43 protein-coding genes and 1 pseudogene (1 of these 44 running past the window's edge) are annotated in these 42,712 nt (G+C 64.5%); 20 read left to right on the top strand and 24 right to left on the bottom strand.

Annotated features, from left to right (window positions below):
- Together ABID58_RS22840 and ABID58_RS22845 are read left to right on the top strand one after the other, a co-directional pair.
- Positions 1-3, top strand: partial view of a DUF6894 family protein gene (locus tag ABID58_RS22840; protein ID WP_187435083.1) — the 3' portion only. 231 nt of this gene lie to the left of the window's left edge; only the last 3 of its 234 coding nucleotides appear in the window; its start codon lies off the left edge, out of view; the stop codon is at positions 1-3.
- A gap of 9 nt (positions 4-12) precedes the next feature.
- Positions 13-189, top strand: coding sequence for a hypothetical protein (locus tag ABID58_RS22845; protein ID WP_187435082.1), 177 nt, complete (start codon positions 13-15; stop codon positions 187-189).
- 21 nt (positions 190-210) lie between these two features.
- Here ABID58_RS22845 and ABID58_RS22850 read toward each other — a convergent pair whose 3' ends face one another.
- Positions 211-378 (bottom strand): hypothetical protein, encoded by a 168-nt coding sequence (locus ABID58_RS22850; protein WP_354034798.1) that lies wholly within the window; start codon positions 376-378, stop codon positions 211-213.
- A 191-nt stretch (positions 379-569) separates the two neighbouring features.
- Here ABID58_RS22850 and ABID58_RS22855 point away from each other — a divergent pair, with 191 nt between their 5' ends.
- Positions 570-2,159: a gamma-glutamyltransferase family protein gene (locus ABID58_RS22855; RefSeq protein WP_354034800.1), complete on the top strand. Its 1,590-nt coding sequence runs from the start codon at positions 570-572 to the stop codon at positions 2,157-2,159.
- On the opposite strand, the gene ABID58_RS22860 is transcribed toward ABID58_RS22855, so the two are convergent.
- The 4 genes from ABID58_RS22860 to ABID58_RS22875 are packed head-to-tail and all read right to left on the bottom strand — an operon-like array spanning position 2,156 to position 5,620.
- Positions 2,156-3,442: an NAD(P)/FAD-dependent oxidoreductase gene (locus ABID58_RS22860; protein ID WP_354034802.1), complete on the bottom strand. Its 1,287-nt coding sequence runs from the start codon at positions 3,440-3,442 to the stop codon at positions 2,156-2,158. The two genes, ABID58_RS22855 and ABID58_RS22860, sit on opposite strands and share 4 nt — an antisense overlap.
- 12 nt (positions 3,443-3,454) lie before the next feature.
- Positions 3,455-4,186: an amino acid ABC transporter ATP-binding protein gene (locus ABID58_RS22865; RefSeq protein ID WP_354034804.1), complete on the bottom strand. Its 732-nt coding sequence runs from the start codon at positions 4,184-4,186 to the stop codon at positions 3,455-3,457.
- A complete protein-coding gene (locus tag ABID58_RS22870; RefSeq protein WP_354034806.1) occupies positions 4,183-4,836 on the bottom strand; it encodes an amino acid ABC transporter permease in 654 nt (217 codons plus the stop codon). Before ABID58_RS22870 ends, ABID58_RS22865 begins: the two co-directional genes overlap by 4 nt.
- Positions 4,837-4,861: 25 nt before the next feature.
- Positions 4,862-5,620, bottom strand: coding sequence for an ABC transporter substrate-binding protein (locus ABID58_RS22875; RefSeq protein WP_354034808.1), 759 nt, complete (start codon positions 5,618-5,620; stop codon positions 4,862-4,864).
- 180 nt (positions 5,621-5,800) lie between these two features.
- Between ABID58_RS22875 and ABID58_RS22880 the strand changes: the two genes are divergently transcribed.
- Positions 5,801-6,439 (top strand): helix-turn-helix domain-containing protein, encoded by a 639-nt coding sequence (locus ABID58_RS22880; protein ID WP_354034810.1) that lies wholly within the window; start codon positions 5,801-5,803, stop codon positions 6,437-6,439.
- Positions 6,440-6,597: 158 nt separating this feature from the next.
- Here the strand turns inward: ABID58_RS22880 and ABID58_RS22885 are convergent, their stop codons facing one another.
- A complete protein-coding gene (locus ABID58_RS22885) occupies positions 6,598-7,863 on the bottom strand; it encodes a D-amino acid dehydrogenase (protein ID WP_354034811.1) in 1,266 nt (421 codons plus the stop codon).
- A gap of 71 nt (positions 7,864-7,934) precedes the next feature.
- Positions 7,935-9,263: an omega-aminotransferase AptA gene (aptA, locus tag ABID58_RS22890; RefSeq protein ID WP_148753306.1), complete on the bottom strand. Its 1,329-nt coding sequence runs from the start codon at positions 9,261-9,263 to the stop codon at positions 7,935-7,937.
- 148 nt (positions 9,264-9,411) lie between these two features.
- Between aptA and ABID58_RS22895 the strand changes: the two genes are divergently transcribed.
- Positions 9,412-9,960: a cupin domain-containing protein gene (locus ABID58_RS22895; protein ID WP_354034812.1), complete on the top strand. Its 549-nt coding sequence runs from the start codon at positions 9,412-9,414 to the stop codon at positions 9,958-9,960.
- 27 nt (positions 9,961-9,987) lie between these two features.
- Here ABID58_RS22895 and ABID58_RS22900 read toward each other — a convergent pair whose 3' ends face one another.
- Genes ABID58_RS22900 through ABID58_RS22910 form a run of 3 tightly spaced genes read right to left on the bottom strand, consistent with a single transcriptional unit; the run spans position 9,988 to position 13,785 of the window.
- A complete protein-coding gene (locus ABID58_RS22900; RefSeq protein ID WP_354034815.1) occupies positions 9,988-12,243 on the bottom strand; it encodes a xanthine dehydrogenase family protein molybdopterin-binding subunit in 2,256 nt (751 codons plus the stop codon).
- The gene (locus ABID58_RS22905) at positions 12,236-13,291 is read right to left on the bottom strand and encodes an FAD binding domain-containing protein (protein WP_354034817.1); all 1,056 of its coding nucleotides are present in this window, start codon (positions 13,289-13,291) and stop codon (positions 12,236-12,238) included. Before ABID58_RS22905 ends, ABID58_RS22900 begins: the two co-directional genes overlap by 8 nt.
- Positions 13,288-13,785, bottom strand: a complete 498-nt coding sequence (locus ABID58_RS22910) for a (2Fe-2S)-binding protein (protein ID WP_354034819.1) — start codon at positions 13,783-13,785, stop codon at positions 13,288-13,290. Before ABID58_RS22910 ends, ABID58_RS22905 begins: the two co-directional genes overlap by 4 nt.
- Positions 13,786-14,028: 243 nt before the next feature.
- On the opposite strand from ABID58_RS22910, the gene ABID58_RS22915 reads away from it, so the two are divergent.
- A complete protein-coding gene (locus ABID58_RS22915; RefSeq protein WP_354034861.1) occupies positions 14,029-14,667 on the top strand; it encodes a TetR/AcrR family transcriptional regulator in 639 nt (212 codons plus the stop codon).
- Between the two features lie 65 nt (positions 14,668-14,732).
- The gene (locus tag ABID58_RS22920) at positions 14,733-15,140 is read left to right on the top strand and encodes a DUF4864 domain-containing protein (protein ID WP_148753300.1); all 408 of its coding nucleotides are present in this window, start codon (positions 14,733-14,735) and stop codon (positions 15,138-15,140) included.
- On the opposite strand, the gene ABID58_RS22925 is transcribed toward ABID58_RS22920, so the two are convergent.
- Positions 15,137-16,402, bottom strand: coding sequence for an MFS transporter (locus ABID58_RS22925; protein WP_354034821.1), 1,266 nt, complete (start codon positions 16,400-16,402; stop codon positions 15,137-15,139). The two genes, ABID58_RS22920 and ABID58_RS22925, sit on opposite strands and share 4 nt — an antisense overlap.
- Before the next feature lie 148 nt (positions 16,403-16,550).
- On the opposite strand from ABID58_RS22925, the gene ABID58_RS22930 reads away from it, so the two are divergent.
- From ABID58_RS22930 to ABID58_RS22970, 9 genes are all read left to right on the top strand, one after another.
- The gene (locus ABID58_RS22930) at positions 16,551-16,997 is read left to right on the top strand and encodes a hypothetical protein (RefSeq protein ID WP_502916421.1); all 447 of its coding nucleotides are present in this window, start codon (positions 16,551-16,553) and stop codon (positions 16,995-16,997) included.
- 78 nt (positions 16,998-17,075) lie between these two features.
- Positions 17,076-17,360, top strand: a complete 285-nt coding sequence (locus tag ABID58_RS22935) for a hypothetical protein (protein WP_148753296.1) — start codon at positions 17,076-17,078, stop codon at positions 17,358-17,360.
- A gap of 9 nt (positions 17,361-17,369) precedes the next feature.
- On the top strand, positions 17,370-18,794 hold the full coding sequence (locus ABID58_RS22940; RefSeq protein ID WP_354034825.1) for a TolC family protein: 1,425 nt from the start codon (positions 17,370-17,372) through the stop codon (positions 18,792-18,794).
- A 13-nt stretch (positions 18,795-18,807) separates the two neighbouring features.
- On the top strand, positions 18,808-20,139 hold the full coding sequence (locus ABID58_RS22945) for a copper oxidase (RefSeq protein ID WP_148753294.1): 1,332 nt from the start codon (positions 18,808-18,810) through the stop codon (positions 20,137-20,139).
- A 32-nt stretch (positions 20,140-20,171) separates the two neighbouring features.
- Entirely contained in the window at positions 20,172-20,624 is a 453-nt protein-coding gene (locus ABID58_RS22950) for a cupredoxin domain-containing protein (protein WP_354034827.1), read from the top strand.
- A 17-nt stretch (positions 20,625-20,641) separates the two neighbouring features.
- Positions 20,642-20,941, top strand: coding sequence for a copper-binding protein (locus tag ABID58_RS22955; RefSeq protein WP_354034829.1), 300 nt, complete (start codon positions 20,642-20,644; stop codon positions 20,939-20,941).
- Between the two features lie 289 nt (positions 20,942-21,230).
- A complete protein-coding gene (gene flhA, locus ABID58_RS22960) occupies positions 21,231-23,372 on the top strand; it encodes a flagellar biosynthesis protein FlhA (protein ID WP_354034831.1) in 2,142 nt (713 codons plus the stop codon).
- A gap of 294 nt (positions 23,373-23,666) precedes the next feature.
- Complete coding sequence (locus ABID58_RS22965) at positions 23,667-23,867, top strand: hypothetical protein (RefSeq protein ID WP_148753290.1); 201 nt, start codon at positions 23,667-23,669, stop codon at positions 23,865-23,867.
- Between the two features lie 1,178 nt (positions 23,868-25,045).
- Entirely contained in the window at positions 25,046-25,840 is a 795-nt protein-coding gene (locus tag ABID58_RS22970; protein WP_354034833.1) for a class I SAM-dependent methyltransferase, read from the top strand.
- A gap of 84 nt (positions 25,841-25,924) precedes the next feature.
- On the opposite strand, the gene ABID58_RS22975 is transcribed toward ABID58_RS22970, so the two are convergent.
- The 7 genes from ABID58_RS22975 to fliI form a co-directional block, all read right to left on the bottom strand.
- Positions 25,925-26,620: a hypothetical protein gene (locus tag ABID58_RS22975; protein WP_354034834.1), complete on the bottom strand. Its 696-nt coding sequence runs from the start codon at positions 26,618-26,620 to the stop codon at positions 25,925-25,927.
- 162 nt (positions 26,621-26,782) lie between these two features.
- The gene (locus ABID58_RS22980; protein ID WP_354034836.1) at positions 26,783-28,009 is read right to left on the bottom strand and encodes an NAD(P)/FAD-dependent oxidoreductase; all 1,227 of its coding nucleotides are present in this window, start codon (positions 28,007-28,009) and stop codon (positions 26,783-26,785) included.
- Positions 28,010-28,126: 117 nt separating this feature from the next.
- Positions 28,127-29,086, bottom strand: coding sequence for a helix-turn-helix transcriptional regulator (locus tag ABID58_RS22985; protein ID WP_354034838.1), 960 nt, complete (start codon positions 29,084-29,086; stop codon positions 28,127-28,129).
- A gap of 169 nt (positions 29,087-29,255) precedes the next feature.
- Positions 29,256-30,323 carry an anti-sigma factor gene (locus ABID58_RS22990; protein WP_354034840.1) on the bottom strand — a complete coding sequence of 356 codons (1,068 nt, stop codon included), beginning with the start codon at positions 30,321-30,323 and terminating at the stop codon, positions 29,256-29,258.
- 74 nt (positions 30,324-30,397) lie between these two features.
- The gene (locus tag ABID58_RS22995) at positions 30,398-30,943 is read right to left on the bottom strand and encodes a sigma-70 family RNA polymerase sigma factor (protein WP_148753284.1); all 546 of its coding nucleotides are present in this window, start codon (positions 30,941-30,943) and stop codon (positions 30,398-30,400) included.
- Positions 30,944-31,128: 185 nt separating this feature from the next.
- Entirely contained in the window at positions 31,129-31,548 is a 420-nt protein-coding gene (gene fliJ / locus ABID58_RS23000; RefSeq protein WP_027532755.1) for a flagellar export protein FliJ, read from the bottom strand.
- A 120-nt stretch (positions 31,549-31,668) separates the two neighbouring features.
- On the bottom strand, positions 31,669-32,994 hold the full coding sequence (fliI, locus tag ABID58_RS23005) for a flagellar protein export ATPase FliI (protein WP_354034842.1): 1,326 nt from the start codon (positions 32,992-32,994) through the stop codon (positions 31,669-31,671).
- Between the two features lie 443 nt (positions 32,995-33,437).
- Between fliI and ctrA the strand changes: the two genes are divergently transcribed.
- Positions 33,438-34,139, top strand: a complete 702-nt coding sequence (ctrA, locus tag ABID58_RS23010) for a response regulator transcription factor CtrA (protein WP_007600544.1) — start codon at positions 33,438-33,440, stop codon at positions 34,137-34,139.
- Positions 34,140-34,226: 87 nt separating this feature from the next.
- Here ctrA and ABID58_RS23015 read toward each other — a convergent pair whose 3' ends face one another.
- On the bottom strand, positions 34,227-35,810 hold the full coding sequence (locus ABID58_RS23015; RefSeq protein WP_354034844.1) for a hypothetical protein: 1,584 nt from the start codon (positions 35,808-35,810) through the stop codon (positions 34,227-34,229).
- 74 nt (positions 35,811-35,884) lie between these two features.
- Positions 35,885-37,702: a CHAT domain-containing tetratricopeptide repeat protein gene (locus ABID58_RS23020; RefSeq protein ID WP_354034846.1), complete on the bottom strand. Its 1,818-nt coding sequence runs from the start codon at positions 37,700-37,702 to the stop codon at positions 35,885-35,887.
- Positions 37,703-37,975: 273 nt separating this feature from the next.
- On the opposite strand from ABID58_RS23020, the gene ABID58_RS23025 reads away from it, so the two are divergent.
- From ABID58_RS23025 to ABID58_RS23035, 3 genes are read left to right on the top strand one after another with little or no spacing between them, the layout of a single operon-like run.
- On the top strand, positions 37,976-38,380 hold the full coding sequence (locus tag ABID58_RS23025; protein WP_128968112.1) for a DUF350 domain-containing protein: 405 nt from the start codon (positions 37,976-37,978) through the stop codon (positions 38,378-38,380).
- A 1-nt stretch (position 38,381) separates the two neighbouring features.
- Positions 38,382-38,822 (top strand): hypothetical protein, encoded by a 441-nt coding sequence (locus ABID58_RS23030; RefSeq protein WP_354034847.1) that lies wholly within the window; start codon positions 38,382-38,384, stop codon positions 38,820-38,822.
- Positions 38,823-38,825: 3 nt separating this feature from the next.
- A complete protein-coding gene (locus ABID58_RS23035; protein WP_354034848.1) occupies positions 38,826-39,986 on the top strand; it encodes a glutathionylspermidine synthase family protein in 1,161 nt (386 codons plus the stop codon).
- Position 39,987: 1 nt separating this feature from the next.
- Here the strand turns inward: ABID58_RS23035 and ABID58_RS23040 are convergent, their stop codons facing one another.
- From ABID58_RS23040 to ABID58_RS23055, 4 genes and pseudogenes are all read right to left on the bottom strand, one after another.
- Positions 39,988-40,860 (bottom strand): CheR family methyltransferase, encoded by an 873-nt coding sequence (locus ABID58_RS23040; protein ID WP_354034850.1) that lies wholly within the window; start codon positions 40,858-40,860, stop codon positions 39,988-39,990.
- Complete coding sequence (locus tag ABID58_RS23045) at positions 40,857-42,053, bottom strand: protein-glutamate methylesterase/protein-glutamine glutaminase (protein ID WP_354034852.1); 1,197 nt, start codon at positions 42,051-42,053, stop codon at positions 40,857-40,859. Before ABID58_RS23045 ends, ABID58_RS23040 begins: the two co-directional genes overlap by 4 nt.
- Before the next feature lie 70 nt (positions 42,054-42,123).
- A complete protein-coding gene (locus ABID58_RS23050; protein ID WP_007600538.1) occupies positions 42,124-42,489 on the bottom strand; it encodes a response regulator in 366 nt (121 codons plus the stop codon).
- 73 nt (positions 42,490-42,562) lie between these two features.
- Positions 42,563-42,712, bottom strand: a pseudogene (locus ABID58_RS23055) (chemotaxis protein CheW); the annotation flags it as partial.

The following is a 42,712-nucleotide window of genomic DNA, read 5'->3' on the forward strand; positions in this document are numbered from 1 at the left end:
TGAGGTGATGCCATGCTGCTCGCGTCATTGACTCTGCTCCGCCAGCCCCTCACCTTCGTCGCCACCAAATGGCAGAAGCTGGTGCGGATCGCAGGCAACCCCTACCGCCCCGAGCTCTACTACATGCGCGGCCCTGGCCCAAAATGGCACGCCAAATATCAGGCCAGCCGGCTGAACCGCGAGCTCTGAGCGCAGCCCGCTCCTTCTCGCCTACTTCCCCGTAAACTTCCCCTTGCGCTTCTCGACGAAGGCCTTGCGGCCTTCGATAGCGTCGGCGCTTGTGCCGATGATGGCCTGAAGTTCGATCTCGCGGCGGAACTGCGCCTCGTAGCTGGTGTGCTCGCTCTCCTCGACCAGTGCGCGCGTCGCGACCGGCAAGCGCGCCGAGCAGGACCGGCGTCATTGCGTTCAGGCTCTCCGGCTCGTCGAGCGTCAATATCCCGACGGCGCCAACCCGCGCCTGTTTCACACCTGCCATGTCGTTCCTCCCAGTGGATGTTCTCGTTGAAGGCGATGTGCCATTGTCAGCGTGCGCGAAGCAACGATAACCGAAGACACAAAACGACATCATGCCTCATCAGTTCAGCCTCAACCAAACCGTCCGCAAACCCGCCGTCACCTCCAAGGGCGGCATTGTCGCCTCGCAATCGCGGCGGGCGGCCGAGGTGGGAGCGCAGGTGCTGGCAGCGGGCGGCGACTGCGTCGACGCGATCGTGGCGACCACCTTTGCGCTGAATGTTCTAGAGCCCTGGAACAGCGGCATCGGCGGCGGGGGCGCGATGGTGCTCTACCGCGCCAAGGAAAATCGCTACGAGGTGATCGACTATGGCATGTGCGCACCGCAAAGCCTCCGTGCGGCCGATTATCCCATCACCGGAGAACGCGCCGCTTCCGACCTGTTTCCGTGGCCGCGGGTGAAGGACGACCGCAACGTTCACGGCCCCGGCGCGATCGCCGTGCCAGGTGTCGTCGCCGGCATGGAGGAGGCGCACCGTCGACACGCCCGGATGACGTGGAAAGACCTGGTCGCTCCGGCTGCGGCGCTCGCCGGCGAGGGCCTGCTGGCCGACTGGTGGACCGCGCTGACGATCGCGGGCTCGGCGGCAGATCTTCGGCGCTATCCCGCGAGCGCGGCAATGTTTTTGCAGGACGGCCTGCCCCCGAGCCCGCCCTGGAGCATCGAGGCTGAGATCCGGCTACCGCAGGACAATTTGAAGGCGACGCTGTTGCACCTCGCCGAAGCCGGACCGCGCGACTTCTATCAGGGCGATCTCGCCAAGAGCATCGCGTCCGACATCAGGGCCGATGGCGGCTCGCTGTCGGTCGAGGATCTCGCCGCGTTCCGCGCACATCTGCGCGAGCCGCTAGCGATCCCCTATCGCGGCGGCAAGGTGCTTGCGACGCCCGAACTCACCGCCGGGCCAACCATGGCGCATGCGCTGCGCCTGCTGCAGCAAGGTCTGAAGCCGGCCGGCACGCCGGATGCGGCCGCCTATGTCGAATATGCGCTCGCCTTGCAGGCAGCCTATCGCGAGCGGCTCAAGGACATGGGCGATGCCGACGGCAAGCGCGCGCTCGGCGCCGAATATCTGGCGCCGGCCTGCACCACGCATTTCTCCGTGGTCGACCGAGACGGCAACATTGCCGCGGTGACGCAGACGCTGCTCTCGTCCTTTGGCTCGAAATATGTGACGCCGCACACCGGCATTGCCATGAACAACGGCATCATGTGGTTCGATCCGACGCCTGCTACCACCAACTCGCTCGCCCCCGGCAAGCGCTGCCTCACCAACTACACCCCTGTTATCGCCGAGACCAGGGACGGCAAGCGCCTCGCGGTCGGTGCCTCCGGCGGCCGCCGCATCCTGCCGTCGGTGATGCAGCTCGTGTCCTTTGCGATGGATTTCGACATGGACCTCGATGCAGCCATCCATCAGCCCCGCATCGATTGCAGCGAAGGCGCGATCGTGCTCGGCGACACGCGGCTGCCGGCGGATGCACGCAAGGCGCTTGCCGCACGCTTCGACTACAAGGAAACCCCGGTGCAGACCCTGCCGATGAAGTTCGCCTGCCCGAGCGTGGTGATGCGCGACGGCGACATCAATTCCGGCGCGGTCGAGATCTTCCAGCCCTGGGCCGACGCGATAGCGGAAAGCTAGATCCCCAGCCGGTCTCGGACACGGCCAGCAATCACCGCAGTGGTCACGCCGACCGGCCAGAACGCGTGCATTGGGATCGGCTTGATCCCGGTGACGGGCATGTCGATCCCGGCTTTGGCGCCTCCGATCAACCGGCGCGCGAGCTGCGCACCCATCGCGGTCGAGAGCGCGACGCCGCGACCGTTGCAGCCGAGCGAGATCAGGATGTGCTCCGCCGGCTCATGCAGATGCGGATAATGATCCTTGGTGATCGCGAGCCGGCTGTTCCAGCCGTGGGTCCAGGCCACGCCCTTGAGCTGTGGCCAGAGCCGCTCGGCGTAGCGGACGAGATAGGCGACGTCGTTCGGCGAATTGATCCAGCGCATCGGTCCGCGGCCGCCCATCAAGAGGCGGTTCTGCTGATCGATGCGGTAATACACCGTGATGTGGCCGCTCTCGTAGAGGACGGGACGCGTCGGCATGATCGAGCGCGCGACGTCGTCCGAAAGGGGCGCGGTGGCTGCGATCGAAGAGAATACCGGCACGATGGTGCGGCGGAGTGCGGGCCAGAGATCGTCAGTGAAACCGTTTGTGGCGAGCAATATCTTATCAGCATGCACGACCGCGCGCGGCGTCTCGATCCGCCAGCGGCTGCCGTCGCGCCGGAGTGATAGCGCCGGCGTCTCGCCATAAACCTTCGCGCCGGCGGAGATCGCGGCGCGCGCGAGGCCTCGGGCGTAGCTGAGCGGATGCAGGTCGCCGCCGCGCGCATCAAGCATGGCGCCGATGTAGCGATCCGTGCCGGTCATCTCGCGCAGCTGCTCGCGGTTCAGATACGACACCGGCATGCCGCGGCGGATGCATTGCTGTGCGGTCTTTTCGATCGCGGCGGCGCTGGCCTCATTATAGGCCGCGCGCAGCGTGCCGTTCTGCCGCGCCTCGCACGGGATCTGGTAGCGGCGGATCAAATCATGCGTGAAATTGGTCGTGCCGTAGGAGAACTCGATCATGCGGCGGCCGCGCTCCGCGCCGAAATCCGCCTCGATCTGATCGGGATCGTGCTTCAGGCCCGGATTGGTGTGGCCGCCATTGTTGCCCGACGCGCCCCAGCCCGGCTCCTGCGCCTCCAGCACCAGCGCCTCGACGCCCTGCTCCGCCAGATGCAGCGCCGTGGACAGCCCCGTATAGCCACCGCCGACGATCGCGACGGAGACGGTCTTGTCCGCATCGAGCGGCGGCGTGGCCACCGGCGCGACAGCGGTGTCCGCATAGAGCGAGGGCGGCAGAGGCAGGCGCGTAGTCATGGCGAAATCCGGTCAGAGCGGATGCAGGACGCGGCGCAAAAAGTCCTGCGTGCGCGAATGCTGGGGTTGGTTCAGCAGTGTTTTGGCCGGCCCCTGCTCGACGATGACGCCGCCATCGATGAACAGCACGCGATCGGCAACGTCGCGGGCAAAGCCCATCTCGTGGGTAACGACGACCATGGTCATGCCGTCGTCGGCGAGCTTGCGCATCACACCGAGGACGTCGCCGACGAGCTCCGGATCGAGCGCCGAGGTCGGCTCGTCGAACAGGATCGCCTTCGGCTGCATCGCCAGGGCCCGCGCAATCGCGACGCGCTGCTGCTGGCCGCCGGAAAGCTGCGGCGGATGCGCGTCGGCTTTCTCGGCCAGGCCCACTTGCGCAAGCAGTGCGCGGCCGCGCTCGAGCACCTGGACACGCGGCTCCCTCTTCACGAAGAGTGGCCCCTCGACAACGTTTTCGAGCACCGTCCGATGCGGGAACAGGTTGAAGCGCTGGAACACCATCGAGACCTGGGTGCGGACTTTCACAATCGACCGCGCATCGCGGTCGACCTTCAGGCCCTCGATGTTGATCTCACCACGATCGTAGCTTTCAAGTCCGTTGATACAGCGCAAAATGGTGGACTTGCCCGAACCTGAGGGACCGATGATGCAGACCACCTCGCCCTTCTCAACGTTCGCGGTGATGCCCTTGAGCACCTCGTTCTGGCCAAAGCTCTTGTGGACGTCGGTGAGCTCGATCATTTCTTGCCCGCCCGCTTCTCGAAGTGGCGAACCAGCAGGATCAGCGGAATGCTCATGGTGAGGTACATCAGCGCCACCATCGTGAACACGTTGGTGTTCTTGAAGGTTGATGACGCAATCAGCTTGCCCTGAAGCGCGAGCTCGGCGACCGTGATGGTCGACGCCTGCGAGGAATCCTTCAGCATCATGATCATGACGTTGCCGTAAGGTGGCAGCACGATGCGCACTGCCTGCGGCAGCACCACGCGGCGCATGGTGAGCCACCAGCCCATGCCGATCGACTGCGCCGCTTCGATCTGGCCCTTGTCGATCGCCTCGATGCCGGCGCGGAAGTTTTCGGCCTGATAGGCCGAATAGGCGATGCCGAGCCCAAGGATTGCGGCCTGCAGCGCCGACAGCGTGACGCCGAGATCGGGCATCACGAAGTAGAGGTAGAACAGCAGCACGATGATCGGAATGCCGCGGATCACGTTGATCAGGCTGGCGCTGAGCATCGACAGCGCCTTGATGCCGGAAACCCGCATCATCGCCCAGATCAGGCCGAGCACCGTCGAGAGCAGCAGCGAGCCGATGGTGACGATGATCGTCAGCGCGACGCCGCTCATCAGGATCGGGAAGAACTCGACGGCGTCGTGCCAGAAGCCTCTCATCGGGCAACCTTCGATGGACCTTTCATCAGCCCTGTGCCTTCAGGCCCCATTTACCGAGAATCTTGTCGATGGTGCCGTTGGCCTTGAGCTTCGCCAGCGACGCGTTGATCTTGCCGAGCAGCGCGCTCTCGCCCTTGCGCACGCCGATGCCGACCGAGCCGACGGTAACGGGCTTGTAGCCGTCGACGAGACGCACCTCGGGGAAGCCGCCCTGCTTCAAATTATAGGCCAGAATCGGATAATCGGCGTAGCCGGCCTTGAGGCGCCCGGTGTTCACGTCGCGCAGGATGTCGGGGATGGTGTCGTAGGCCTTGACGTCGGCGAACAGGCCGGACTTCTTCAGCGCGTCGACGAAGGCGGTGCCGACCTGGGCGCCGACCGTCTCGCCCTTCAGATCGTCCTGTGTGGCATAGGCCTTGGTGTCGGCCTTCGGCACCACCAGGCCTTCGCCGTAGGTGTAGATCGGGTCGGAGAAGTCGACGACCTCCTTGCGCGGCGCGGTGATGAACATCGCAGCCGCGATGATGTCGATCTTGCTCGAGGTCAGCGACGGGATCAGCGCCGAGAACTGCATCGGCTCGATCTGCACGCTGAGGCCGGCATCCTTGCCGATCTCGATGATGAGATCGACCATGATGCCCTGGATGGTGTTGGTCTTGGTGTCGAGGAAGGTGAAGGGAATGCCCGTCGGCGTCGAGCCGACCTTCAGCACCTGCTGCGCCGAAGCCGGCGCTATGGCCGCAAGTGCGAGCGCCGCGACCGCGGCCAGACCAAAACGCTTCATCGCATCCCCCTTTGGGCCCGGCCGATGCGGCGCTCGCAAATGTCGTCATCGCAGACATTGCGGGCCGAGCCGTTTCGGCCTATTTTCACCAATATGAAAATTGGGCCACACTTTCGCCCGCGATGCAAGCAGTTTTCATGCACATGAAGGAAGCGGTTTGACGTGAGCGGTGGCAAAAGAATGCGCAAACCGGCCGCCGCAAAGCCGGTGAAGAAGGCCAAGGCTATCGCGAAGCCCGCGGAGCCTGCCATGGACGTCGCTGTCGGTCGCCGCATCCGCGATCTCAGGCGCATCAGGCAATTCTCGCTCGAAACGATCGCCGCGCGCACGGAGCTGTCGATCGGGTTCCTCAGCCAGATCGAGCGCGGCCTGTCGTCGCCGTCGCTGCGCGTGCTGGCCACGCTCGCCGACGTGCTCGGCGTTGGCATCGCCGCGCTGTTCGGCGCAAGCCCGAGCGCCGACGGCACATCCGATCAGGTGGTGACGCGCGGATCGCAGCGGCCCGAACTCAAACTCTGGCGCACCGGCGTCTCAAAACAATTGCTGAGCCCTGCGAGTGCCGACAACAAGCTGAACCTGTTCCTGGTGCATCTCGAGCCCGGCGGCTCTACCGGCGACGAGCTCTACACCCATGACGGCGAAGAGGCCGGCCTGGTGCTCGAAGGCGAGATGATGCTGACGGTGGACAGCGAGACGTGGTCGCTGAAGACAGGCGACAGCTTTCGGTTCGCGAGCCGAAGGCCGCACCGGTTTTCCAATCCGGCGCAGGATGCGAAGGCCGTGGTGCTGTGGGTGAATTGCGTGACGGGGGCAGGGTAGCTCCGTGCTCACTACCACCGCGCACGGAGAAGATAAGAAGAACCGCAGCGTCTCCACATCGTCATTGCGAGCGAAGCGAAGCAATCCAGAGTCTTTCCGCGGAGGCAGTCTGGATTGCTTCGTCGCAAGGGCTCCTCGCAATGACGAGGGATAGAGTCTTAGCCAAATCGGTGCTGATACCGGTCCACCGTCAGCGCACTCACATCCACCTCCGGCTTCTTGCCCGACAACATGTCCGCGAGCACGCGCCCGGAGCCGCAGGACATGGTCCAGCCGAGCGTGCCGTGGCCGGTGTTGAGATGGAGATTGCTGTAACGCGTCGGGCCGATCACGGGTGGGCCATCCGGCGTCATCGGACGCAGGCCGCTCCAGAACGTCGCCTTGGAGAGATCGCCGCCGCGCGGGAACAGATCGGTCAGGGAGTGATTGAGCGTGGCGCGCCGCGCATCATAGAGCTTGGTCGAGAAGCCGGAGATCTCGGCGGTGCCGCCGACGCGGATGCGATTGCCGAGGCGCGTGATCGCGACCTTGTAGCTCTCGTCCATCACGGTCGATTCCGGCGCGCCGGAGGCGTCCTTGATCGGCACCGTGATCGAATAGCCCTTCACCGGATAGACCGGCAGCGAAATGCCGAGCGGCGCAACGAGCCGCGACGACCAGCTTCCGAGCGCAAGGACGTAAGCGTCGGCCTGCAGCATCCCGGCGCTGGTCGCGACACCGCTGAGGCGCGTGCCATCGGTGACGATCCGATCAATGCCGGTATTGAACATGAATCGCACGCCGAGCGCTTCGGCATGCTTGGCCAGCGCCTGCGTGAACATGTGGCAGTCGCCGGTCTCGTCCTGCGGCAGACGAAGCCCGCCGGCGAACTTCTCCTTGACGCCGGCAAGCGCCGGCTCGACCGCGATGCAGCCCTCGCGGCTCAGCACTTCGTAAGGCACGCCATATTGCTTGAGCACGGCGATGTCTTCGCCGGTGCCGTCGAGCTGCGCCTGGTAGCGGAACAGCTGCAGCGTGCCCCGCGTGCGCTCGTCATATTGAATGCCGATGTCGCGGCGCAGATCGCGCAGGCAGTCGCGGCTGTATTCCGCGATCGGGATCATCCGGCTCTTGTTGACCGCATAGCGCGCGCTGGTGCAGTTGCGCAGCATCTTGAGCAGCCAGACCCACATCACTGGGTCGAGCTTCGGCCGGACCACCAGCGGGCCGTGCTTCATCAGAAGCCATTTGACCGCCTTCACCGGCACGCCGGGGCCGGCCCACGGCGAGGAATAGCCGGGCGACACTTCGCCGGCATTGGCAAAAGAGGTCTCCAGCGCCGGTTCGGGCTGACGGTCGACGACCGTCACCTCGTGACCGGCACGCGCGAGGTAGTAGGCAGAGGTGACACCGATGACACCGCTGCCGAGGATCAGAACTTTCACGCTTCGTCAAACTCCCGCGGCATCACGTTCGCCGCTGCAAGAAGAAACTCCGTGAACCGCGGGAGCAATTATCAGGCCACCCGCTTGATGGCATCGCCCAGGATCGACACGATGTCGTCGATATGGCTCTTCTCGACAATGAGCGGCGGCGACAGCGCGAAAGAGTCGCCGCTCATGCGGAAGTAGAGCCCGCGATTGAAGCAGTCGACCATGACGTCATAGCCGCGCGCACCGACCGTTCCGTCACGCGACGACAGCTCGACCGCGCCCATCAGGCCGCAATTGCGGATGTCGACGACATTCGGCAGGCCTTTGAGCGAGTGCAGCGCATCGCGCCAATATTCGGCGATCGACGCACCACGCGTGAGCAGGCCCTCGTCCTTGTAGATGTCGAGCGTGGCGATACCCGCGGCACAGGCGGTCGGATGCGCGGAATAAGTGTAGCCGTGGAACAGCTCCATCTGGTTCTCCGGACCGACCATCATGCCATCGTGAATCTTGCGGCTGGCGAACACCGCGCCGCAGGGAATGGTGCCGTTGGTGATGCCCTTGGCCGTCGTCATCATATCAGGCGTGACGCCGAAGAAGTCGGCGGCGAACGGCGTGCCGAGGCGGCCGAAGCCGGTGATGACTTCGTCGAAGATCAGGAGGATGCCGTGCTTGTCGCAGATCGCGCGCAGGCGCTGCAGATAGCCCTTCGGCGGCGGCAGCACCGCGGTCGATCCCGGCACCGGCTCGACGATGACGGCAGCGATGGTCTCGGCACCATGCAAGGCCACCAGACGCTCGAGATCATCAGCAAGCTCCGCGCCGTGCTCCGGCTGGTCCTTGGCGAAGGCGTTACGGCCGAGATCGTGGGTGTGGCGGATGTGATCGACGCCAGGCAGCAGCGTGGCGAAGGCGCGGCGGTTGGCGACCATGCCGCCCACCGACGTGCCGCCGAAGCCGACGCCGTGATAACCGCGCTCGCGGCCGATCAGGCGGGTGCGGCTCGACTGGCCGTTGGCGCGATGATAGGCGAGCGCGATCTTCAGCGCGGTGTCGACCGATTCAGAGCCGGAGTTGGTGAAGAAGATGCGATCGAGGCCCTTGGGCGCGATCTCGGCGAGGCGCTCGGCGAAGTCGAACGCCAGCGGATGGCCCATCTGGAATGACGGCGCGAAGTCCAGCGTCATCAGCTGCCGCTCGACTGCGGCGGCGATCTGCTTGCGGCCGTGGCCGGCGTTGACGCACCAGAGGCCGGCGGAGCCGTCGATCACCTTGCGGCCGTCGACGGTGGTGTAATGCATGCCCTCGGCCGAGGAGAACAGGCGCGGCGCCTTCTTGAACTGACGGTTGGCCGTGAACGGCATCCAGAACGAGTCGGTCTTGATAGTGTTCGGAATCTGATGAAGGGTCACGGGCCACGCTCCTTTGCTGACGGCACAGCAGAGGCACGGCTTCCAAAGCGCAACAAGTCCTTTTCTGACGGCCTGCAAACCATTGATTTAACTGGGGCTGCCGGTCCATATTTGCGCGATCCGCAACACCTGCAACAGGGATTTGGGCATGAGCGTCGACATCGGTGGACGGCTGCGATTCATCCGGGCGCGCCACAAGCTGTCGCAGCGGGAGCTCGCCAAGCGCGCCGGCGTCACCAATTCGACGATCTCGCTGATCGAATCCAACCAGATGAACCCGTCGGTCGGCGCGCTCAAGCGCATCCTCGACGGCATCCCGATGGGGCTCGCCGAGTTCTTCGCGCTGGAGCCGGAGAGTCGTCGCAAGATCTTCTACCGCTCGGAAGAGCTGACCGAGGTCGGTAAGAAGCCGATCTCGTATCGGCAAGTCGGCGACAATCTGTTCGGCCGCAGCCTGCAGATCTTGAAGGAGCGCTACGAGCCCGGCAGCGATACCGGGCGCGTGCATCTTATTCATGACGGTGAGGAAGGCGGTATCGTGATTTCAGGAAAGCTCGAAGTCACCGTCGAGGACGAGCGCCGCATTCTCAATCCGGGCGATGCCTATTATTTCGAGAGCCGCCGTCCGCATCGCTTCCGCTGCGTCGGCGGCAAGCCGTGCGAAGTGATCTCGGCCTGCACGCCGCCGACGTTTTGAGCCGGCGGCAGGCCGAAAGCCTCAAAGCTACGTCAGCAGCTCCTCGATCCGGATCGGGAAGCGGCGCACCCGCACGCCGGTCGCATGCCAGACCGCGTTCGCCACGGCGCCGGCGCTGCCGGTGATGCCGATCTCGCCGACGCCCTTGATGCCGAGCGCATTGACGTGCGGATCGTGCTCGTCGACCGTGATCACATCGAGCGGCGGCACATCGGCATTCACCGGGATGTGGTACTCGCCGAGATTGGCGTTCATGATCCTTCCGCTACGGCGGTCGGTGATGGCCTCTTCGTGCAGCGCAAAGGACATGCCCCAGATCATGCCGCCGAACAGCTGGCTCTTCACCAGATGCGGATTGACGATGCGCCCCGCGGCGAAGGCGCCGACCATGCGGGTGACGCGGATCTGCCCGAGCTCGGGATCGACCTTCACCTCCGCGAACACCGCGCCATGGGCATGCATCGCATACTCCTCCATCGCCGCCGGATTCGGCGCACCTGTGCCGCGGGCCTCGACCTCGGCGACGCCGGCACGGGCCAGGATCTCGGTGTAGCTCTCGCTGCGGTTCTCGTCGTCGCGCCGGATCAACCGGCCGTCGCGCGCGATCACGCCGGCATTGCCGGCGCCAAACAGCGGCGAGCGCTCGTCCTTGGTGGCGAGGTCGGCAAGCTTGGCGATCACGGCCGCGCCGGCGCTGTGGATCGCCGCACCGGCGGTTGCAGTGTGCGCCGAGCCTCCGGCGATGCCGGCATCGGGCAGATCTGATGTCCCCGCCTTGAACTCGACGCGGTCGATATCGAGCCCGACGGCGTCGGCTGCGATCTGGGCCAGCGCCGTCCAGGCGCCCTGCCCCATGTCATGCGCGCCGATCTCCATCGCGCCGGTGCCGTCACGGCGGATCGCCGCGCGCGCCTCGGCCTGGAACATCAGCGCCGGGAAGGTCGCCGTGCCCATGCCCCAGCCGACCAGCAGGCCGGCATCGTCGCGCGTCTGGCGCGCCTGCAGCGAGCGCTTCGACCAGCCGAAGCGCGCCGCGCCCTGATCGTAGCAGGCGCGCAGCGCTTTGGACGAGAACGGCTTGCCGGTGATCGGCTCGACCTCGGCGTAGTTCTTCAGCCGGAAGGCCAGCGGATCCATACTGCAAGCCCAGGCCATCTCGTCGATCGCGCTTTCCAGCGCAATCGATCCCGTCGCCTCGCCCGGCGCACGCATGAACAATGGCGTGCCGGTATTGACGCGCACAGCATCGTGCGAGGTGCGGATCGCAGGCGCGGCGTAGAGCGTATGCGACGCGTCGGCGGCCGGTTCGTAGAAATCATCGAACGTGCTCGACACGGTGCGCGCATGGTGGTCGAGCGCAGTCAGGCGCCCCTCGCCGTCGGCGCCGATGCGCAAGCGCTGACGTGTCGGCGCACGATGGCCGACCGGGCCATACATCTGCTCACGGCGCAGCACGAGCTTGACCGGCCTGCCGACCAGTTTTGCGGCCATCAGACCGAGCACGGGGGGACCGGCCATGAGCCCCTTGGAGCCAAAGCCGCCACCGAGGAACGGGCTGCGGATATGGATCTTGTCATGCGCGAGACCAAATAATTCAGCGACGCGCGCCAGTGACAGCATGAGACCCTGGGTCGGCATGTCGATCTGCACACTGTCACCATCCCAGCTAGCCACGATCGCATGCGGCTCCATGGCGTTGTGGTATTGCGGCGGCGTCTCGTAGACGACGTCGATTTGCTTCTCGGCCGATGCGAGGCCTGCCTCGACATCGCCGCGATGATTTTCCGCGGGATTGCCGACACCAACGACGGGCGGCACAAAACTCTCGCCGGCATCGAGGCCGACGAGGGCGGGCAGCGTCTCATAGCGCGGCGCCAGCAGCACCGCGCCTTCGGTCGCCGCCTCGAGCGTCTCGGCGATCACGACGGCGATGGGCTGGTTGGCGTAGCGGACCTCGTTGCTCTGCAGCACCTCCATCCGGAACACGAATGGATTGGTCTTGATCTCCGGATCGATCGCGAGCTGCGGCTTGTGGTCAGGCGTCATGACGTCGACGACGCCGGGATGACGCTTGGCGGCCGCGACATCCAGCGAGGTCACGCGGCCATGTGCGATGCTGGACACCGCCATCACCGCAAACAGCATGCCGCGCGGATGATTGTCGGCGGCGTAGGTCGCCTGCCCCTTGACCTTGAGCACGCCGTCGCGGCGGGTCAGCGGCTGACCGATGCTCGAGCCGTGGCGAAGATGGGCGGGAGCGCTGGTGAGATTGAGCTCAGGCATGGATGGCTCCAGAGGTCGAGGCAAAGGGAGAAGCCGGCAGCGCGGAGATACGCGCGGGCGTGCCGGCAGCGGCAAGGGTCAGCGCGCGCACGACGATGCGGCGCGCGAGCTCGATCTTGTAGGCGTTGTCGCCGGACGGCTTTGCGTCGGCGAGTGCGCGCCATGCGGCGTCCTGGAAAGCATCTGCCGTTGGTGCGACGCCCCTCAGCACATCCTCCGCGGCGCGGGTACGCCAGGGCTTTGCGGCGACGCCGCCAAGCGCAAGTCGCGCCTCCGCGATCTTGCCATTCTCGATCCGTAGCGCCGCAGCAGCCGAGACGACGGCAAACGCGTAGGACGTGCGCTCGCGAACCTTAAGATAGCGCGCATGCGCGGCAAAACCACGCGCCGCGGGCGGCAGACGCACCGCGACGATGAGGTCGCCGGGCTCAAGCGCTGATTCACGCTCGGGCGTATGGCCGGGCAGGCGATGCAATTCGTCGAGCGCGATCTCGCGACGACCGTTCCTGCCTTCGATCTCGACGATGGCGTCGAGCGCCACCAGCGGCACGCAGAAGTCGGACGGATGCGTGGCGATACAGCTTTCACTCCAGCCGAGCACGGCGTGCGTGCGGTTCTCGCCCTCGCGGGCGTCGCAGCCCGAGCCGGCCTCGCGCTTGTTGCAGCGGCTGGCGGTGTCGTAGAAATATGCGCAACGGGTCCGCTGCAGCAGATTGCCGCCGACGGTCGCGGCATTGCGCAATTGCGCCGATGCGCCGGAGAGAAGTGCTTCGGCGACGGCCGGATAGGATACTGCAAACTCTGCATCATGCGCGAGATCGGCATTGCTCAACAACGCGCCGATGCGCACGCCTCCATCCGCGAGACGCTCGATCTGGTCGAGACCATCGAGATGCGTGACGTCGACCAACCGATCCGGACGGCTGACGCCGCCCTTCATCAGGTCGAGCAGATTGGTGCCGGCCGCGAGATAGGTCGCGCCCGGCTGGGCGGCGGCGGCAACGGCTTCAGTGACCGTGGCGGGCCTGACATAATCGAACTGTTTCATGCGGAGCGCCTCCGGTTGGATTCGTCGGCACCGGCCTGCGCCTCGAGTACGGCATCGACGATGCCGGCATAGGCGCCGCAACGGCAGAGATTGCCGCTCATGCATTCGCGGATGCGTTCGGGATCGTTGCCGGCCTGGGCTTCCTGCATCATGCCGATGGCGCTCATGATCTGGCCGGGCGTGCAGAAGCCGCACTGGAATCCGTCATGGGCGATGAAGGCCGCCTGGACCGGATGAAGCTGGTCGCCGCGCGCGACGCCCTCGATGGTGAGGATGTCGGCGCCGTCATGGCTAATGGCGAGCGCGAGGCAGGAATTGATGCGCTTGCCGTCGACCAGAATAGTGCAGGCACCGCACTGGCCGCGGTCGCATCCTTTCTTGGTTCCCGTCAGATGGAGGCGCTCACGCAGGAGATCGAGCAGCGTGACGCGCGGATCGTCGAGGACGAAATCGCGCCGCGCACCGTTCACGGTGAGGCTGATGGAGTGGTTCATACAAGGCTCCGATCAGATATGGACATGGCTCATCGCCCGGCGCGCCACCGCCGTGGCCGCCGTCGATATCGCGCCGCCCCGGACGTGGGTCAGGACCGGCACCTCAGCGAAGATACGGAGGCAGCCTCCGCTTAACAAGGGCCACTGGAAAATATTTGGAATTCGTCAAAAGCCCGTGCGCAGACAACGCGGTGCAGCTAGCCAAGGGTTCAATCTAACCAATTCGTGATCTACATTGCCGGCATGGACGACCACACCGACCAGACCCGCAAGCCCCGCGCCGATGCCGTGCGCAATCGCGAGCGCGTGCTCGAGGCAGCCAAGGTCGTGTTCAACGCCGGCGGCCCGGAGGCGAGCCTGGAGGCCGTGGCCAAACGCGCAGGCGTCGGCATCGGCACGCTCTACCGGCATTTCCCGACGCGCGAGGATCTGTTCGAGGCGGTATACCGGCGCGAGGTCGAGCAGCTCAGCGAGTTCGCCGAGCAGTTGAAGAACGCCAAGGATCCGGTCGATGCGCTCAGGCGCTGGCTGCGTTCAGGTGTCGAATTCGTCGCCACCAAGAAGGGGATGGTGGCGGCCCTGGCGCTCGCGGTGCAGAGCGGGTCCGAGCTGCACGCCTTCTCGTTCGACCGGCTGACGAAGGCGACCGGCTCGCTGCTCGACCGCGCAGTCGCGGCCGGCGAGATGCGTGCCGACATCAGTCCCGAGGACTTGCTGCGCGCGTTCTTCGGCATGTGCTACATCCACGACCAGCCCGGCTGGCAGTCAACCGCACTGCGACTCCTCGACGTGTTCGTCGATGGTCTTCGCGTGCAGCCCGTCGCAAAGCCAAAGGCGCACACCATCAAGCGCGCGAAGCCGGCCGCGAAACCGAAGCGATAGCGCGTCCGTAGTTGCCAAGGTCGTGCTACGATCAGCATAGCCGGGATTTCAACGCGGAGCCTGCCATGCGCATTGCCGCCGTGCTCGTTGTTCTCAGTATTGCTTGCAGTTCCATCTCAGCACGTGCCGACGACATCGCGACAGCGCAAGGCGTGATCCGAGCGCAGGAACAAGCCTTGAGCCATGACGACGCAGCGGCCGCCTATTCCTACGCCGCGCCGGCGATCCGGGAGATCTTCCCCGCGCCCGACATCTTCATGTCCATGGTGCAGAACGGCTACGCGCCGGTCTATCGTCACAAGAGCTTTGAGTTCGGCGAGAGCAAGATCGAAGGCAGCTCCGTCGCCCAGCGGGTTCACATCATCGATGCCAACGGCGAAGCCTGGGAAGCGCTCTACACGCTCGAGCAGCAGGCGGACGGAGGTTACAAGATCACCGGCTGCTCGCTGCTGAGGGCAGGACAGGCGGTCTAGGTCGCAAATCCCGGTCCGCGCCTCGCCACATTCATCCGCGAGCGGATCAACAGCATCAGCACGATTCCGACATTGAGGGCATTCCACGCCACGCCGTTGGCGAACGCAGCCGCGTAGGAGCCGGTGGCATCGAAGATGACGCCGGACACCCAGCCACCAAAGGACATGCCGAACACGGAGGCGAAGATCACGATGCCGACGCGGGTCGCGGCTTCACTGGCCGGCATCGCCTCGCGCACGATGATGGCATAGCTCGGCACGATGCCGCCCTGGAACAGGCCGAACATCGCGGAGATCAGGTAGAGCGAGGCGAGGCTATCGAAGAACAGGTAGAACACCAGCGCAAAACCCTGCGCCAGTGCTCCGATCAGCAATGTCGGAATGCCGCCGATCTTGTCCGCAAGATAGCCGGAGCCGATGCGGCTGACGATGCCGCAGGCCATCATCAGCGACAGCATCTCGGCGCCGCGCGCCACGCCGTAACCAAGATCGCCGCAATAGGCGACGATATGCACCTGCGGCATCGCCATGGCGACGCAGCAGGAGATGCTGGCGATCGAGAGCAGCACCGTCAGCGTGTTGGTCGAGAGCCTGAGGTCGACCCGCGGCGGCGGCGCATTGGCGTGATTGCGGACCTTGTCGTCGCCCATCTGCGCGCGCAGGACCAGCACCAGGATCGACATCAAGCTAACGCAGACCAGGGCGATACCGACATGAGTGGTGCGCCAGCCGATCCTCTCGATGCCCGAGCTGATGAGCGGCGGCCAGATCGTGCCGGCGACGTAATTGCCGCTCGCGACGATGGTCACGGCCAGCCCGCGATAGCGCTCGAACCAGTGCGAGGCCTCCGCCATCAGCGGCGCGAAGGTCGCTGACGTGCCGAGGCCGATCAGGAAATAGGCGGCGACGAACTGCCAGAGCTGGGTCGAGAGCCCCGCCAGTGTATTGGCGACGCCGAGGAAGGCGATGCTGATCGCCATGGCCGGCACGATGCCGAACTTGTCGGTGATCTTGCCGGCGATCACGCCGCCGAGCCCGAAGCCGAACATCATCAGTGTGAAGGCCAGCGACACCGCGCCGCGCGTGGCGGCGAACTCGGCCTGCACGACGGGAATCACCACGACGACCGCCCACATGCCGACGCCGCCGATCGAGCCGATCAGCAGCGCGAGCAAAAGCCGCACCCAGGCCTGACGGGAGTCAGGGCTGAATGAGGCCGGTTTCTGTCCTGGGTGATTTGGTGCGTGCACGGCGCGGAACATGTTCGCGGATCGCCTCGCGGTCAAGCATCGTGCCGCGATAATGGGCATGCGCGGTGCACTGCGGTAAGAAGGAGCTTGGCGAAATCGCGCTTTGCCATTAGTTTGCAATCTGCGTGGGCAACAATGCCGCGCGGAGCATGCTGTCGGAATGTTGTTGCAATTGACGCGATCGATGCGGATCAGGGTGGGGCGCTTTATTGCGCTGGCCTATCTGTTCTGCGTGCTCGCGCCGGCGGCAAGCCTCGCCTGGGGCAGTGGTCCAGCACCATGCCTTGGCGACGAAGCTCCGCTCGCCGACCTTGTGGCCGTGCATCATCAGATGCCGGCCAGCCACATGCATGGCGACGTGGCGCATGACCCCGCGGCGATGCATGCGCATCACCAGGCCGCCGCGCAGGACACCCCTGCCCCGCATCATCATGACGGCAAGGGCAAGGCTGGCCCGTGCTGCGCCATGATGTGCATCAGCGCGTTACCGGCCGATCTGCCGAGCTTCGCAAAGCCGCTTCAGCCGGTTTCCAGCTGCGCGCCCGAGATCGTGGCCAGCCTGCACAGCGCAGCGCCGCCCCGGCTCTATCGCCCTCCCATCATCTGATCTGATTCCACGACATCAGGCCGGGCGCGCAATCCGCGCGCGCGAACCTGTGGTCTCCAGACAGATCAGGGATAAATCATGCTTACGCTTCTCGGGGCGAGGTCCGCCACCGCATCTGCGGTGCGTCGAGGTCACTTTCGATTCAATTGGCCGCTGCTGGCCGCGGCCACATTGGCGTTGTCCGGCTGCATGCCGGCGACAACGTCCGTGACCGGCGCGGATCCGGCCGATCCCGCAGCAAAGGCAGCGCGCGTCGACTATCGATCGACAGTTGCGCCTTACACGAGCCTGCGGCCTGCAGCGCCTGCGCCATGGCGCGAGCGCAACGACGCTGTCACTCCGCAGCCGAAGCAGGACCGGTAGGAGCGCGCCATGGCACAGTATTTTGCACGGAGTCTGCTCGTTCTCGGCGCGCTCGGCCTCTCCGGCTGTGCCGCGTTCTCGCCCGACAGCGGCATGAGCGCGGTCTCGGAGCTGACGAGCCAGACCATCAGGAAGGACATCGCCTTCGTGCGGACGGCCGAGGGAGCCGGTGCGGTCGACGCGCGCGTTCGCCAGTTGCTGTCGCGGACGCTGACCGAAGAGACCGCCGTGCAGGTCGCGCTGCTCAACAACAAGGGGCTGCAGGCCGCCTATAACGAGCTGGCGCTGGCCGAGACCGATCTGGTCGAGCAGAGCCTGCCGTCCAATCCGGTGTTCTCGGTCTCGCGCATCTCGGGCAATGGCGCCAGCGAGATCGAGCGTCAGGTCGTCGGCGACATCCTGGCGTTGGCCACGCTGCCGTTCCGATCGGACATCGCGCGCGAGCGCTTTCGTCAGGCGCAATTGCGTGCGGCGCTGGCCACACTTCGGCTCGCCGCCGATGTGCGGCGCGCTTACGTTCGCGCAGTCGCCGGAAACGAGATGGTGGTCCTGCTGACCGACGCGAAGGCGACCACGGAATCGACCGCGCAGCTCGCTGTCAAGCTCGGCGAAACCGGCTCGGTCAACAAGCTCGACCAGGCCCTCGAACAGGTGTTTTACGCCGAGACCACCGCCGACCTCGCCACCGCACGCCAGGCGGCGACGAGCGCGCGCGAAAGGCTGGCACGGCTGATGGGGCTGTGGGATGACGGCCTCGATTTCCGTCTGCCCAACCAACTGCCGCCGCTGCCGCGCCGGCCGCAGGCTTTGCCCTCGATCGAGGCCGACGCGGTGGCCCATCGCATCGACCTGCAGATCGCGCGGCTGGATCTGACGGCGCTGGCGAAGTCGTTGAACCTCACCGAGGCGACCCGCTTCGTCACGCTGCTCGATCTCGCTGGCATCTCCCGCCGGACTCAGGATCCGGAAGGCGCCCCGTTCCGCGAGCGCGGCTTCGACGTGCAGTTCCAGATCCCGATCTTCGATGGCGGCGAGGTCCGTGTGCGGCAGGCCGCGGAAACCTACAATCTCGCCTTCAACCGCCTCACCGAGCGTGCCGTGAACGTCCGCTCGGAGGCGCGCGACGCTTACCGTGTCTATCGCTCCTCCTACGACATCGCTAGTCACTACCAGCGCGAGATCATCCCGCTGCGAAAGATCATCACCGAGGAGATGCAGTTGCGCTTCTCCAGCATGCAGGTCGACATCTTCGCGCTCCTGACCGAAGCACGCCAGCGGCTCGCTTCGCTGCGCGGCGCGATCGAGGCCAGGCAAAACTTCTTCATCGCCCAGTCCGAGTTGCAGACCGCCGTCAATGGCGGCGGCGCGCCTGTTTCCGGCGGCGACAATCCAACCAATATCGCCGCGGCAGCACCTGCCGATGGCGGCCACTGACATGGAGGCCAGCATGTTTTCCCGCCGAGGATTTTTGGGCACCGCCGCGCTCGTGGGCGCATCAGCCGTCAGCGGCCGCGTCCAAGCCGCATCGATTCCGGAAGCAGCCCATATGGACAAGGCGGTGATGCAGCCGCCGTTGCATCCCATTGGCGGTCCCGACTATCGCCCCGTCGTCACGCTCAACGGCTGGACACTGCCGTTCCGCATCAACGGCGACTGGAAGGAATTCCATCTCGTCGCCGAGCCCGTGGTGCGCGAATTCGCCGAGGGCATGAAGGTCAATCTGTGGGGCTACAACGGCCAGTCGCCGGGGCCGACCATCGAGGCAGTCGAGGGCGACAAGGTCCGCATCTTCGTCACCAACCGCCTTCCCGAATACACCACCGTGCATTGGCACGGCATGATCATCCCGAGCGGCATGGACGGCGTCGGCGGACTGACCCAGCCGCATATCGAGCCGGGAAAGACCTTCGTCTACGAGTTCGAGATGAAGAAGAGCGGGACCTTCATGTACCACCCGCATTCCGACGAGATGGTGCAGATGGCGATGGGCATGATGGGCATGGTTGTCGTGCACCCGCGCGACCCAAACTTCCGCCCCGTCGACCGCGACTTCGTTTTCGTGATGAGCACCTATCGCGTCGATCCCGGCACATATCTGCCGCGGGTCAACGAGATGACTGATTTCAACATGTGGACCTGGAATGCGCGGGTGTTTCCGGGCATCGATCCGCTGCCGGTCAGGCTCGGCGACAAGGTGCGCGTGCGCATCGGCAATCTCAGCATGACCAATCACCCGATCCATCTGCATGGCCACAGCTTTGCGGTGACGTGCACCGACGGCGGCTGGATTCCCGAGAGCGCGCAATATCCGGAGACGACGACCGACGTGCCGGTCGGCGCTGTGCGCGTATTCGACGTCCTCGCCGACAATCCCGGCGACTGGGCGTTTCACTGCCACAAATCGCATCACACCATGAATGCGATGGGCCACGACATGCGCAACATGATCGGCGTGTCGCGCAAGGATCTCGCCAAGGCTGTCGGCAAGCTTGCGCCCGACGCCATGGTGATGGGCCAGTCCGGCATGGCGATGGGCAACATGGAGATGCCGGCGCCTGACAACACGCTGCCGATGATGAGCGGCACCGGCCAGTTCGGCCCGATCGAGATGGGCGGCATGTTTACGGTGATGAAGATACGCGAGGACCTCGCACGCGACGATTATCGCGATCCCGGCCCCTACCAATTCCCGCAAGGCACCGTCGCCTACGAGGTCGCCTCGCCGGCGGCGGAGCCGGCGCGGCAGCCAGCCATGCCGGCGCACAAGATGAAGATGTGAGCGTTTCGATGAACCACCAACTGGAGACCACAATGAAGACGATCAAACTCGCCTTGACGCTGCTCGCGCTGTCGATCGCACCCGCGTTCGCGCACGAGGGTCACGACCATCACGGCTTCTCGGCCGGCGAGCCCGGCGATCCCGGGAAGCCGGCGCGCACCATCGAGATCGCGTTGAGCGAAATGTCCTACGAGCCGTCGAGCATCACAGTCAAGCGCGGCGAGCAGATCCGTTTCGTACTGCGTAATGTCGGCAGGGAGGACCACGAATTCCTGCTCGCCACCACGAAGGAGAACCTCGCACATGCCGAGGTGATGAAGAAGCACCCGCACATGGAGCATGACGACCCGAACGGGGTGCGGCTTGCGCCGAACAAGACGGCCGAGATCGTCTGGAAGTTCACCAAAGCCGGCACCTTCGAATTTTCCTGCCTGATCCCCGACCATCGCGACTACGGCATGGTCGGCCACGTCACCGTGAAATGAGGACAATGGAGAGAGCCATGAAGCCGATCATCCGCGCCACCGCAGCATTCGCACTGACGCTGGGCCTGACCGCGAGCGCGCTGGCGCAGGCCGCTTCCATCAACGGTGAGGTCAAGAAGATCGACGAAACTGCCGGCAAGATCACACTCAAGCACGGCCCCGCCAAAGGCCTCGGCATGGACGAGCCCATGACCATGGTCTACCGCGTTAGGGATCCCGCCATGCTCAAGCAGATCAAGGTCGGTGACAAGGTGTCATTCGAAGCCGAGGAGGCCGCGTCGGGTTACACGGTGACGAAGATGGAGAAGGCGAAGTAGGGCGATCTCCTTCATGGTCATTCCGGGGCGCGCCTCTTGGCGGACCCGGAATGATGACCTGATAGTCCCGAAACACCCCCACCCCGCACTCCTGCCGCACGCTCCGTTAACCCTTTGCTAACCATACACCCGGCAAGAATTGCCCAGTGGAGTCGAGTGTCGTCAGCCGCGTAGAACGGGAGCTCCCGTGGACGCCAGTGCGGTGCCTCACTTTCGGAACGGCGGCCCATCGGCCGCCGCGCAGACGTTTGGGGCGCGCGGACGGCAGTCGCGCGGGGGAGCAGCTACCATGGTCGACGTCACCGCGGGACAGGGCGTAGGTAACGCCAAGCCCGGCATCCCCTCCCTTTCCGAGATCGTCACCATCCTCAAGCGCGGCGACATCGCGCTCGCGCTCGGCGTCCTCACCATCCTTGTGGTGCTGATCCTGCCGCTGCCGGCGATCGTTCTCGACCTGTTCCTGGCGATCTCGATCACGCTGTCGATCCTGATCCTGATGACCTCGCTGTTCATCCAGGCGCCGCTGGAATTCTCCGCCTTCCCGACCATCCTGCTGATCTCGACCATGCTGCGGCTGTCGCTCAACATGGCCTCGACCCGCCTGATCCTGTCGCATGGGCACGAGGGCACGGATGCCGCCGGTCACGTCATCGAGGCTTTCGGCAGCTTCGTGATGGGCGGCAATTTCGTCATCGGCATCATCGTCTTCGCCATCCTGATCATCGTCAACTTCGTCGTCATCACCAAGGGTTCGGGCCGTATCGCCGAAGTCGCCGCCCGCTTCCACCTCGACGCCATGCCCGGCAAGCAGATGGCGATCGACGCCGACCTGTCCGCCGGACTGATCGACGAGAAGGTCGCCAAGGAGCGCCGCAAGGCGCTGGAGGATGAGAGCGGGTTCTTCGGCGCCATGGACGGTGCCTCGAAGTTCGTCCGCGGCGACGCCATCGCCGGCCTCCTGATCGTCTTCATCAACGTCGTCGGCGGCATGATTATCGGCGTGGCGCAGCAGGGCCTGTCCTTTGCCGACGCCGGCCGCAGCTACACGCTGCTGACCGTCGGTGACGGCCTCGTCACCCAGGTCCCGGCGCTGATCGTCTCGACCGCGGCGGGCCTGCTCGTCTCCAAGGCCGGCGTCTCGGGTGCGGCCGACAAGGCGCTGATGAAGCAGTTCTCCGGCTATCCGCAGGCGCTGGCGATGTCCTCGGCGGTCATGCTGGTGCTGGCCGCGCTGCCGGGCATCCCGACCATCCCCTTCTTCCTGCTCGGCGCCGGCGCCGGTGCGCTGGCCTGGTCGGCGCGCAACCGCAACCGCGCGACCGCTAGCGCCGAGGCAGCCGCAAAGGCCGCACCCGCTGCCGGGACGCCCGGTGCCCCCGGCGCCGCGGCGGCCGAGGAGCCGATCTCGGCGGCGCTCAAGATCGACGACCTCAAGATCGAGCTTGGCTATGCGCTCTTGCCGCTGGTCAACGGCCCCGACGGCACCGACCGCCTGACAGAGCAGATCAAGGCGCTGCGCCGCTCGCTCGCGATCGAGATGGGTTTCGTGATGCCCGCAGTGCGAATCCTCGACAACGTCCAGCTCGAAGCCAACACCTACATCATCAAGATCAAGGAGGTCGACGCCGGCACCGGCAAGATCTGGCCGAACCAGTTCATGGTCATGGACCCCGGCGGCAGCCAGGTGCAGGTGCCCGGCATCCACACCACCGAGCCGACCTTCGGCCTGCCCGCGACCTGGGTCGATGCCAGTCTCAAGGAGGAGGCCTCGCTCAAGGGCTACACCGTCGTCGACGCCGCGACCGTGCTCTCGACCCATCTCACCGAGCTGCTCAAGGCCAACATGTCGGACCTGCTGTCCTATGGCGAGGTGCAGAAGCTGCTCAAGGAGCTGCCCAAGGAGCAGAGCGAGCTAGTCAAGGACATCGTGCCCGGACAGGTCACGGTCTCCGGTATCCAGCGCGTGCTCCAGCTGCTGCTCGCCGAGCGCATCTCGATCCGCGACCTCTCGACCATCCTCGAAGGCATCGCCGACTCGCTCGCCTTCTCGCGCAATCCCGCGACCATGGTCGAGCATGTCCGCGCGCGCCTCGCGCGGCAGATCTGCGCGCAGAATACGTCCTACAACGGCTATCTGCCGCTGATCGCGCTGTCGGCACGGTGGGAGCAGGCTTTTGCCGAATCCATCGTCGGCCAGGGCGAAGAGCGCAGCCTCGCGATGCAGCCCTCCAAGCTGTCCGAGTTCATGACCGGCGTGCGCGAGGCCTTCGAGCGAGCCGCCCGCGAAGGCGAGGCGCCGGTGCTGGTGACCTCCGCGGCAATTCGACCTTTCGTCCGCTCCCTGGTCGAGCGGTTCCGGGCCCAGACGACCGTGTTGTCGCAGGCCGAAATCCACCCGAGAGCGAGGCTGAAAACGGTCGGAAGCATCTGATTTGCCTTAAGAAGCCGTGTGCTTTTCAGCCACAGGCAAATGGTTTTTGAGTTTCTGGCACCTTGTCGACCAACTGCTGGCAAAGGGCCTCCCAAGCATATTACAGCTTTGAAATAATTGCGAAATCTGGCGATCAAGATCCGCCCTTGATCGCGATCGTTCACGTCGTATCACGCTCTTGTGATAGCCCCTTGGGAACGAATCCGCCCAATACTAGGTTGTTGGGCACCGGAAGCATGAACCTGCCTAACAAGGGTGGCGACTACTTCGGGTAGATGGCGGCAGGAGCCTTCCATGAACCACTCGATTTACAGCGCAGATCGCTCGACACATCTGAAGATCGTGGTCGTGGCCCTCGTCGCCGGGATCGCGGTGGCAGGGTTCGGCATCACTGCACGCACCGGTTCGGACGACGGATTGACCCAGACCGCCCGCGTCATCAAGGCCGGCAAGCCGGTTGCGATCACCAGCTCGAACGCATCGGTCGTTCGCTAAGGAGATTTGAGTTTCAGGAATTCACGCGGCTCTTTACCAGCCCCCCAAAGTCGCCACGTGGATATGTAGACGACCCCAACCCCAAGTCGACTACAGAAAGCGCCCGCCCCCCACGGGCGCTTTCTCATGTCTGGGGGTACCTCGTCATTGTGAGCGCACGCGCGCGCCACTCGCTCCTCTCTTGTCCCGGACGCGCCGCAACGCCTCTTAGCGTTGCTGCGCAGAGCCGGGACCCAGGAAGCCACATGGCTCGCTGCTGCATGGGCCCCGGCTCTGCAGCGCACCGCTGAAGTGGGCGCTGCGCTGCGTCCGGGGCACGAGAGCGCGGTGTTCGCGCACAGCTACATCAACCTCGTCATTGCGAGCGGAGCGAAGCAATCCAGAATCCCTCCGCGGCGGCAGTCTGGATTGCTTCGCTGCGCTCGCAATGACGGAGTGTGAGGCGCGGACATCGTCCTTTCAACTCGCACATCCATCGCAGACACACCTTCTCCATCGCAGACACACCTTCGCCCTCTCGCGGCTCATATCGCCCGAGCTTTGCTTCGTCGCCTTGCCCTCAATTGAAAGAGGGCGCAGGGAAGGCCGGGAGCCGGCTGGCACCCGCGGTCCACTGTGCGAAGTTACAATCAGAAAATCTGCACAGCGGCATACAGGTGAAGCCAGGACATCCCGGCCTTCCCTGCGCAGTGGTTTGACGGCTTATGTCGTGCTCTCCCCGGGGAGCGATGCGCTATTGCCCCCGTCGCCTCGCGGATGACTGATGTGAGGGCCCGGTTGGGCCCTACGCATCACCGCAAGACTTGGCGCACAGGCTCCGGGCGCCAGGACCACACGATTTTGCCGTACGCAGATCACACCGGTCGTGTGCGCGAGGTCTTCGCTCACGGTTGCCCGCCCTGCGATTGCCCTTCGCGCCGATGTGACTCACGTCCACCGCCATCCGGCCCGCGTTCGTGACGATCGCGATACGCCCCTCTTCCTTGGGCCGGAGTAGGCGATACATACGCGATTTCCGAATTTCGGTAAAGTGGAATATTTTTGGCCGCGCGGATTGACCGACGGTTTGGGTGTTTTGCCCGACGGGCAACGCAAGGGCTTGTAGATGGGCTCAAGATGTTTTGACAACGAATGGCTTTACTTGGCTAGCTCCACAACCTGATGAAGCGGGGACCTCCATGGAGCAGCGCTTTACATTCGATCAGATTGCGGAGGCATATAGGGCCTCACGCCCCGACTACCCCGAAGCTCTCGTGGATGATGTGGTTTCGTACGGCAACTTGAGGCGTGACGATTCCGTTCTCGAAGTTGGCTGCGGCACGGGGCAGGCAACGAGGAGCTTCGCGAAGCGAGATTTTCGGATTGTTGCAATCGATCCTGGCCCCGAAATGATCCGCGCTGCGCGTGAGAGCTTGGCCGGTTTTGGTAACGTCGAGCTGGTCGAGACGACACTCGAGGCGTGGCCACAAGACAAAGGGGCGTTCCGACTCATCATCGCTGCGCAGTCGTGGCACTGGGTTTCGCCGGACTTGCGGTTCGTGAAGGCCGCGAAGTTGCTTTCATCGGACGGATCATTGGCCGTCTTCGGGCATGTTCCGACCGGATGGCCCATCCCGTTGCTCGAAAGGTTCAAGGAAATATACCTGCGTCATACGGGCCGCTGGGGGCCCCCGCCGGAAGCCTGGTACCTGCCCAGCGGTCCATTCAAAGGCTGGTTTGACGAGTCGGGATTGTTTGGACCGGTGGAGCACCGCTGCTATCCGTGGAAGTGGCAGCACACAACATCAAGCTATGCCAATTTCCAGGGGACGCGCTCGGATATTCGGATGCTCACGCAAGCGGTGCGCGACGAGCTGATCAATGATATTTCCGAGGCGATCGATCGTCACGGAGGAGAATTCGAAGTGGACTACGAAACTCACCTCTACATGGCCCGCCGGATTGGTGGCGATAAGCAGATCTGGGTTCGTTGAGAGATCTGGAATTGGATCGGAAGCCGACAGTCGGCAGGAGGCACGGCAAGATCAGCTATGGGCCAATAGCAGACGATCCCCGTCTCACCCCTTCATGAAATCGTTTCCCGTGAGATTCTTTTCAGGGTGCGACCAAATCGGGTCAAATTGACCTCCGGTGTATCCAGTGAAACCCTCTAGCCACGGTAGCTTCTGCTTGACACCGTGGGTTATCGGCGTGCCTGTAATGCCAAATTGGTTGAGGGGCCAAATTCCGGAAGAGACGATTTCAATCTCCGCCCGCTTCAGCACGAGGTCCTGATTTGGAGGCTGACCGCCTGGAGGCACAAACAGAATCGCGCTTTTCGGGTCGTTCGTGTTTCGCAACCTCACTATCAGCGGCAACTGCTCCAATGGTACTTCGCGTCGACCCTCAATCGCGTTGATCCGCGGGAAGTGTTCGGGACCGAAACCGCCTTTCACCACGCCAAAGAGATTCGGGATGATGTCTTCCGGCCCAGAACGAACGCTAAGTGGCCCATCTTTGAGCAGCATAAATAGCGAGTCGCCGGGCCCAATGTCGATCGAAACGGCTTCACCTTCTACCGCAGAGTTAGTGCCTCCCCTCGAACCGAGAAACGGAATGTTCCGGCTGCAAACGACTTGAATGACACCTGAGCCGACTCGGGGTTGGCCGTTCCATTCCATTTCCGCCACAAGACGGTAACGAATCATCACGGCGGGATAAATCAGCCACCAAGCAAGGGCGACCAGGGAGATCAGGAAGATTCCACGTTTCATTCCGCGCCATCGAGAATTGAGCGATACAACTTGCTCAACCGTATTAGGCGGCATTTAAAAAGGCAAACGACAGCTGAGACTAGTCCGCTATGGGTCATTTGGCGACATCGCGGGAACGGCGCCCAAGCCGGCTCAGAGACCCGGAGCGGATGCACGGTCCGCTCAACGACGCGGCGCTCCATACGTCGGCGGCGGCGCCTGCACAGTTGGCGCAGCTGCGGCGAACAGATCTTCCTTGCTGCCGGTGAGCGGGGGATAGATGCGCTTGCGGTTGATGGTCTGCTTGGTTGCCTTGGCAGCCTGGCCGGTCGTCCGCACCTCGCGGTCCCAGCCTTCCGTGTAGAGCGCGCCCCAGTCGCCGAGATCGAGCACGGTGACATACCAGTCGATCCGCAGCGGCAGCATCGGCTGGCCGACAAGGTCGGCCACCACATTGTGGCCGGCGAACCGGCCCATGGGGCGGGCGAACTGGCAGGACATCACGGTCGGATGCAAGCCATCGACCACGCTGGAGGCGACGTCGCCGGCGGCGAAGACGCCGGGGAGATCCGCGACCCGCATGAAGGGATCGACCAGAAGGCGCCCGAGGCGGTCGCGCGCGCCCGGAAAGCTTGCGGTCAGCCGGCTCGCGCGCATGCCGGCGCACCAGATTACCGTCTGCGTTGCGATGAACTCGCCTGAGCTCAAGCGAACGCCAGCAGCTTCGATCGACGCGACGCGCACCCCGAGCCGCACTTCGACATCGAGCGACGACAGCGCCGTCTCGATGACGGGACGCGCCTGCGCGCCGATCGTGGCACCGACCGCGGAATTGGAATCGACCAGGATAATACGACGACTGCCGGTGATGCCCGCGCGCACCAGCCGGTCAGGCAATTCGGCGGCAACCTCGATGCCGGTGAAGCCGGCGCCCACCACCACGATTGTCGATCGTGCCGGCGACGGCGGGCTGCGCCCGAGCGAGATCAGGTGATCCTGGAGGCGAAGCGCCGAAGCATAAGTATCGACGTCGAACGCATGCTCCGCCAGGCCCGGAATGTCCGGTCGCATCACTTCGCTGCCGAGTGCGAGCACGAGGCGATCATAGCTCAGCGTGTCCACGCCGCTGCTCGTGACCAGCGAGATCTGGCGCCGCGACGGATCGACGGCCGTGACCTCGCCGATACCGTGCGTGACGCCGATCGGATCGAGCAGTTGCGGAAGCGGCAGCGCGACCTCGCTGAGGTCGACCTCGTAATTGCGCACGCGGATGTTGTGGTAGGGATTGCGGTCGACAACGCGGATCTCGATGTCGCGGCCGGCGGCACCAATCTCGTCGCGCATGCGCGCGGCACCGATGGCCGCCCACAGACCCGCAAACCCGGCGCCGAGCACGACGATACGCGCCATGTGCGTTGACTTCGCTGTTCCAGGGAATCCGACGATCTGCCCCGCGCAGACAGATATAGCTCATTCGTCCGGATCGACCAACTGCGGCCGCGTCGCGCCGCTGCACAAAATCGGGCCTCAGGCCTCGCGCAGTTCCGACGGCGTCGCGCCAAATCGCTTGCGGAAGGCGCGGTTGAAATAGGACAGGTCGGCGAAGCCCGAGGAATGCGCGATGTCGCTGATCTTGCGCGTCCGCGCGCGGGGATCGCCGAGCCATTTTCGCGCGAGCAGCAGGCGCTGCTCGAGCACGAATTCGGTGAAGGTGGTGCCGGCCTGCTCGAACAGCCGCTGCGCCTGGCGCGGGCTGAGCCCCGAGCGGGTGGCGACCTCGGACAGGCAGAGATCGTTGCGGCCGAGTGCGGCCATCACATCGGCGCGCATGAGATCGAGACGGGCCGCCGCATGGCCGCGACCGCGCGCGAGCGCCGCGTGCTCGGCATCGGTGCCAAGCAGCAGGCCGACGAGATCGACCATGTGCTGCGCGGTCAGGCGCTGGCCGACGGCGTCGAGATGCGGTGCCTGATGGGCAGCGAGCGCGTGATAGCGGAAGATGGTCTCGGCGACCGCACCATCCGACAGCACCTGCGACAGCTTCTCCTCGGCGCGCGGATTGATGTCGAGCAGCGCGCGGCGCGGCATGCGGATGGTGGCGAAGCGGTTCTCGTCGGTGTGACCGACGCTGCCGGTGATGCCCATATCGGCAAGCGTCATCTGCGCCGGCGCGAGCTCGACGGTGTGGCCGTTCTGCCGGACGTTGACGAGGCCGGCATGCGCGGCGATCAGCACGAGATCGTCGCTGCCGTCGGCGAGACCGCTCTGCGTGCGCGAATAGTGCGCGGAGGACCCCTCGGGAATGGCGAGCGCAATATTATCGACCACGCTGATCTGCAGCCGGCAATCGATGCTGTCGCCCTGGCTCGGTCCGATCTCGAGGCCACAGGACCCCAAGGCCCTGTCGCGCCAATGCTCGAATGCCGGCCCCTGCGGCAGGCCTGCATATTGGTGAATAAAGACGCCCGGCGGCTTGGCTGCATCCATCTGATTTCTAGCCCCTTTCCGGCACCATGATCGGCGGTGCCGACTGCAAATTCCGGGCATTTGACGCCGGGACATGCATGGAGGTTCAAATCACAGACGGATTCAGCGAGACTTGTCGAATTGCGACGGCGAAATGGACCGCAGCGACAATTATGCGCCCTTGTGGCGACTACTTCTTCGCCGGCAACTGCGGCTGGGACGGCGGCACGGTCTCAATCAGCTTGCCGGAAAACACCGGCGCCGAGGTCGGCTGGCCGTTGGGCGAGCCGCCCGGCTGCTCGACCGTGACGGCATAGGTTGCGCCATTGACGACATCGGCATCGTAGCCGGCGAGCACCGGGCGTGCCGTGAAGTCGCCGCTGCCGATCACGCCCAGCGAACGCGGGCGCGGCAACCTGTCGGAGATCAGCCAGAGCTCAAAACTCTTGCCCGGCTCCGGCGTCGCGCCGACCTTGCGCACCGTGAAGTTCTTGGTCGCCCCGTCAATGGTGAGGATGAAGGCGGGGCCGCCGCTCTGGCCCTGCAACAGCGCGACATATTGCGCGGGCGAAGATAGCGGCGCGGCCGGTGTCTTGAGCTCGACCGTCTGGATACGCGGTGCGGGCCGCAGCGCGCCCGGCAGCGCATCGGGCAGGAAGATCTGAAGCGACAGCGTCACCAGCAATGCGGCCGCAAGCGCACCCACGGCGGAGGCGATCGTGCGCCAGCGCTTCACGCGGCCCTCGAGATGGATCACGTTGCTGCCATCGACGACCGGCGCCTGCGTCACCGGTGCGACGCTCGGATCGGGCGCATGGGTCTGCGGCACGAACTGCGGCGGGAAAATCGGAACGGCATCGGAATTGGATTCCGGCGACGGCACGTCCAGCGACGGAGGCTCCGGCGTCGGCGGACCTGTCGTTGAAGACTCTGTCGCTGAAGGCTCTGTCGTCGAAGATTCGGGCGATGAAGGCTCCGGTGAATAGAACTCCGGCAGTGGCGGCGCTGCCTCGGGCGAATCCTGCGACGATAGCGTCCGCGCGATCTCGCGCCGGATGTTCTCCCACACGATCGGCCGCGGCTCGATCGTGCCGACCATCTGGTTGAGGACGCCGAGCCGGAATTCCCACGACTGCACCAAGGCGGCGAACTCCTGGTCCACCGCCATCATGGTCGCGACCTGCGCGCGCTCGTCGGCATCAAGTGTGCCGAGCGCATATTCCGCGGCGAGCACGATATGGTCCTCGCTATAGGCCATCACTTTCCTTCAGCTCTCCCGAAAGGAGAGGTGAAACAAGAACGCTGCGTCGGCATATGCACTCTCATCATCCACTAAAGTCCGAGGCACTCCCGGATATCCAACATGCTGCGCCGGAGCCACGTCTTCACCGTGTTGACGGGCGCGGCGAATTTCTCCGCCAATTGCTCGCGGCTCCAGCCGTTGTAATAGGCGAGAAGCACGAGCCGCTGACGGTCCGGCTCGAGGCGGCCAATACATTCCAGCAGCCGCTTCAACTCCTCGGACATCTCCCGGCGCGCCAGGGGATCGGGACTGTCGGCGGCGACGTCCATCGCCTGCGGCTCCTCCTCGATGGAGGCCTCCGTCTTCTTGCGCACGATATCGATGGCGCGGTTGCGCGCGATCGACGCCATCCACGTGATCGGCGATGACAGCGTCGGATTGAACCGGCCGGCGCTGTTCCATATCTTGACGTAGGTCTCCTGAATGACCTCCTCTGCGAGATCCTGCCGGCGCAAGATACGGAGCACGACGCCATAGAGTTTCGCGCGCGTGGCGCCGTAGAGGCGCTCGAACGCGGCCTGGTCGCGCTTCGCCACCGCCTCGATCAGCCCGACCAGCTCTGCTGGCGTCAGCATTCAGCCCCCCAACGCTCAAGGCCCCGCCGCATCCGCGCGGACCCCGGCACTCCGCTACCATAGCGCGCGGCCAAGCCGGTCACCAAGAGCCGGTGCGCCACGCTGTGGACAGCACACGCAAAAACCCGGACCTTGCGGGTCCGGGCTCGCAAATTCTCTGGCGATCTTGACCGCTGGCGGCGTCTTCAGGCAACGGCGCCGATGCGAGAGCGCATCAGGCCGATGCTGTCGAGATCGGCCTGCTCGCGGGCGTTTTCTTCGGCGCGCTCGCGGGCCTGGTCGCGCTCGTCCAGGAGCTCGACCTTCTTCAGCTCCTCGAACGCCTCACCGAGCGCGGCCTTGGCCTCCTCGAGCTGGCCCCTCAACTCGTCGGCCGAGCGGGTCAGGTTCTCGCGGCGCTGGATGGCAGCCTTGGCATAGGTCGGATAGGCGAAATGCGCGGGATCGTTGATCCCGGCGCGATCCTGCTCGGTCTGGATCTCGCGATCCAGATCGGTCGACATCCGCTGGAAGTCGGCGATCATGGACTCGATCTGGGCGACCCGGCGGCGCTTCTCATCGACCTGAAACTTCTTCAGGCGGATGAGGGTATCACGTGACTTCATCGACTCGTACTCCCCAGAAGTCCCTTGGCTGCACGTGGGACGATACCAGTCTCCCCACAGACCCGATTGGGGCCAAGACCGGCTCTGCTACTCTGTGGATCGGATGATGACGGGACAAAGTTAGCGTTCCGTTTCCAAATTGCCGAGGATTTGCGCCAACTGGCGGTAGCCATCGGCCAGCGAGGCATTTTCGTCCTTGCCCTGGCGCAGGAAAGCCTCCAGCGGCTCGTGCAGGCGGATCGCCTCGTCGACCTCGGGGCTGGAGCCGGCCCGGTAGGCGCCGAGCCGGATCAGCTCCTCCATGTCGGCATAGGTGGCCATCACCGCCCGCGCCTTCTGGATGGTCGGCCAGAACTGCGGATCGGCCGATTTCGGCATGGTGCGGGAGACCGACCTGAGGATGTTGATGGCGGGATAGCGGCCGCGCTCCGCGATCGAGCGCTGCATCACGATGTGGCCGTCGAGGATGCCGCGGACGGCGTCGGCGATCGGCTCGTTGTGATCGTCGCCGTCGACCAGCACCGTGAAGATCGCGGTGATCGCGCCCTCGCCGAGCCCCGGTCCGGCGCGCTCAAGAAGCTTCGGCAGCTCGGTGAAGACGGTCGGCGTGTAGCCCTTGGCGGTCGGCGGCTCGCCGGCGGACAGCCCGATCTCGCGCTGGGCCATGGCGAAACGCGTCACCGAGTCCATCAGGCAGAGAACGTCCTGGCCCTCGTCGCGAAAATATTCGGCGACCGCGAGTGTCAGGTACGCGGCCTGCCGCCGCATCAGCGCCGGCTCGTCCGAGGTCGCGACCACCACGACGGAGCGCGCCAGGCCCTCCTCGCCGAGGTCGTCCTGCAAGAATTCCTGCACCTCGCGGCCGCGTTCGCCGATCAGCCCGATGACGCTGACCGCGGCATCGACGTTGCGCGCGAGCATCGAGAGCAGCACGGATTTGCCGACGCCGGAACCCGCGAAGATGCCCATGCGCTGGCCGCGGCAGCAGGTGAGGAAGGTGTTCATCGCGCGCACGCCGAGATCGAGCGGCGCGCCGACGCGCTTGCGCGAATGCGCCGGCGGCGGCGAATTGCGATACGGCACCGGGGAAGCACCTTGCGGCAATGGTCCCTTGCCGTCGATCGGTTCGCCCAGCGCATTGACGACGCGGCCGAGCCAGGCCGACGACGGGCGCACCTGATTGGCGGCATTGGCGATGACGGCCTTGCAGCCGCGACGCACGCCGTCGAGGCCGGCGAACGGCATCACGACCGCGTTGTTGCCGGAGAAGCCGATCACCTCGCAGGGAATGGATCGGTTGGCGCCGGTCTCGATCACGAGCCGCGCACCGACCGACATCGCGTGGATCGGACCGGCGACCTCGACCATGAGGCCGCGCACGCCGACCACACGGCCATAGATATTGACGCCGTCGATATCGCCGATCTGCTCGGCAAGAGCTTTCATGGGGCAGCCTTCATGGAGCAGCCTTCATAAGAGGGCCTTCATAGGGGACGCGCCTTCATGATCGGGGCCTTCATGGCGAAACCCTTAAGTTTCGCCATATTTCTGAACGGCGCTTAACCTCGTGTTTACCCGCATCGTTAATCATTGCGTCACTGTCTTTGTGACTGAGCACGACTCCCCTTCAGAAGAAGGCTGAGTCGTGGGAGTCGGTTAGGCCCGTCTCTTAAAGTGGAACTTGAACGGAGCGGAGTAACAAAAGCTGCTTCCTACGCAAGACCTTAGGGCGATTCGAGAAAAATTGCACCAAGGGGACTTGCGTTCCAGAATCAGGATTTGTTAACCATCTGTCGTCAGGATCCGAATCAGTTGTTCAAAGGCGTTTAGTTGAGTGCCGCGAATGCGGCCGACCTGACGCCCAGGAGCGGCGACTATGGGGAACTGGCATGCGCGTTTTGCTGATTGAAGATGACAGCGCCGTCGCGCAGTCGATCGAGCTGATGCTGAAGTCTGAGAGCTTCAATGTCTACACGACCGATTTGGGGGAAGAAGGCGTCGATCTCGGAAAATTATACGATTACGACATTATCCTTCTCGACCTCAACCTGCCCGACATGTCCGGCTACGACGTGCTCAAGCAGCTTCGGGTCTCCAAGATCAAGACGCCGATCCTGATCCTCTCCGGCCTCGCCGGCATCGAGGACAAGGTCAAGGGTCTCGGCGTCGGCGCCGACGACTACATGACCAAACCGTTCCACAAGGACGAGCTGGTTGCCCGCATCCACGCGATCGTGCGCCGCTCCAAGGGTCACGCCCAGTCGGTCATCCAGACCGGCGACCTCGTCGTCAACCTCGACACCAAGACGGTCGAAGTCGGTGGCCAGCGCGTGCACCTGACCGGCAAGGAATACCAGATGCTGGAGCTGCTCTCGCTCCGCAAGGGCACGACCCTCACCAAGGAAATGTTCCTCAACCACCTCTATGGCGGCATGGACGAGCCCGAGCTGAAGATCATCGACGTCTTCATCTGCAAGCTCCGCAAGAAGCTCGCCAACGCTTCCGAGGGACGCAACTTCATCGAGACCGTGTGGGGCCGCGGCTACGTGCTGCGCGAGCCGCACGAGGTCGAAGAGCGCATTCCGGCCTGATCAGTTTACGTCGCGAGCCCCTTCGGGGCTTGCTCCTCCCAGCCTGGACCCCGCCGCAAATGGCGGGGTTTTGTTTTTGGGGCTTCGTCAGGCGCTCACCAGCGAGGCGGTGGCGAGAGGCGCGCTCCTGACCCGGACGCGTGCGGCCGCCTCGCGTAGCCAGGCAATCAACGCGTAGCCGATGATGAATCCGAACGCGAAGGTCGGGAGCACGAAGGACCAGAAGAACGCCCAGCCGGAGACGTTGTCGACGACCTCCATGACCGGCATCGGGCTGACCTGGTGGATGGCCAGCAGCACCCACAGCAGCACCGTCATGCCGCCACCGAAGACAAGGCCGTCGCGCATCCGTCGTGTCTTGCGCGACCGCCTGCCCCAGGTCGAATCCTGCACCAGCAGCGCCGCCATCGCCGCGATCCCCCAAGGAAAGGTCAAAAGCGGCAGTTCGTGCAGGACCACGTCGAGATAGGGCTTTTGCGGAAACTGGTAGAAGTCGAAGGCGGCCTGAATCGGGAAAAGGATCAGGGCACTCCAGAGACCGATGGTGAGAATGAATCCGACCGGCAGCCGGCCGAAGATGGTCTCGTTCGCAAACGCGTATTGCCGCTTGAAATAATAGACCAGCCAGAAGTTCACGATCAGGTACAGCGGCGTCATCAGCAGCGTCCGCATCATGCCGACATATTGGTCTCCAGGCATGTGGACGACCTTGCCGGACCCGAGCAGCCACGCCAGGCACCAGACGAAGGCGAAGGCCGCCACGACCGCCACGACCTTGACGATACCGGGTGGGGCCGGCTCCAGCACGAAGCCGATTGCCCCTAACCTTTTTCTGCTGCGGGCAAAGGTCCATTCGCCGGCGAGCGCGGCGCGCGCCGCGAACAGCAGGAGATTGTTGAGCAGGGAATCCATGTCCTTGCGCAGATCCTCCAGCATGCATCCCGCCGCGGTCTGGGCGGCCAGCTGAAGCTGGCTGACCGCGCTATGGCGGGTCGAGAGCTGATCGAGCGCCTGCCAGTCGTCCGGCTCGACCTGGCTGTCCTCCATGATCGCACCGTAGATCTCGGCGCTGCTCTTGAGCACGCGGACGGTGCGGAAGCACAGAGAGTCGTAGACCGCGAGCAGCTCGGCATAGAGATCGGAATTGCGCTCCATGAAGGCATCATGCTCGGCGGCCCAGCGCTCGAGATGGAGCATCAGCGCCGAGATCTTGAGGAAGCGCGACTGGATCGCGGTCGATTGCGTGGCGCGGAAATCATCGACCTGATAGCCGACCCTGGAGAGCTTGCGCTGGAGGCTCTGCATATCGTCCGGGGCGACCTGGAACGGCGACGCGGCCAGCGCGTCGCGCAGCGCGAACGCCCTGACGGGAATGCCGGCCAGCTCCTGGCAGAATTTCCGCCACGCCTTCGGCGCGACCGGAATGAGCCAGGCGAACATCAGAAGCCAGACCGCGGCGAGCGGCGACAGCTTATCGGGAAGAAAAGCGTAGATCACCAGGAACGGCGTGATGAAGACGGCGAGGCCGAACAAGAACAGCGGCCGCGTCGTGAACGAGCGGGTCCCCTTCATCGTGTGAAACCTGAACCAGTAGAACAGCACGACCAGAAGCGGTCCGCCGAAGGACTCGAGGATCGCATTCAGGGGGTCTACGACATCAGCAAGCGGCACGATGAACTCCTATTGCTAGGGTTCGTTGTTGAAAGGCGCGCCGGACACCGCGGCGTCCGGCGGTCGCGTGAGAGTCACGCAGCCTGGGCGAACATCTTGGCCTTCTGGACCAGGAGATCGATATTGTCCGGAGCCAGCGCAATCGCGCTGTCCATATCGTTCTGGGCCTTCGCGACGTCCTTGATCTGGGCATAGGCGTTGGCCCGGGACACCAGATATTTCGGCTCGTTCTCGTTGGTCGCGATTGCCGTGCCGAAGGCCTTGATGGCCTCCTCGAGATAGCCACGCTTGTCGTCGATGCCGGCGGCCGTCATGCTGACGATGCCCCTGATCCAGTAGAATTCCGGGTTCTTCGGCTTGAGCTTGATCGCTTCGGTGATGTCGTTGAGCGCATTTTCGTAAAGTCCGACGGTCACGTTGAAATTGGCGCGGCGCACGAAATATTCGGGCTTCGCCGGATCAAGCTTCAGCATGTAGGCGAAGCTCGCGGCGGCTTTCGGAATCTGCTTCTGCTTGTGTTGAAGCGTGCCGAGATCGAAATAGACTTTTGCGAGCCGAACCGAAAGTTCGCCGTCATCCGCGAGCAGGCCGTGCAGCTCCTGCCCGCGCCGGGTCAGCTCCTCCAGCGCCTCGATCGTGGCGGGACCGGCGGCGAGTGCTTCCATGAATTCGTCGCGCCGCTGCCGCAGCATGTCCTTAGAGAGGCGCGCGGCCTCGGCCGGGGTCGGCAGCGGCTGCGGCGCTTCGACGTCAAAGATTCGGCCGTCGGACGAGCGCATATAGAGGACCGGGATTCCCCATTCGACGCGGGACTTCTCCTGGATGAATTTGCGCGCAAGTGTCACCGCATCGTCGATCGAACGATTGCCGGCAAGTGCCGCGTAAAACCCCTCCGACATCGAAATCGCGGCGCTGTCGGTGATCGGAAACTGCATCGCCACCACGGCGGGCAGCCATCCCGTCTTCATCAACCCGATCGCAGGATTGCCGAAGCGATCGCCGACATTGATCCGGGCGCTCTCGCAGCAATTGAGCATGATCAGGCGCATGCTCCGTTTTGCCCCCGTCAGCATCATCGCAAGATCGGAGGCGAACTTCTTCACCGGCCTGCCGTCCTCGTCGACCATGACGACGAAGCCGCTCGCGCCCGCCCCGGGCGAGGCTTCCTCGACCCCGCCATGCCCGATGAAATGGAAGATGTGCCATTCGCCCTCCAACAGCTTCTTCATCAGGTCTCTTCCGCTCCCGCCCGGGACCCACTGGAAATCGACCTTGCCTTCGTGCTGGAGGGAATCGATGCCCTTGTTGATGCGGTCGCGCTCCTTGACGACATTGAGCTTCGGCCATTCGCTGGTCGATGGGTCGGCGATCATGCCGAGAATGCGCAGTGGCCCTTTGACGCCCATCCGGCCCACGCTGCCGGCGGTTTCGAGATAGCGCACGATCGGCCGCGTCAAGCTGACGAAACCGGGCATGTCGTCTTCGTCGTAGAGATATTCCCACGGCAGTCCGGCAAGATCGGCCGCCTCGATCCGCAGCTTGATCCTCAGATCCTGGGCTGCGCCCTTGCTGCGCTCGTAGATCCGCTGGATCGAGGGCACGTCGGTGAAGACGCTGCGGAACACGCCGCGCCCGAAATCCCGCAGCACCTGTTCGCCACGCGTCGTCGGGCCCTGCCGATTTTTGTCGTCGATTTCCAGCACGGCGTTTTCCAGCTCGCCGCGCAACTTGGCCAATTCGCCGGGCGCAGAGAACCAGAACTTCACCTGTGCCTTCGGCGCCTCACCCGCCGGCGACCTGACGACACGACCGTAATATTGCTGAGGGCCGCCACCCACGGGCAGATCGGAGCCGATCTCGAGCTCGAAATCTTCGTATTCGGCAACAGGCATTTTGCGCCTCACTCAACAAGATTTTGATCTGAACGAAGAAGCCCTCGAATGTGCGTGGCCGATCGCAATCAGGACGACCGTGAAAACAATGCGCGAGACTATCACATGCAACCTCGAGACGCATTTGTGAAGCATGTCTCATGCGGCCCGATATTTCGTGCAGTGCCGGGCCGTACCACAGGGCCGGCTTGTTTCTGGGGATCGAACCTGTTCGACCGATGCGGCGACTAAGCGATCGTGCCAGAATTCACGGCGCCAACGTTGGACCTCCCCATGATCCTGCAATCGCTCGCCGGCCTGCCCGCCTTCCTGGTCTATTTTTGCACCGGGCTAATCGCGATAGTGGCATATCTCTTCGTTTACACGCGGATCACGCCGCACAACGAGTTTCAGCTGATCCGCGACAACGATCCAGCGGCTGCGATTGCGCTCGGCCTCAGCCTGCTCGGCTTCGTGGCGCCGCTGTTCAGCGCGATCGCGCATTCGGCCAACGTGCTGGACTGCCTGATCTGGGCTGCAATCGCGCTGATCGTGCAAGTTGCCGTGTTTTACATCGTGAAAATCCCGGTGCCGAACCTGTCGGGGCGGATCGCCGCCGGCGAGCTGGCGCCCGCGATCTGGCTCGGCCTGTCCTCGCTCGCCGCGGGCCTCCTGAACGCCGCCTGCATGATCTACTGATATGGCAACGAAGCCTCCGACCAAGGATTTCGGCAAGCGCAGGCCCGAACCCGCGCCGCCGGCCCCGCGCGAGCCGGTGAAACGCTCGGGCCATGTCGCGCTGCTGGTGATGGGGACGATCGCGGCCGGCACCACGGCCTACACGCTGATGCCGCACCGAAGCTGCGATCCCACGCCTCCCCGGGCGACAGTCCCCGGGGCGGCAGTCTCCGGGGCGTCAGTCCCCGGGCCGTCAGTCCCTGGGGCGGCGGCGCCGACGCAGACGACGAACTGCAGCAGCAGCTCGTCAGGCGGCACCTCGCACTGGTCCTCGCGGTCGGGTTTCTACAGCAGCGACTCCTCGAGCCATTCCTCGTCAGGGACGTCGTCCGATTCCGGCTCCGGTGGCGTCACGCGCGGCGGCTTCGGCTCGTTTGCGCATGGCTTCTCGGGCGGCGGCTGACACATGCAACGCATCATTTGTCCCGAGCGCGACGACTGGCAACAGACCGCCAAGCAATGCGGCTTCGCCTTCCACACCATCGACGGCGAGCGTTATTGGGACGAGCGCGCCTATTATGCCTTCACGCTCGACGAGATCGAGCGCTCGATCGAAACGCCGACCGGCGAGATCGATGCGATGTGCCTGGAGCTCGCCGGTCACGTGATCGGCGACGAACGCCATCTGCGGCGGCTCAAAATTCCGGAAGCGTTCTGGGATCTGATCGCGGAAAGCTGGGACCGAGACGACCGCAGCCTCTACGGCCGGCTCGACCTGAAATTCGACGGCCACGGCCCGGCAAAGCTGCTCGAATACAATGCGGACACGCCGACCTCGATCTTCGAGGCTGCGGTGTTTCAATGGACCTGGCTCGAGCAGGCGATCGAGCGGCGCATCGTTCCCGCCCGCGCCGACCAGTTCAACTCCATTCACGAGCGGCTGATCGAGGCGTGGAAAGCGATCGGCGCGGGCGGGCATCTGCATCTCACAGGCACGACTGGCAACGAAGAGGACGCGGGCACGCTCGCTTATCTCGAAGACACCGCGCGCCAGGCAGGCCTCTCGACCACGCTGCTCGACATCGAGGAGATCGGCTGGCGCGATGAGGCCGGCGGCTTCGTCGATCTCGACGACCGCGACATCGAGCTGGTCTTCAAGCTCTACCCCTGGGAATGGATGTTCCACGACGCTTTCGGTGCAAAGCTCGCCGGCGCTCCGACGCGCTGGATCGAGCCGCCATGGAAGGCGGTGCTCTCCAACAAGGGCATCCTGCCGCTGCTCTGGGAGATGTTTCCGAACCATCCCAATCTGCTGCCGGCCTTCTTCGAGGACGATCCACGTGCAGCCGAGCTCGGCAGCTCCTACGTCCGCAAGCCCCTGCTGTCGCGCGAAGGCGCCAATGTCACGCTGGTGTCGGGCGGAATGTCACTCGATGAGCACGCCGGCCCCTACGGCGCCGAAGGATTCGTGCGCCAGGCGCTGTCACCCCTGCCGAATTTTTCGGGCGTCTATCCCGTGGTGGGAAGCTGGCTGGTGAACCACGAGCCATGCGGGCTTTCGATCCGCGAAGACGAGAGCCCGATCACGGGCAACGGCTCGCGGTTTTTGCCGCATGCGATCTTGTAGATCACCTTGCCGCGGCGACCTTCAGCGGTTGCGGCATCAGTCCCCCCATCGCCCGGCCGGAGCGCGCCGGGTTGAGCTGGTAGAGGCCGCGGCGGTCGGAGATCGGACGGAATGCGTCGGTGATGCCGACGACGGATTCGGCGGCGCCGAGCAACAGCGTGCCGTCCGCTTCCAGGCCCTTCGCCATGCGCTCGAAGATCACGGCCTTGGTGTCCTGGTCGAAATAGATCAGCACGTTGCGGCAGAAGATCACGTCGAACGTGCCGAGATGGGAGAAGTCCTGCAACAGATTGAGCTGGCGGAACTGCACCATCGCGCGAATATCGGCATTGAGCTGCCAGACCTCGTTGGACTGAGTGAAGTATTTCATCAGGAGCTGGATCGGCAGGCCGCGCTGCACCTCGAACTGGCTGTAGACGCCAGCCTTGGATTTCTCCAGCACCTCCTGCGACAGGTCGGTGGCGACGATCTCGATGCGCCAGCCCGCGAGCGCGGTGCCCATCTCCTTCAGGCACATCGCGATCGAATAGGGCTCCTGCCCCGTCGACGAAGCCGCCGACCAGATGCGCAACGATTTGCGCGCGGCACGCGCCTGGATCAGGCCGGGCATGATGCTGTCGCGCAGATGATCGAACGGGATCTTGTCGCGAAAGAAGAAGGTCTCGTTGGTGGTCATGGCCTCGACCACGTCGGTCGCAAGCCGGCCATCGCCGTTCCTGATCTTGAGCACGAGATCGGGGATGCCTGATAGGCTTGCCTTGCGGGCCAGCGGCAGCAGCCGACTCTCGACCAGATACTGCTTGTCGGGCGAGAGATCGAGACCGGAGCGCTCTTTCAGGAACTTGCGCAGATACTCGTAGTCCGCAGGCGTCACGAGCGATCTCCCGCGAACAGGCGGTTGACCTTGGCGCCGATCTGGTTGAGCGGCAGGATCGCCGCGCAGATGCCGGCATGGGCAGCCGCACCGGGCATGCCCCATACCACGCTGGAGGCTTCATCCTGCGCGATCACGCTGCCACCGGCAGCGACGATGTCCTTGCCGCCGCGCATGCCGTCCGAGCCCATGCCCGTCAGGATCACGGAGAGGATGTTGCCGTGCCAGATGTCGATGGCGGAGGTGAAGAGCGGGTCAACCGCGGGCTTGCAGAAATTGACCGCGGGGCCGTCGTCGAGCGCGATCGCCACGTCCGCGCCGCTGCGCACCACGCGCATGTGCTTGCCGCCGGGCGCGAGATAGATGCGCCCCGGCTTCACCGGCTCGCCATCGACCGCCTCGGCTGCCGGCCGTCGGCTCGAACGCGCAAGGTGCTCGGCGAGAATGGTGGTGAAGGTCGGCGGCATGTGCTGGGTGATCAGCACCGGAACGCGGTCGATCACCGGGCCGAGCTCGGTGACCAGCGCCATCAGCGCCTGGGGGCCACCGGTCGAAGAGCCGATCAGCAGCACCTTTGGCATCTGGGTCGAGAACGGACGCGTGGTGACCGGGCCTGGCGACAGGGCATGCACGGCCGGAGCCGGTACTGGCGAGGCAGGCCGCGCAATCGGTCCGCGCGCGGCCGGAGCCGGGCTCGCCGGCGCCAGCGGCGGGCTTGAGACCGCAGGCTTCCTGCGCAACCGCGCGCCGAGATGACGGATCTTCTGGATCAGATCGTGATGGAAGATGTCCGCGGCGGACGTCTCGCGTGTCGATTCCGGTTTCGGAATGTAGTCGGCCGCGCCGAGCGACAGCGCCTTGAAGCTGATCTCCGCGTTGCGGCGGGTCAGCGTCGAGGCCATGATGATGACGAGATCGCGCTTCTTCGCCAAGAGCTGCGGCAGCGCCGAGATGCCGTCGAGCTCGGGCATTTCGATGTCGAGCACGGCAACGTCGGGGCTGATGCGTTCGATCTGGTTGACCGCCTCGAGCCCGGTGCGCAGCGAGGCAGCGACCTCCATATCGTGCTCGGCACCGATCCAGCGCGAGATCAGACCGCGAATGACGACGGAGTCGTCGACGATCATCACTCGCAGCGGTCCCGCTTCGCGCGACGAGCCCGTGACCGAATTACCTGCGAACGCAATACTCATTACTCACCAACTCAGACTGAAACGGTTTAGTTGAAAACGCCGAAGGAGCCGTTCAGCCTCCGGTGTTCGCTCAGATCAAGCCGACTTCCTGGAACTTCGCCGTCACGATGTCCTTGTCGAACGGCTTCATGATGTACTCGTTGGCACCGGCGTGCAGCGCGCGCGCAATATGGGCGACGTCGTTCTCGGTGGTGCAGAACACCACCTTGGGCTGGTCGCCGCCGGGCATGCGGCGCAGATGGCCGAGGAATTCGTAGCCATCCATCACCGGCATGTTCCAGTCGAGCAGCACGGCGTCGGGCAACCCGCGCTTGCAGGCCTCGAGCGCCTTCTCACCGTCCTCGGCTTCGAGAATCTGGAAGTCGAGGCCTTCCAAGATCCGGCGCGCAACCTTGCGGATGACGCTGGAATCATCAACGACGAGACACGTTCTCATGTGAACCTCTGCTTCTGATCCCCTTTGCGGGGGAACTTCCAATTGCGAGTACGTCGGCGGCGCTGCCGCCGTATCAGGCCGCCATCATCTCGGGCGCGAGCTCGAGGACACGATCGACGTCGAGGACGACCATGAGCTGGCCGTCGAGACGGTGGACACCGCCGGCGAGCTTGGCCATGCGGGGGTCGAGGTTGACGGGGTTGTCTTCCTTGCCGTCCTCGGA

Origin of the sequence: Bradyrhizobium sp. S3.2.6 (assembly GCF_040546885.1) — a bacterium.
Lineage (GTDB): Bacteria > Pseudomonadota > Alphaproteobacteria > Rhizobiales > Xanthobacteraceae > Bradyrhizobium > Bradyrhizobium cytisi.

Excerpts from the sequence above, each read along its gene's own strand:
- ABID58_RS22845 (WP_187435082.1), top strand. The coding sequence starts at position 13 with ATGCTGCTCGCGTCATTGACTCTGCTCCGCCAGCCCCTCACCTTCGTC.
- ABID58_RS22855 (WP_354034800.1), top strand. The coding sequence starts at position 570 with ATGCCTCATCAGTTCAGCCTCAACCAAACCGTCCGCAAACCCGCCGTC.
- ABID58_RS22860 (WP_354034802.1), bottom strand. The coding sequence starts at position 3,442 with ATGACTACGCGCCTGCCTCTGCCGCCCTCGCTCTATGCGGACACCGCT.
- ABID58_RS22865 (WP_354034804.1), bottom strand. The coding sequence starts at position 4,186 with ATGATCGAGCTCACCGACGTCCACAAGAGCTTTGGCCAGAACGAGGTG.
- ABID58_RS22870 (WP_354034806.1), bottom strand. The coding sequence starts at position 4,836 with ATGAGAGGCTTCTGGCACGACGCCGTCGAGTTCTTCCCGATCCTGATG.
- ABID58_RS22875 (WP_354034808.1), bottom strand. The coding sequence starts at position 5,620 with ATGAAGCGTTTTGGTCTGGCCGCGGTCGCGGCGCTCGCACTTGCGGCC.
- ABID58_RS22880 (WP_354034810.1), top strand. The coding sequence starts at position 5,801 with ATGCGCAAACCGGCCGCCGCAAAGCCGGTGAAGAAGGCCAAGGCTATC.
- ABID58_RS22895 (WP_354034812.1), top strand. The coding sequence starts at position 9,412 with ATGAGCGTCGACATCGGTGGACGGCTGCGATTCATCCGGGCGCGCCAC.
- ABID58_RS22900 (WP_354034815.1), bottom strand. The coding sequence starts at position 12,243 with ATGCCTGAGCTCAATCTCACCAGCGCTCCCGCCCATCTTCGCCACGGC.
- ABID58_RS22905 (WP_354034817.1), bottom strand. The coding sequence starts at position 13,291 with ATGAAACAGTTCGATTATGTCAGGCCCGCCACGGTCACTGAAGCCGTT.
- ABID58_RS22910 (WP_354034819.1), bottom strand. The coding sequence starts at position 13,785 with ATGAACCACTCCATCAGCCTCACCGTGAACGGTGCGCGGCGCGATTTC.
- ABID58_RS22915 (WP_354034861.1), top strand. The coding sequence starts at position 14,029 with ATGGACGACCACACCGACCAGACCCGCAAGCCCCGCGCCGATGCCGTG.
- ABID58_RS22920 (WP_148753300.1), top strand. The coding sequence starts at position 14,733 with ATGCGCATTGCCGCCGTGCTCGTTGTTCTCAGTATTGCTTGCAGTTCC.
- ABID58_RS22925 (WP_354034821.1), bottom strand. The coding sequence starts at position 16,402 with ATGTTCCGCGCCGTGCACGCACCAAATCACCCAGGACAGAAACCGGCC.
- ABID58_RS22930 (WP_502916421.1), top strand. The coding sequence starts at position 16,551 with ATGTTGTTGCAATTGACGCGATCGATGCGGATCAGGGTGGGGCGCTTT.
- ABID58_RS22935 (WP_148753296.1), top strand. The coding sequence starts at position 17,076 with ATGCTTACGCTTCTCGGGGCGAGGTCCGCCACCGCATCTGCGGTGCGT.
- ABID58_RS22940 (WP_354034825.1), top strand. The coding sequence starts at position 17,370 with ATGGCACAGTATTTTGCACGGAGTCTGCTCGTTCTCGGCGCGCTCGGC.
- ABID58_RS22945 (WP_148753294.1), top strand. The coding sequence starts at position 18,808 with ATGTTTTCCCGCCGAGGATTTTTGGGCACCGCCGCGCTCGTGGGCGCA.
- ABID58_RS22950 (WP_354034827.1), top strand. The coding sequence starts at position 20,172 with ATGAAGACGATCAAACTCGCCTTGACGCTGCTCGCGCTGTCGATCGCA.
- ABID58_RS22955 (WP_354034829.1), top strand. The coding sequence starts at position 20,642 with ATGAAGCCGATCATCCGCGCCACCGCAGCATTCGCACTGACGCTGGGC.
- flhA (WP_354034831.1), top strand. The coding sequence starts at position 21,231 with ATGGTCGACGTCACCGCGGGACAGGGCGTAGGTAACGCCAAGCCCGGC.
- ABID58_RS22965 (WP_148753290.1), top strand. The coding sequence starts at position 23,667 with ATGAACCACTCGATTTACAGCGCAGATCGCTCGACACATCTGAAGATC.
- ABID58_RS22970 (WP_354034833.1), top strand. The coding sequence starts at position 25,046 with ATGGAGCAGCGCTTTACATTCGATCAGATTGCGGAGGCATATAGGGCC.
- ABID58_RS22975 (WP_354034834.1), bottom strand. The coding sequence starts at position 26,620 with ATGAAACGTGGAATCTTCCTGATCTCCCTGGTCGCCCTTGCTTGGTGG.
- ABID58_RS22980 (WP_354034836.1), bottom strand. The coding sequence starts at position 28,009 with ATGGCGCGTATCGTCGTGCTCGGCGCCGGGTTTGCGGGTCTGTGGGCG.
- ABID58_RS22985 (WP_354034838.1), bottom strand. The coding sequence starts at position 29,086 with ATGGATGCAGCCAAGCCGCCGGGCGTCTTTATTCACCAATATGCAGGC.
- ABID58_RS22990 (WP_354034840.1), bottom strand. The coding sequence starts at position 30,323 with ATGGCCTATAGCGAGGACCATATCGTGCTCGCCGCGGAATATGCGCTC.
- ABID58_RS22995 (WP_148753284.1), bottom strand. The coding sequence starts at position 30,943 with ATGCTGACGCCAGCAGAGCTGGTCGGGCTGATCGAGGCGGTGGCGAAG.
- fliJ (WP_027532755.1), bottom strand. The coding sequence starts at position 31,548 with ATGAAGTCACGTGATACCCTCATCCGCCTGAAGAAGTTTCAGGTCGAT.
- fliI (WP_354034842.1), bottom strand. The coding sequence starts at position 32,994 with ATGAAAGCTCTTGCCGAGCAGATCGGCGATATCGACGGCGTCAATATC.
- ctrA (WP_007600544.1), top strand. The coding sequence starts at position 33,438 with ATGCGCGTTTTGCTGATTGAAGATGACAGCGCCGTCGCGCAGTCGATC.
- ABID58_RS23020 (WP_354034846.1), bottom strand. The coding sequence starts at position 37,702 with ATGCCTGTTGCCGAATACGAAGATTTCGAGCTCGAGATCGGCTCCGAT.
- ABID58_RS23025 (WP_128968112.1), top strand. The coding sequence starts at position 37,976 with ATGATCCTGCAATCGCTCGCCGGCCTGCCCGCCTTCCTGGTCTATTTT.
- ABID58_RS23030 (WP_354034847.1), top strand. The coding sequence starts at position 38,382 with ATGGCAACGAAGCCTCCGACCAAGGATTTCGGCAAGCGCAGGCCCGAA.
- ABID58_RS23035 (WP_354034848.1), top strand. The coding sequence starts at position 38,826 with ATGCAACGCATCATTTGTCCCGAGCGCGACGACTGGCAACAGACCGCC.
- ABID58_RS23045 (WP_354034852.1), bottom strand. The coding sequence starts at position 42,053 with ATGAGTATTGCGTTCGCAGGTAATTCGGTCACGGGCTCGTCGCGCGAA.
- ABID58_RS23050 (WP_007600538.1), bottom strand. The coding sequence starts at position 42,489 with ATGAGAACGTGTCTCGTCGTTGATGATTCCAGCGTCATCCGCAAGGTT.